Annotated in this window: 51 protein-coding genes, 1 rRNA gene and 1 pseudogene; 20 read left to right on the top strand and 33 right to left on the bottom strand. The window is 55.6% G+C overall.

What is annotated here, in order from left to right:
• Positions 1 to 750: 750 nt before the first annotated feature.
• From GTP69_RS21230 to GTP69_RS21205, 6 genes are all read right to left on the bottom strand, one after another.
• Positions 751 to 2,640: a TniQ family protein gene (locus GTP69_RS21230; protein WP_161056720.1), complete on the bottom strand. Its 1,890-nt coding sequence runs from the start codon at positions 2,638 to 2,640 to the stop codon at positions 751 to 753.
• A complete protein-coding gene (locus GTP69_RS21225; protein WP_161056719.1) occupies positions 2,637 to 3,623 on the bottom strand; it encodes a TniB family NTP-binding protein in 987 nt (328 codons plus the stop codon). The genes GTP69_RS21230 and GTP69_RS21225 overlap by 4 nt, the downstream gene beginning before the upstream one ends.
• The gene (locus GTP69_RS21220; protein WP_161056718.1) at positions 3,620 to 5,653 is read right to left on the bottom strand and encodes a TnsB C-terminal domain-containing protein; all 2,034 of its coding nucleotides are present in this window, start codon (positions 5,651 to 5,653) and stop codon (positions 3,620 to 3,622) included. The genes GTP69_RS21225 and GTP69_RS21220 overlap by 4 nt, the downstream gene beginning before the upstream one ends.
• Positions 5,650 to 6,516, bottom strand: coding sequence for a hypothetical protein (locus GTP69_RS21215; protein ID WP_371868048.1), 867 nt, complete (start codon positions 6,514 to 6,516; stop codon positions 5,650 to 5,652). Before GTP69_RS21215 ends, GTP69_RS21220 begins: the two co-directional genes overlap by 4 nt.
• Before the next feature lie 202 nt (positions 6,517 to 6,718).
• Positions 6,719 to 7,084: a helix-turn-helix domain-containing protein gene (locus tag GTP69_RS21210; protein WP_161056717.1), complete on the bottom strand. Its 366-nt coding sequence runs from the start codon at positions 7,082 to 7,084 to the stop codon at positions 6,719 to 6,721.
• A 929-nt stretch (positions 7,085 to 8,013) separates the two neighbouring features.
• Positions 8,014 to 8,394: a helix-turn-helix domain-containing protein gene (locus tag GTP69_RS21205; protein ID WP_161056716.1), complete on the bottom strand. Its 381-nt coding sequence runs from the start codon at positions 8,392 to 8,394 to the stop codon at positions 8,014 to 8,016.
• A 59-nt stretch (positions 8,395 to 8,453) separates the two neighbouring features.
• Between GTP69_RS21205 and GTP69_RS21200 the strand changes: the two genes are divergently transcribed.
• Complete coding sequence (locus GTP69_RS21200) at positions 8,454 to 9,671, top strand: N-6 DNA methylase (RefSeq protein WP_161056715.1); 1,218 nt, start codon at positions 8,454 to 8,456, stop codon at positions 9,669 to 9,671.
• On the opposite strand, the gene GTP69_RS21195 is transcribed toward GTP69_RS21200, so the two are convergent.
• The 4 genes from GTP69_RS21195 to GTP69_RS21180 all read right to left on the bottom strand — a co-directional run bounded on the left by GTP69_RS21195 (position 9,655) and on the right by GTP69_RS21180 (position 13,836).
• Complete coding sequence (locus tag GTP69_RS21195; protein WP_161056714.1) at positions 9,655 to 10,554, bottom strand: hypothetical protein; 900 nt, start codon at positions 10,552 to 10,554, stop codon at positions 9,655 to 9,657. The two genes, GTP69_RS21200 and GTP69_RS21195, sit on opposite strands and share 17 nt — an antisense overlap.
• The gene (locus GTP69_RS21190) at positions 10,554 to 12,518 is read right to left on the bottom strand and encodes an ORC-CDC6 family AAA ATPase (protein WP_161056713.1); all 1,965 of its coding nucleotides are present in this window, start codon (positions 12,516 to 12,518) and stop codon (positions 10,554 to 10,556) included. The genes GTP69_RS21195 and GTP69_RS21190 overlap by 1 nt, the downstream gene beginning before the upstream one ends.
• A 2-nt stretch (positions 12,519 to 12,520) precedes the next feature.
• Entirely contained in the window at positions 12,521 to 13,414 is an 894-nt protein-coding gene (locus GTP69_RS21185; protein WP_161056712.1) for a phosphoribosyltransferase-like protein, read from the bottom strand.
• Between the two features lie 188 nt (positions 13,415 to 13,602).
• Positions 13,603 to 13,836, bottom strand: a complete 234-nt coding sequence (locus tag GTP69_RS21180) for a helix-turn-helix domain-containing protein (protein WP_161056711.1) — start codon at positions 13,834 to 13,836, stop codon at positions 13,603 to 13,605.
• 87 nt (positions 13,837 to 13,923) lie between these two features.
• Here GTP69_RS21180 and GTP69_RS21175 point away from each other — a divergent pair, with 87 nt between their 5' ends.
• Together GTP69_RS21175 and GTP69_RS21170 are read left to right on the top strand one after the other, a co-directional pair.
• Positions 13,924 to 14,334 carry a hypothetical protein gene (locus GTP69_RS21175; RefSeq protein WP_161056710.1) on the top strand — a complete coding sequence of 137 codons (411 nt, stop codon included), beginning with the start codon at positions 13,924 to 13,926 and terminating at the stop codon, positions 14,332 to 14,334.
• A 28-nt stretch (positions 14,335 to 14,362) separates the two neighbouring features.
• Positions 14,363 to 15,148: a metallophosphoesterase gene (locus GTP69_RS21170; protein ID WP_161056709.1), complete on the top strand. Its 786-nt coding sequence runs from the start codon at positions 14,363 to 14,365 to the stop codon at positions 15,146 to 15,148.
• Between the two features lie 398 nt (positions 15,149 to 15,546).
• Here GTP69_RS21170 and GTP69_RS21165 read toward each other — a convergent pair whose 3' ends face one another.
• Positions 15,547 to 16,284 (bottom strand): hypothetical protein, encoded by a 738-nt coding sequence (locus GTP69_RS21165; protein WP_161056708.1) that lies wholly within the window; start codon positions 16,282 to 16,284, stop codon positions 15,547 to 15,549.
• A gap of 724 nt (positions 16,285 to 17,008) precedes the next feature.
• Here GTP69_RS21165 and GTP69_RS21160 point away from each other — a divergent pair.
• Positions 17,009 to 19,138, top strand: a complete 2,130-nt coding sequence (locus GTP69_RS21160; protein WP_161056707.1) for a DUF2971 domain-containing protein — start codon at positions 17,009 to 17,011, stop codon at positions 19,136 to 19,138.
• On the opposite strand, the gene GTP69_RS21155 is transcribed toward GTP69_RS21160, so the two are convergent.
• The 4 genes from GTP69_RS21155 to yhhA are packed head-to-tail and all read right to left on the bottom strand — an operon-like array spanning position 19,111 to position 21,858.
• Positions 19,111 to 19,971, bottom strand: coding sequence for an aKG-HExxH-type peptide beta-hydroxylase (locus GTP69_RS21155; protein WP_161056706.1), 861 nt, complete (start codon positions 19,969 to 19,971; stop codon positions 19,111 to 19,113). The two genes, GTP69_RS21160 and GTP69_RS21155, sit on opposite strands and share 28 nt — an antisense overlap.
• A 1-nt stretch (position 19,972) precedes the next feature.
• Positions 19,973 to 20,551 carry a cyclophane-containing peptide 2OG-Fe(II) oxygenase YhhC gene (gene yhhC, locus GTP69_RS21150; protein WP_161056705.1) on the bottom strand — a complete coding sequence of 193 codons (579 nt, stop codon included), beginning with the start codon at positions 20,549 to 20,551 and terminating at the stop codon, positions 19,973 to 19,975.
• Positions 20,548 to 21,669 carry a cyclophane-forming radical SAM/SPASM peptide maturase YhhB gene (gene yhhB / locus GTP69_RS21145; RefSeq protein ID WP_161056704.1) on the bottom strand — a complete coding sequence of 374 codons (1,122 nt, stop codon included), beginning with the start codon at positions 21,667 to 21,669 and terminating at the stop codon, positions 20,548 to 20,550. The genes yhhC and yhhB overlap by 4 nt, the downstream gene beginning before the upstream one ends.
• Before the next feature lie 6 nt (positions 21,670 to 21,675).
• Positions 21,676 to 21,858: a YhhA family cyclophane-containing RiPP gene (gene yhhA / locus GTP69_RS31870; RefSeq protein ID WP_371868047.1), complete on the bottom strand. Its 183-nt coding sequence runs from the start codon at positions 21,856 to 21,858 to the stop codon at positions 21,676 to 21,678.
• 454 nt (positions 21,859 to 22,312) lie between these two features.
• On the opposite strand from yhhA, the pseudogene GTP69_RS21140 reads away from it, so the two are divergent.
• Positions 22,313 to 22,689, top strand: a pseudogene (locus GTP69_RS21140) (helix-turn-helix domain-containing protein); the annotation flags it as partial.
• A gap of 74 nt (positions 22,690 to 22,763) precedes the next feature.
• Here GTP69_RS21140 and GTP69_RS21135 read toward each other — a convergent pair.
• Entirely contained in the window at positions 22,764 to 23,006 is a 243-nt protein-coding gene (locus tag GTP69_RS21135) for a hypothetical protein (protein WP_161056703.1), read from the bottom strand.
• A gap of 249 nt (positions 23,007 to 23,255) precedes the next feature.
• Between GTP69_RS21135 and GTP69_RS21130 the strand changes: the two genes are divergently transcribed.
• The 6 genes from GTP69_RS21130 (at position 23,256) to GTP69_RS21105 (ending at position 30,939) form a co-directional block, all read left to right on the top strand.
• Positions 23,256 to 24,206 (top strand): IS110 family RNA-guided transposase, encoded by a 951-nt coding sequence (locus GTP69_RS21130; protein WP_161056702.1) that lies wholly within the window; start codon positions 23,256 to 23,258, stop codon positions 24,204 to 24,206.
• 285 nt (positions 24,207 to 24,491) lie between these two features.
• A complete protein-coding gene (locus GTP69_RS21125) occupies positions 24,492 to 25,529 on the top strand; it encodes a hypothetical protein (protein ID WP_161056701.1) in 1,038 nt (345 codons plus the stop codon).
• Between the two features lie 391 nt (positions 25,530 to 25,920).
• The gene (locus GTP69_RS21120) at positions 25,921 to 26,358 is read left to right on the top strand and encodes a hypothetical protein (protein WP_161056700.1); all 438 of its coding nucleotides are present in this window, start codon (positions 25,921 to 25,923) and stop codon (positions 26,356 to 26,358) included.
• Between the two features lie 215 nt (positions 26,359 to 26,573).
• Positions 26,574 to 28,001 (top strand): hypothetical protein, encoded by a 1,428-nt coding sequence (locus tag GTP69_RS21115; protein ID WP_161056699.1) that lies wholly within the window; start codon positions 26,574 to 26,576, stop codon positions 27,999 to 28,001.
• 1,083 nt (positions 28,002 to 29,084) lie between these two features.
• Positions 29,085 to 29,939, top strand: a complete 855-nt coding sequence (locus tag GTP69_RS21110) for a hypothetical protein (RefSeq protein WP_161056698.1) — start codon at positions 29,085 to 29,087, stop codon at positions 29,937 to 29,939.
• 277 nt (positions 29,940 to 30,216) lie between these two features.
• On the top strand, positions 30,217 to 30,939 hold the full coding sequence (locus GTP69_RS21105) for a YuaM family protein (RefSeq protein WP_161056697.1): 723 nt from the start codon (positions 30,217 to 30,219) through the stop codon (positions 30,937 to 30,939).
• Positions 30,940 to 31,217: 278 nt separating this feature from the next.
• Here the strand turns inward: GTP69_RS21105 and gyrB are convergent, their stop codons facing one another.
• From gyrB to dnaA, 3 genes are all read right to left on the bottom strand, one after another.
• Complete coding sequence (gyrB, locus tag GTP69_RS21100) at positions 31,218 to 33,710, bottom strand: DNA topoisomerase (ATP-hydrolyzing) subunit B (RefSeq protein WP_161056696.1); 2,493 nt, start codon at positions 33,708 to 33,710, stop codon at positions 31,218 to 31,220.
• A 48-nt stretch (positions 33,711 to 33,758) separates the two neighbouring features.
• Positions 33,759 to 34,865, bottom strand: a complete 1,107-nt coding sequence (gene dnaN, locus GTP69_RS21095) for a DNA polymerase III subunit beta (protein ID WP_161056695.1) — start codon at positions 34,863 to 34,865, stop codon at positions 33,759 to 33,761.
• 101 nt (positions 34,866 to 34,966) lie between these two features.
• Positions 34,967 to 36,370 carry a chromosomal replication initiator protein DnaA gene (gene dnaA / locus GTP69_RS21090; RefSeq protein WP_110845729.1) on the bottom strand — a complete coding sequence of 468 codons (1,404 nt, stop codon included), beginning with the start codon at positions 36,368 to 36,370 and terminating at the stop codon, positions 34,967 to 34,969.
• 388 nt (positions 36,371 to 36,758) lie between these two features.
• Here dnaA and rpmH point away from each other — a divergent pair, with 388 nt between their 5' ends.
• The 5 genes from rpmH (at position 36,759) to mnmE (ending at position 40,837) form a co-directional block, all read left to right on the top strand.
• Positions 36,759 to 36,893 (top strand): 50S ribosomal protein L34, encoded by a 135-nt coding sequence (rpmH, locus tag GTP69_RS21085; RefSeq protein ID WP_040378179.1) that lies wholly within the window; start codon positions 36,759 to 36,761, stop codon positions 36,891 to 36,893.
• A gap of 48 nt (positions 36,894 to 36,941) precedes the next feature.
• A complete protein-coding gene (gene rnpA, locus GTP69_RS21080; RefSeq protein WP_161056788.1) occupies positions 36,942 to 37,367 on the top strand; it encodes a ribonuclease P protein component in 426 nt (141 codons plus the stop codon).
• Positions 37,364 to 37,627: a membrane protein insertion efficiency factor YidD gene (yidD, locus tag GTP69_RS21075; RefSeq protein ID WP_110845728.1), complete on the top strand. Its 264-nt coding sequence runs from the start codon at positions 37,364 to 37,366 to the stop codon at positions 37,625 to 37,627. Before rnpA ends, yidD begins: the two co-directional genes overlap by 4 nt.
• A 9-nt stretch (positions 37,628 to 37,636) precedes the next feature.
• Complete coding sequence (gene yidC / locus GTP69_RS21070; RefSeq protein WP_161056694.1) at positions 37,637 to 39,388, top strand: membrane protein insertase YidC; 1,752 nt, start codon at positions 37,637 to 37,639, stop codon at positions 39,386 to 39,388.
• Between the two features lie 69 nt (positions 39,389 to 39,457).
• Positions 39,458 to 40,837 carry a tRNA uridine-5-carboxymethylaminomethyl(34) synthesis GTPase MnmE gene (mnmE, locus tag GTP69_RS21065; RefSeq protein WP_161056693.1) on the top strand — a complete coding sequence of 460 codons (1,380 nt, stop codon included), beginning with the start codon at positions 39,458 to 39,460 and terminating at the stop codon, positions 40,835 to 40,837.
• 96 nt (positions 40,838 to 40,933) lie between these two features.
• Here the strand turns inward: mnmE and GTP69_RS21060 are convergent, their stop codons facing one another.
• Positions 40,934 to 41,869: an SMP-30/gluconolactonase/LRE family protein gene (locus GTP69_RS21060; RefSeq protein WP_161056692.1), complete on the bottom strand. Its 936-nt coding sequence runs from the start codon at positions 41,867 to 41,869 to the stop codon at positions 40,934 to 40,936.
• Complete coding sequence (locus tag GTP69_RS21055) at positions 41,866 to 42,834, bottom strand: sensor domain-containing diguanylate cyclase (protein ID WP_161056691.1); 969 nt, start codon at positions 42,832 to 42,834, stop codon at positions 41,866 to 41,868. Before GTP69_RS21055 ends, GTP69_RS21060 begins: the two co-directional genes overlap by 4 nt.
• Before the next feature lie 258 nt (positions 42,835 to 43,092).
• On the opposite strand from GTP69_RS21055, the gene GTP69_RS21050 reads away from it, so the two are divergent.
• A complete protein-coding gene (locus GTP69_RS21050; protein WP_161056690.1) occupies positions 43,093 to 43,302 on the top strand; it encodes a hypothetical protein in 210 nt (69 codons plus the stop codon).
• Here the strand turns inward: GTP69_RS21050 and GTP69_RS21045 are convergent.
• Positions 43,299 to 43,919, bottom strand: a complete 621-nt coding sequence (locus GTP69_RS21045) for an Hpt domain-containing protein (RefSeq protein WP_161056689.1) — start codon at positions 43,917 to 43,919, stop codon at positions 43,299 to 43,301. The two genes, GTP69_RS21050 and GTP69_RS21045, sit on opposite strands and share 4 nt — an antisense overlap.
• A gap of 90 nt (positions 43,920 to 44,009) precedes the next feature.
• Positions 44,010 to 44,966: a CAP domain-containing protein gene (locus tag GTP69_RS21040; RefSeq protein WP_161056688.1), complete on the bottom strand. Its 957-nt coding sequence runs from the start codon at positions 44,964 to 44,966 to the stop codon at positions 44,010 to 44,012.
• 134 nt (positions 44,967 to 45,100) lie between these two features.
• Here GTP69_RS21040 and pssA point away from each other — a divergent pair, with 134 nt between their 5' ends.
• Positions 45,101 to 45,859 carry a CDP-diacylglycerol--serine O-phosphatidyltransferase gene (gene pssA / locus GTP69_RS21035; protein WP_161056687.1) on the top strand — a complete coding sequence of 253 codons (759 nt, stop codon included), beginning with the start codon at positions 45,101 to 45,103 and terminating at the stop codon, positions 45,857 to 45,859.
• Here the strand turns inward: pssA and GTP69_RS21030 are convergent, their stop codons facing one another.
• On the bottom strand, positions 45,860 to 46,771 hold the full coding sequence (locus GTP69_RS21030) for an aldo/keto reductase (protein WP_161056686.1): 912 nt from the start codon (positions 46,769 to 46,771) through the stop codon (positions 45,860 to 45,862).
• Positions 46,772 to 46,852: 81 nt separating this feature from the next.
• On the opposite strand from GTP69_RS21030, the gene GTP69_RS21025 reads away from it, so the two are divergent.
• Entirely contained in the window at positions 46,853 to 48,121 is a 1,269-nt protein-coding gene (locus tag GTP69_RS21025; RefSeq protein ID WP_371868046.1) for an EAL and HDOD domain-containing protein, read from the top strand.
• A gap of 66 nt (positions 48,122 to 48,187) precedes the next feature.
• Here GTP69_RS21025 and GTP69_RS21020 read toward each other — a convergent pair whose 3' ends face one another.
• From GTP69_RS21020 to GTP69_RS20980, 9 genes are all read right to left on the bottom strand, one after another.
• Positions 48,188 to 49,333, bottom strand: a complete 1,146-nt coding sequence (locus GTP69_RS21020) for a D-alanyl-D-alanine carboxypeptidase family protein (RefSeq protein WP_161056685.1) — start codon at positions 49,331 to 49,333, stop codon at positions 48,188 to 48,190.
• Between the two features lie 46 nt (positions 49,334 to 49,379).
• Positions 49,380 to 50,048, bottom strand: coding sequence for an alpha/beta hydrolase (locus GTP69_RS21015; protein WP_161056684.1), 669 nt, complete (start codon positions 50,046 to 50,048; stop codon positions 49,380 to 49,382).
• Between the two features lie 2 nt (positions 50,049 to 50,050).
• Positions 50,051 to 50,368: a (2Fe-2S) ferredoxin domain-containing protein gene (locus tag GTP69_RS21010; protein WP_161056683.1), complete on the bottom strand. Its 318-nt coding sequence runs from the start codon at positions 50,366 to 50,368 to the stop codon at positions 50,051 to 50,053.
• Positions 50,369 to 50,396: 28 nt separating this feature from the next.
• Positions 50,397 to 51,707, bottom strand: coding sequence for a VanZ family protein (locus tag GTP69_RS21005; RefSeq protein ID WP_229261077.1), 1,311 nt, complete (start codon positions 51,705 to 51,707; stop codon positions 50,397 to 50,399).
• Positions 51,704 to 52,312: an ABC-type transport auxiliary lipoprotein family protein gene (locus tag GTP69_RS21000; RefSeq protein ID WP_161056785.1), complete on the bottom strand. Its 609-nt coding sequence runs from the start codon at positions 52,310 to 52,312 to the stop codon at positions 51,704 to 51,706. The genes GTP69_RS21005 and GTP69_RS21000 overlap by 4 nt, the downstream gene beginning before the upstream one ends.
• A 13-nt stretch (positions 52,313 to 52,325) precedes the next feature.
• Entirely contained in the window at positions 52,326 to 53,264 is a 939-nt protein-coding gene (locus tag GTP69_RS20995) for an MlaD family protein (protein ID WP_161056682.1), read from the bottom strand.
• Positions 53,264 to 54,106 carry an ABC transporter ATP-binding protein gene (locus tag GTP69_RS20990; RefSeq protein ID WP_161056681.1) on the bottom strand — a complete coding sequence of 281 codons (843 nt, stop codon included), beginning with the start codon at positions 54,104 to 54,106 and terminating at the stop codon, positions 53,264 to 53,266. The genes GTP69_RS20995 and GTP69_RS20990 overlap by 1 nt, the downstream gene beginning before the upstream one ends.
• Positions 54,106 to 55,218: an MlaE family ABC transporter permease gene (locus GTP69_RS20985; protein ID WP_161056680.1), complete on the bottom strand. Its 1,113-nt coding sequence runs from the start codon at positions 55,216 to 55,218 to the stop codon at positions 54,106 to 54,108. Before GTP69_RS20985 ends, GTP69_RS20990 begins: the two co-directional genes overlap by 1 nt.
• Before the next feature lie 147 nt (positions 55,219 to 55,365).
• A complete protein-coding gene (locus tag GTP69_RS20980) occupies positions 55,366 to 56,838 on the bottom strand; it encodes a B12-binding domain-containing radical SAM protein (RefSeq protein ID WP_161056679.1) in 1,473 nt (490 codons plus the stop codon).
• Positions 56,839 to 57,178: 340 nt separating this feature from the next.
• Between GTP69_RS20980 and GTP69_RS20975 the strand changes: the two genes are divergently transcribed.
• Positions 57,179 to 57,294 (top strand): 16S ribosomal RNA (locus GTP69_RS20975); the annotation flags it as partial.

Raw genomic sequence — 57,294 nt, 5'->3', positions numbered from 1 at the left:
CGGGTCTTTTCAGGGGGAAGGAAGAATCTCATGAGACATTAAGAAGCATAATTTGAGATTCGCCGCCCCATTGATGTAGCCATGTACTCTTAGGGCGACGCTCGGTCGAGCATCGCCCGTGGACGTAGCTTGTCAGCATAGACGCGCCGCGTCCGGCGACAAAGACGTTGCGACCTGGACTTCTAGCCTCAAAACAACCCGGATCTAAACCCAGTCCGGCGAACCATTTCATACCAGGTGCTGAGAGCGATACAAGCTAATCTGGCGACGCCTCAGCCGGCAGGATCTTGCCAAGATCTGTAAACGAAGAAAGCCCACCTGAGGCGGGCTTTCGCTTGCTGTTTGCCAAATACACGAGAGGCGACTAGAACCTGATAATGCAGGGGATGAGGCCTATCTGACAGATCCCCGAGTTTACTTAGGTGCCACCGGTACGTCAAGGATGATCAGCCAGAAACGAACTTTACCCCATCAGCGCGAGTCAGCAGTCCGACAATGCACGGCCCAATCATAAGCATGGCGGCTTTGGACAAGTAGCTGCCATGCAACTGAATGTGTTCGCTTGACTCTCCCTGATGTAAGCACGTGGTCCGGCCGGCGTTGGCAATACACTGTTCTTTAACAATTTAAATGCGTGAGGGCGATAGGTCCAATATGGAGGTGTTGCATCCGCATCGGACCTATCGCCGACAGGCGCGCCGCTGGCCTGCTCATTCGCACTGGGCTAATGAATGAGTAAACAGCGGCACCTTACCAAGGTTGTTCGAGGTTGCTATGCTGCTCCTTTTCCTTAGCAGGTAGCCGTTCAGCGGACATGAGCACGTCTTCTTTAGCCCTTGCGCCGACTATGGCCAAATGACCTAGATCAGCGATTCGAATCAGTCCGCCTCGCATGATTCCATGAGGTAGGCTTTTTGCACCTATCAATTCGATATGAGGAAGCAGGCGAGATAGAGCGGATGATTTCGTTCCCATTGCCCGCGCTAAATCTGCGAGTGGGAGATAATTTTGACGAAATGCGAGAAGCTGATGCGGCAACACGATACGACAAGATTGACCACGGCGTTGCACCACTTCGGAACTGAGTAATCCTTGATCCACCCAGTGTGCGATGCACTCCCATTTCCAGTTGGTTACCCTGGCCAGCTGCTGAATCGACATACCTGCTTCTATCAGCGGCATGCCGAAATATCGCGACACATCAGACCGTCGGAAAAGTAATCTGCCGAGATTTTTGGCATGTGAGACGGCTCTCACGTCTCCTCTAACAATGGCCTTCATCAGCGATTCGATAGCTTGCTTCTCTCCCATGCGACGGCTGGTGAATTCTGCCCAGGTGACGGTGACATCGTCAAGCATCGAGGTTGGATCCGCCAAGCGACTCACGATTTCGAACAGATCCGCTAAGGACTGCTGATTGACTGGACCTGCTTTCAAAATGTCTTCCCGCCATCGAACGTCTGATTGAATGACACCGGCCGATTTCATGCGGTCGAGTACCGCAGGAGAGATCTCAGCCATCTTGGAAGCTTCGGCGTCAGAAATCCATTTTGCACGCTCTTGTTGTATGCGCTGGACTTCACTGCATGGCACTTCGTATATTTGGCCACGGGTTCCAGTTCGTCTTGCGCGATGTGTGCATTCGTTGGTCAGAATCGACTCATGCAATCGCGAGAGGCTTATGCCGATGGCTTTAGCAGCCTCTGGCGAATGCATGTACCCAGTTGTGGATTCGGCCATCGCCTTGGCCGAGTCCAGACCAAGGACACATTCTGTTTTTTCTGAGGCGACATCGATGACGATTTGAATAAACTCCTCAAAGGCCGTGCCTAGGGCAAGTTTGCGCAGTCGAATATACCAATCGCCGAGCAATGTATTTAGTGTCCTGGCGTCTTTTCGACCGGCCGAAATGCGTTGCTCGACATGTGCCTTGAAGCCCTTTGGCCAATCAGCCAACTGGGCTTCTATCGGCGCAAGGAATTTCAACGCCTCAACGATGGATTTCGGCGCATGCGCGACGCGCTGCAGTTTGGGCTTAGCCGGATCAGCATACAGGCAAAGGATCTGTATGATCTTCGCCAATACGGTAATTTCGACGCCGTGGAGAACCGGCGCTATGTCTCCAGAATGCTCGCCATTATTAGCAATAAGCGTCGATAGCCACTGCTGTGTACGAGTCGCCGGCATACGTGGCAAGTTGGTTAGATTGTGCCCACATGAACACACCCCTACATGAAGGCGAGCTCCAGATAACGCTAACCCGCAGACGTTACACTTATCTATCAGTTGTATCTGATGCCTTGGGCAAGCGGTGGCATATGCGTGTCCCCAGCTATGTCGCAAATGCAGTGACTCGTTGAGACATTCAGGACATACAGCATCGGTGTGAGTGCGATATAGCGTTCCCCAGCTTTGGCAGAGCAGTTCCTTTTGTTTGGCTTGCTCTGCCCACGCCGGCTCCAGACCGAGGTTCTTAGCTACCTCATCTGTACGCATTAGTAGCTGGCGTCGATTTCGGTCAACGCCAGCTGTATCTGTAAGGTCACGCCAGCTGGAGAAGCCATTGTCTGAGGCGAGACGCCGGTAGTAGCCAAAACCAGCTTCTTCGTTTCTGGGTGCGGAAGTGACGACCAGGCTCATTGTTTGATACCTTCCTTTTTGCGAATGGGCATAGGCATTGTGTTGCTGCTCAAGACATGGGCATATGCCTGTGTAAGAGCAGCTGGTTGCAATTTATTGTTGTTCGTTGTTGAATCATGGAAAGCCAATTTATGGGGAGAGCCCGCGTGACTGACTTCCTCTAGTGCCCGAACACAATCAAGATAGGTGACGGGACGGGGCGTTTCTTTTTTTAGCAAGCCGGCTAATTCCCGCATAAAGTCGGTGAGCACTCCCACTAGACCACCGGACAACAGAAAGGTTTGTTCTGTCAGAATTCGAGGGTGAACTTGAATAGGATAGCCGGCCGAGGCGAACAGCTTTGCATAACTAGTGACGCATGAGGCGTATGCAGCCATTTGCTTATCGTCGCTTGGGTCGTAAGGGTAGAAATTTCGGGCTGGCCGGGCACGGCGACGCAGTTGCTCATTTGCTGAAAAGAGCCGCTCCAGCCGTGGAATCCCGAAGAGAATCAGGGTGATGTCCAGGGTGTCGGTTAGAGCTTTCAGCCAGTCACTGGCTGCGCGCGGAGGGACCCGGGACCCTTCATCAACCAGATGTGATATCTCGTCAAAAATGATCACTCGGGTACCGGCAAGGCGTAGCTGCGTCAGCATCAGGCTGAACATTGCGCCGCCGGTGGTGCTCGCGGCAACTTTGATACCTAGTGCAGCCAGTACGCTATTTGGAAGAAGTTTCGCTGTTGCAGATTGAGGAACTCTTACGATAAGTACTGGCACATAGCGCCGTCCATCTACTCGACTCTCTGGATATTTCCGAGCCAGCGTGGTGACGATGGAGGATTTCCCCACACCGCTTGGGCCAGGAATGCGTTCGATTTTTGGCGCGAAGCCAGCAAGGGAGTCGTTGATGCGTTGCTCAAGCGCTGAGAGATGATCGACGAAAAAGGGATGTGGAAGTTCGCATGCTTCGATATCTTTGCGTAGTTCTTGGGCGGTATTCATAGCAGTTGTTCTCCAGTGTTTCGATTCACAATGGTCATTGATGGCACGTTGTCGTACCAGACGTTATCCAGAACTTCACATTCGGCATCTAGCGGAGGTGCTGTTGCTGAAGCGAATCCGAACGGCGCGGATGAATGAAGCGGATTGTCAGTGCTTCTTTTAACCGCAGCGTGGTTCTTCGCCCGTTGAGTGGTCTCTTTGTTTTCTTCGCGTTTGTTGCGAGATTTTGGTTTTCGAGGGTTGTTGTTTCCAATGGCGGCATCATCCAGGTCATGCAGGAACTTGGCCCTTGGTGCGGGGATGTCCCAGTTTTCCATGTCGGCTTTAAAGCGCTCCTTCGCCTCATCGAAGGTCCATGCAGGGGTGTCTGGGCGCACGTGTTCATGCGTGAGTGTGACGAGCGGAAGGTCATCATCCTCGTACACATATGCCTGGCGAAAATCGTCGGGGTCATAAAGGATGTGAAGCGGAGCGTGATCGCCGTATTTGGATAGCAAGTACGACATCGCCTCGCCCTTGTAGCGGAACCCATGTGCCACGGTGATACCTGACTTCGCGCTGAGCACACACTGTTTGTGTTCGTAGACTGCCGCCATCCATTTCTGCCGTGGTGGTGGCATGGTGATGGGGTGTCCCATCTCCTGCGTCAGATAAGCAAGGCGCTCAAGCGGTGTTTTTCCCTTGACCGAGCTTTCCAGTAAATCTTCCCAGCGCAAGCGATCGAGAGGGGAATTGGCCCAATCATCATAAAGCCAGCGAACAATCCATTTCTCGAGCGCGTCGACGGTCATCAGCTGATCTCCCAACGCCTCGGGGTCTCGCTTGCCATCTTTTCCATCGAAACGCGTGCAGCCAGGTAAGGTCTGGAGCGCCTCCTTAAGTGCGCGGTTCAGACGTTCGATGAATGGCTTACCTTGAGCTTCCTTCGCTTTACAATGTTTGATGTCAATCTCAATCAGCTCAAGACGGATAATCCGTCCACCTTTACACTCCGGGCCATTATCGAAGATGATTTGTGCCGGTGTACCGTACAAGTTGATTGCTTCAGTAATGCCAAATTCTTTGAAGCGCGTTATTTTGGCTGGCGTAAGGTACATCTCAATGCAGGAGATCGAGTCCATCTCGCGTGGAGCCCCTATAACAATTCGCCATCCCACTGGATATCCGGTGCATACATCGATTGCATGTACTAGATAGACGGTTCTGGATATGCCGTGAGGGGTTTGCACGACGAAAGGCAAATGCACTGCGTCCTGCTCAATGCGTGCGAATGCAAACGGCGCCCGGATTCGTCGCTTTGCGTATGACTTGCCGGCTACCCGTTGGAGCGGATCCATGCGGTCATAGTCAGCATCGACGCTGAGATTGTGAATCCTCGCCGCTACTAACTTACGACTAATCTCCTGCTTAGCGACGTGCAGGCAACGGCGCCGAGCTTCGCGATTGATGTATTCCGTCAGATATCCGAGCGTCCATCTGGATTCAGTGACCAGGTATTCATCATTGATGGTGCTTTCGATGAATTCCACCAGGTCTTGCGAATACCGAGGTCTCGAATTGCCTTTGTTCTTGTCCCCCTTGAGTACAGTCAAGCCGAGTAGCTGATTCTTGCGGGCTCGGAATAATGTTGCGCGCGAAGGGAATGCTGCAGCTAGTACATCGCCAGTGTTCTCTTCCATGTAGGCTGTGCGAGCAACTGGGATTGCAGCACTAAACGAAAGACTGCATTTTCTTTGAATGGAGTCAATGCGCCTCAAGGTGTTCTGAATAAATCGCACCTTTGCCTGGAAAGCTGGATCGTCATGCTGGCTGACTACGCCGACGCGGGCCATGCCTTTTCGATGTAGAACGATTTCGCCTTTCGAGAGGCCACTTCGAATTATGGCCTCTTCGATAAATCTGGACTCGCGCCTTTCAGCATCGAAAATTTGGAGTGTGCCTGCATGAATACGGCCGTCCAATATCTCAAAGTAATTGTCGGGCTTACCGGCGGTGACTAGCCTATCTCCTGATCTCAGATCGGAAATCATGATCTAAGCTCCTCGATCAAGCAAAGGTGACTCAGATCACCGAACGCCGCCGATAACTCAAGTGAGTTATGAATACGGTGATGGGCCATATTCGCTCGGAGGACCCCTATGGCAAGTAACGGCGGGATCAAGCTGGTTGAAATTTGAATGTCAGCGCAAAGGTCTCGCTGTAAAACCGGGCCCGATTCACAATAACGCTCAACTCGGTTCACCAGGTCTGGCGTCAGATATTCTTGAGCTCGCGTTAACGCCGGTTTGAGCAGCTGGGTGTTGATGAGCAGGGGATGTCGCTCGTCCGCTGGGACGACGACCGTGAACAACGAGTAGCCGTATGCCTCTATGACTTCCCGAGCCCGCTCAATTTTCTCCTGATAGCTGCCGTCGCCCTCGTAGCCTTCGATTTTGACCTCGTAGACATACTGCAGGCCGTCGATCTGGACTGTAGCGAAGTCCGGGGTATATGTCAGGCTTCCGGCAAGACCTTTTCTTGCTTTACGCCCCTCGACGATCTCTTCACGGGTGTACAGCAAGCGCTTGCTGTGCAGATCAACGGTGAACGGCTGGGGTTTGAATGAACGCACCCGGGGATCTATGCAAAGCATATGGGCGACGATGCGTTCTGGTTCTGATTCGACGGTGATGTGGCCACTGGCTTTTTCGGCATAGGTGCCAATCCGGGCTTTGCCAAAAGTCCTCGCTGTTATGCGGACGCCAGCATTTGATCCGAGTTTTCGGCTACGTACGCCGTAGGAAGTAGAGCTTCTCATTTTGCCCTCCTCACATGGGCAGAGCGCTGGCATGGCGCCGTGCGTTTTTGATGCGTATCCATAGGTTGCTCCAATTCGCAGGGTGAGCGAGGCCACATCACTCTCCGGCGATGAAAATTTTTGGCAAAAAGTGGCCCGTTCGCTGTGTGTAATCACAACGAAGATCGGAATGGGAGCTTGACCAGGTGGGGATGAACGACGGATACTGAGGTTGTCAACGCAGTACCGAGGTTCAAACCCTCACCGGGCCGTCACTCTCATTTATTGGGTTTGGCGGCTTTGTCTTATAGGCGTCCTTTCATTTCAGCTGTACATAGGTCACACTGCCCGGATAGAGGCCGAGCAGCTGCTTGGCGTCGGAATGATTCATCACCATGATCACCACTTGGCCAGGCATGTTCGCTGCGTGCTCAAACGCGCTGTATCCTTCTACCAAGGTGCTTTCTAGCGCTTGAAGCTCTGCACCGCTGAGATCTAATGCGGAAGCGATGGCCGCACGAATAGATAGCGAGGGGATCGGGCGCCGGCCAGTCTCTAGGCGGCTGATATATGAAACGCTAAGCTGCGCTTGGTGCGCGAGCCACGCCATGCTTTTTTGACGCTGCTTTCTCAGACTGCGAAGCCGGAAGCCGTATGAATGCTGAGTCACGATGTTGATCCTCATCTAGCCGCTATCTTCATTCTGCTAACCTTCCGAGTGCTATACAAGGCAGTAGCTCATATGGCGCATGAGCGATGAAGTTACGAAAGGCAGCAATGGACTTTGGCCCCCACAGGGGAGGCTGGCGGCAGCGTTTCGGCGTGTAACTATGGGATGGAACAAGTAGCTATAGAACTGCACGGTAATTAAATTTTTCTATCGTTGCTTTTACGCCGCGCTTTGCCAGCTTCTGACGTCCGCGGCCCCTCTATCTAATCGCTATGTCCAGGATCTATCTGTACAGTGATCCGCGCGGCCATCTCGACTATCTCGTTGATTTAATCAAAAAGTAGTGCCGTCTCGCAATAATCCTGCGCGGCGAACTCGACTTGAATCGTCCTGCATGTGGGCGCAAAGTGTCTTAGTCGTTTGAGGTTGGACGGATTCCAAGGAGCCACGATACAGATATCGAGGAGCGCGATGACAACCTGTTTGGTTAGGAGTTCGAGAGTCGAATTTGCAATTCCGCGTGGCGACATGCCGGCGGCTCCCGCACTACCAACTTAGGTGGGATGTTTCGATTGAATATCTAGTTGGGAGGTAATGCTCGCTCTATCGTTTGCGGGCTGAGTACATCGCCAAATGCGGCAAGGGGAGCCTTGGGTGGTGAGAGCTACCGATGCTGCGTCGTTCTGGTATTTTCCCAAGGGATGTCGAGGCATTCGATGGAATGTCTGCAGATATTCCGCCGCCCTACGAGGCGCCTGGAGCGCATTTCTTCGGGAGCCAAGTCTTGAGCGATTTGACTTCACGCCTGCAGCTAAAGGCGGCGTTTCGTGGGTGCCATCATATTTGGTGCTGCTTTGAGGCTTACGCATCGCATGTGGCAGGGACTTGATAGCAGGATAGGCGTGACCATCGCCCTGCTGGAGGGCATCTTGAGTTTTACAGACTTAGTTACCTAGCAGGACGCTCAATGCCTTTTTCTGGTCTGCGCTCATGTGTTGCAATGAATTGATAATATCATTATCAATGGCATCAAGCTTATCGGTACTTATGGCCGTTATATATGGCTTTTTCACACCAGTAAAAAGCCAGTTCATGTCGATTACCCGATTTCTTCGACTCTTCAAAATTTCCGCTGCGGCTAGGATTTTTTCATGGCTAGGGAGGGCTTTGCCGTCACGAATTGCATAGAGTGTCGATGGATTAGAATAGCCCAGCTCCGCCGCCGCTTCAGCGAGCGAAAGCCCCAGTTTCTTTTCAAGGACATAGATGAATCGATCGCCGATCTTGCGGCATTCATCAGGGTATTTGCTTTTCGTTCTAGGCATGATAATATCAATTCTATCACTCAGATTCAGATCAACACAACCACGAAAACGGGCATCGGATGAAAAGCACCAGAAAGGCGTTAGGGCAGTACATGACTCCTGGCGACGTTGCGCGCTTGATGGCTTCCTACATACCCGCTGGTACCACTGCAGTGATCGATCTGGCGGCTGGTGATTGTTCTTTGCTGCGAGCGGTCGCAGCTATGCATTCGTCAGTGGCGTTGTACGGCTGTGAAATTGACGATGCCATACATCGTAAGGGGCAGAGTAGCCTGCCGGCGGCCAGAATACGTAGCGGCAACGGGCTTGAAGTCCGACTTCAGATACGTGCGGCTGATAATTCCCAGGTTTCGGTTGTCGCCAATCCACCGTATACCGAGACTGAGGTAACCCCCTCCATGACGCGCCTGCTATCACTCGCGTTTCCCGACGTTTCGACAAAGCTGGGTTATAAGCGCGCTGAGTTGTACTTCCTCGCGCGCTCGCTGCTACTGGCAAGGAAAACTGGCGGAATTGTATCGATACTGATGCCGATGGGCTTTGGAGATGGCGATATTTATCGGTATTACCGCAAGTCCTTGATGGCGAATTACGCGCTGCTGGAAGCAATCGAGGTTCAGGCACGGGTGTTCGGCCAGACGGAAGCTCGAACTGTCTTGCTTGTAATCGACACCAGCAAATCGGTTACGCGCAAAGTTGAGATTTCGCGGTTCGATGCCGAGTCCGGCAAGAAGGCCGTCATCTACCGCGGACACCTTGATGCCGGGGAGCGCCTGGATGCACGTTATCAAGAGGGGCGAGTTTTCGCGGCAAGCGCGCAGTGTCGGTTGGCTGATCTGGGCGTTACCATTGTCCGCGGACGGGTCTCTTATAAGGAGTCGCGCGATCTAGCAATGCCAGCCGTGCATACAAGCGATCTGTCCCGGGCACGTCGAGGCAAACTCGATATCGAAGTCCAGACCAAGAAGAATGCTGAAGAAAATGCGTTCTTCAGTGAGATCGTCGCCGAAACCGGCGATATTCTCTTGTCCCGGACCGGCACGCGAGTGAGCTGGAAGCCGATAGTTGTGAAGTCAGGGCGAGCGCCGATCACCGATCATGTGTTTCGGATACGAGTGCCAGCCAAGCAAAAACAGAGAGTGGCTCGTGCCTTCAAACATCCTGCGTTCGAATCCTGGCTCGCATCAGTCTCCAAGGGAGTTTGTGCAACAGTGATCACTAAAAAAGACTTGATGGCGATGCCAATTTTTGAGTCCACTATTAAGCAGGCAGCGTAACGTCATAAACATGCCAGCGGCGCAGCAGACGCGAGCGGCCATCCTTTTTCTGCGGATGATCGTAGATTAGTCCGGCTCCGTTGTGTTCAGCGTGATTGCATAGAAAGAGCGCGGCTGCAATCGCGTGTGGCTTGGTGCCGATTGGCGCAATGACGGTTGGAATATCCGACCCACCCTTTTGTTTGAATATTTCCAAAAGCTTGTGGTAGCAGTCTGTCACCGAGTTCGCGCCGGCGTAGTGAACGTGATAGGTTTCGTTAGTCATACCGCTGGCATGGTTGGCGAAACTATTCAGCTCCCAGCCGGCACTAAAGGCGGGCACACCGAATATGGCGTACTTGTCAAACTTGATGAGATTTTCTTGTTGCGTCAAGAGCATCGCCAATCTGTCTTCTTCATATCCCAGCAGGAAAACCACTTGGCCTTCCTCGTAGAGCGACAGATCAAGCGCTACACCGTGGACGCCGGAAAACTGCCGGTCTCCCGTGAGATTGAAGCGGGTTGCTGTCGACAGCCCCTCTTTATCGTCTCGCGCATATTCGCCCGGCTCCGCATACAACAGGTAAAGACTCTTGATATTTTCTTTGCGTGCTGCACGCAGTATGAAAATAATCTCGACTACGCCCAAGGTAGTGCAATCGATCAAGATGCTTTTCTTGCTTCGTAGTTTAGTGCATAGCTTACCTAAATCGATAGACGTGCTATCCGCGAAGTAGGAATTCTGACGGTATGTTAAACAATGCGAGGTCGATGCCTGTTGCTCACAGACACTGATCGCTGCTTTCCCTCGATCATCAACGGGAACGCCAAAAAACGAGATCGGAAATTTTTCGACTTTGCCAAAGTCCGGATCAGTTTGGGATGAGCGTGTCTTGATAAGCATCACTGAACCCCATCAATCAACGACATTTGATCGGAATCGAGGCGCCAGCTTCGCTCAAACTCTCGGATGACTTTGGTCGCTTCCATATCGTCGCCTAACAAGATCTTATCGGCGGTCGCCGCCGCAAGATCCAACTTACGTCCGGCGCGATATGAGATGCCATAGGTCGGGGAGAAAACGGGGTTGAGGTAGTACTCTTGCGATTCGTATTTCAGGCCCTTTACTTTGGTTTCCTTGCGGCCGACTAATACCCCCCATTTCTCTGCTTCCTTGAGAATGGCAGCGGCACTATCCGACGTGTTGCCGTTTGTTACTGCAAAGTGATTTTTCTCAGGTTCGCTTTGCGCAGGCCGTTGTTGGTGCAGTTTAAAGATCTGGCCGATCGTGGTTGCGACTTGGTAGAGTTGCGTACCATAGTTGCCTGAGCCTTTAATGTCTTCCAAAAATTTGGCACTGCACTCTCTGGCAGCTTCCGCCTGGTCTTCAACGCTCACAGTGATCTGTCCGTTCTCCTGAGCCGTGCCTTTTCTGCCAACGCGACCAGTGGCCAAGAGGCAAAGCTCGAGGAAATGCCTGGCATTGCCCTGGGCAAGTGATATGAATGTCTGGAAACCGCTGTAGAGGGGGCACGAACGGGATAACGGCACATAGATGAAGAGTAAGGCGCCGAATAAGAAGTGGTGTGTCCATTCCTCAAAGGAGGACGATTTGCCCGTTGTGAGCTTTTGGAATTCGGCATAGACGTCTGCTGATTTTTTGCGCTGATGCAGTAACGCAGCCACGACGATTGATGCTTCCGGGAACTTCTCGTCGACAAAGTCCGTTGGCGTTAATGTGCCTGGGTTGTTGCGAACCAAACCCGCATCAATGGTCTCAATCAAGCGTTTTTTGAGGGATGGCTCCTTGAGCACGCCGGCCGCAATTTCACTGATGCTCACCGATGGGAGGACACGCTCCATTACTGACCGTAGTGCAGCGCGATACGATGCATTACCGCGTCGGTCGTTCAGTTTTGCCGGATCGCGCAACAATGTCGGATCAATAGGGTTACCATCCAGAGAGATATTTTCTCTGATGAGTCTGAAGAAGAACAGCTCCGCAGCAAACATTTCAAAGTCATCGCCCTGCTCTTTTTCGATGTCGATAGTACGAAAATCGGCTGGATCTTGAATGTATTCCGGTCCGGTGGTGCGGCGATTTGGCATGCCATTGCGTTTCATGGCAACGTGGAACACGAGCGGCGGCTGGCTGAGCTTTAAAAGCGAGTTGACGAAGACTTGCTGATAATCCAAGAAGCTTTCGTATTCATCGACGAACACAGAGAATACTGATTCCTTCAGATAGGGAAGCGTGTGAATAGTCTCGATTAATGCACCAATAAACGTACGAAGCGGATAGAAAATTGGTGCCGGAATCTCAGACGAGAGGTTGTTGATCCAGCTCGATAATTTAAAGCGCGATTGCTTGATGTGTTTATGCATCGAGCGAAAATCTGTAGGGATCGCCGCATCAAAAGCTGCCAGGGCGGAAAAATCCAGATCTTCAAGATGCCCGTACTGGTCAGTGCGTTCGGGCGTGCAGTTGATGGTGGTCAGGCAGCCTAGCAATTCATCGGCGACCGATAAGCACAAGGCATGCTCGAAGGCCCTCTTCCATTGGACGTCATCAATGCCAGAGCCGACGAATGAGCTCAGGAACTGGATGTCGGTACGGATATACAGGCCGATTGTCTCAAATACCTCAGCAGGGAGCTCAGTGCGGTTTTTTGAGAACTGCGAATGATAAGACCAATAGCGCAGCAGCGTTGTTTTCCCGCAGCCGCGGCCGCCCACAATGACATATGGTTTTCTGACATGCATTACCGGCAGCCGGTCGAAATATGGCGGCACTACGAAGTCGCCCCAAAGGTCAGCGCCCATCTCTTCAGCACGATTACGGGAAAAAGCTTTGACAAGGCTACTCATACTTATCGATCCAGAAGGGTTGTCCAGTATTCGGTTTCATACCAATAAATCGGTAGCGTATTGTTGGGAGTGCTATGTTCAAATGCATAACACACTCCTTGCTGCTTATAGCCGAAGGGATGAACCTTTCCATTTGGAGGCATCCCAGCTTTTTTAAGCAACTCCAAATATTGTTCTTTCAATTGTGCGGCTACATTCGTCCGATAGCGCGAGTTGAGCCTGGTTCCGTCAAACAAGTGAAAATCGTCCGTAAGCACATCGCCGCAGATGATCTCGACAAACGAGAAATCTCGACGAAGTATGTCGATTCCCGATTGATGTGCGGCTGCGACCAGATAAACTATCCTCAACTCTGGTCGATCCTTGTGCAACTGGCTCAGGTTACTGAGACTGACAAAATCCGAAAACTGGTCGCCGGAACCAAGAAAATCGTCGACGACGATCAGGGTCTTGACGCTCTTCGGTATTTCCGCGAATCGCTGTGGCCAGGCCAGCCAGTCGTCTTTAATGCGATACATGCGCTGCAGCAGTCGTAGCACGTAAAATCCACTCTTTGTGGGCGGCTGCTCCAGTGAAATGGCCGGCGCTAGCCGTACCCCAGGATCCTTTGACCTACTTAAAATCCCAACAAGCTCGCGGTCGTGTTGCATGTCGACGCACAATTCGGCGCATGTCATCAACGTCGACAGCATTGCCTTGAACTGTGGTTTTGATTTGAGGATCAGATTGTCCAGCAGGACCGCTCCAAGTAACTCAGCATCGTATTGTTCGAACTGGCGAATCCAGTTTGTGAGTCTTGCCTCTTCGACACTTTGCCAGATGCCTGACTGAATGAAATGATGCGCGCGATTGTGTACCTGCGAAATAAATAAGCTCGAATCCTGTAACACACTCATGCACTTCCTCGCATTGGTTTCCGACGGCGTTGTTTGCTTGATTATCTTAGCGTCAAATAGAACGGATACATATTGAACGAATTATGCTGTTGAAAATGCGTAAAATGTAACAATTATGTGCTTATCGCAATTTTTTTGTATAAGCGATAGTCCTTGTTGTCCTGTTAGAACCTCAATCACCTAGCGGGTTAGCTAGAGTCCTTCAACTCTGCCTCCACCTGGCGCAGTATTTCCGAAGGAGCTGTACCAAGTGCAGCAGCCAGTTTGAAAATCATCCTCAGCGCCGGTTGGTTGATGCCTCGCTCGATCAGGCTGACATAGTTCCGCTCGATCCCGGCCGCAAGAGCAAGTTGCTCCTGTGTCAACCCAGCTTCCTTGCGAAGCTGGCGAAGAACCCGACCGAATAAGACCAATGGATCCAAAATTTCTCCCAATATATTGGGAGAAATGGTGGGCTCACAGTATCATTAAGTCTTCACAGTATATTGTGAATTTTTAAGGAAAATACAATGACGGCAAGCGATGGGGTTTGGTACTTCGTGATGTATGGAGGCGGGGGAGCGCTAGTTTTATGGATTATTTGGGCATTTATCCGGCATGATCTGGCGCAGCGGCGCCTCCTTGCAGAGCTCCTTGCTGGTGGTTTTAGGATTGATCATCGGGTCCGAAGCACAACCGTCGTGGTTTTTGATGACACCCTCCGTGAGATGGCGATCATCGTCGGGCCAATGCTGCATCGTTACTCTTATGCCCAGATCGACGGATGGACTTATGAGTACCTCGACCGAAACGGCAGACAGATTCGAAACAAGCTCGTGATCACAGTGCTGGACACCCAACATCCTCGGCATGAAATTGACGTCTCCGCAACAGAGGCCAAGTTGTGGCTTGCCAAGATGCGCGCTATTCTGGTCCAGTAATTCAACGTACCTGATCGGTCTCGTCATCATGCGCCTACTCATTCTCTCTGATCTACATCGCGAATTCTGGAAGAAGCACCAGGTTACATTCGCTCCCGCCGAAAGTCAGCCGGACGTCGTTGTCCTGGCTGGCGATATCGATACAAGTGGCGTACGGGCCGTACAATGGGCCGCCGAGGCGTTTCATGGCACGCCTGTCATCTACGTACATGGCAATCATGAAGGTTACGGCCATAACCTCGATAACGAAATTGAAAAGATCAGGGAAGCTGGCGCCGCAACCGACAATGTTAAGTTTCTCGATTGCGATGAGCATGTCGTCGGCAACGTACGATTTCTGGGGGCCGCCTTATGGACCGACTTCAAATTATTCGGCGATGACCAGCGATACTTTGCCATGACAAAGTCGGAAGAAGTGATGACGGACTACCGGCGCATCAGACTTGCCAGCAAAGGGTATGGCAAGCTTCGAGCGAGGGATACGGCGTATTTTCATGAAAAGCACAAAGGCTGGCTCGCTGAAAGGCTCGCCGAATCGCATGCCGGCCCAACCGTGGTGGTCACCCACATGGCACCTTCTATGCAATCGGTACCAAGCCAGTACGCGAACGATCTAACTTCGTCTTCGTACGCATCGAACTTGGACGATGTAGCCTCGAAGGCGACTCTATGGGTGCATGGACATATGCACGAATCTTTTGACTATAAGATTGGCCAATGCCGTGTGGTGTGCAATCCTTTCGGATACATGACTAAGGACGGAGGCCCAGAAAACGAAAGCTTCAATCCGAGCTTTGTCGTCGATATCGGATGATCACTAGTAAGCAACTCGCAAATTCAAACCGGGTAACCCCACCCTTTGGCAAGGCCTTACTGTCAGATCAGATCGGAATTACTACACATAAAAACAATTAGCTTAGCTCCCACTTCCAGACATGCGTGCATGAAACCGCTCAAAAGCCAGAATGCTTAGATGACGTTTAAATCCGCGTTGCCCAGCCGGCGCTGCAGCGATGACTCTAAGGGGAAGCGGAGGGGGACTATGTGCGTCCTATTGCGCTCGGTCATCCGGCACCGACCCACATTCAAAACTCGCCAGCAATTCGCATTGCTAGTGCGATGGAGTGGTAGGATTCAGGTCCTAATGTGTGATCGTAGGCGTCGCCGCAATGGGCGTTAATCTGCAGGTAGGTTGCATGGCCGGGGGGATATTTAGGCTGCTTTTGGAGTTTCGTGTCGTTTCAAATGCGCCTCCATTGCGCGCGTTGAACCCATCAGCGCGGACTCTACGCGCTCCGACAAAGGCTTCCAAGCCTGGTAGCGTGGCGGATATAGTCGGTCCAACTCAAATCGAACAAGGGCTTCTTTTGCATGAAGCAGACCATCAGTGGCAAGTCCTAGGAATGCATTGAAAATATTCACTGGCAATTGACCTTCTCGCTGCCACCAATCTTCGACGCTTCGCTCCAGTGCCTGAAGTGCGTCATAAAACACAATCAACGCGATCGCATCGTCACCGGAGAGATCGCGAAACTGTGGCGAGTCCGGATACAGTGTCGGCATATGTGGGATAAAGTCCTCTTGTTTGTCGTTAGGCATATCACTTTGAGTAGACGCGCAAATGAAGTTTGCACACGCCCTTTGATGTATAAAAAGCATTCGTTCGACTGCTCTATTTAGCTCAGCTGCTAAGTAACGACGCGCATCAGCCTCCCGGCGAACTTTGTCTGACGCATCTGCTTTCTTCTTGTTAAATTCGGTGATGCCCGCGCCCAGCAACGACGCTGCGGCACCGAACAAGGCGCCAGCGACTGTCGGTACAACGTTCGTTATAAGTAGGATGCCGCCAGCACTGAATAGGCAGCCGGACAACGTAATGTGTGGATTTCGTGTCCCCATGGCGGCAATGCGATTGATGGCATTTTTTGCTTTAGATCCTTGTTTCTGCATTATTTCCACGCACTCCTGGCAGGGCTTTCAGATAGTCTTGATTGATTTTCAAAATAGCATTCCTATGCTTCTTCGGGCGTCCGCGCTAGCTTAACTTCTTAAACGGAGTGCCATAAAGGTCAAGGTAGTTCATTGCCTTTTTGGTATGTTCATAAAGCTCGGCCTCGTTCAGTATCGTAGTGACGAAAACGGGAATTTCGAAGTTGACGGCTTGCTCAGGCGACGCCGAAAATTCGGCGGCCGCGTCGACCTGATTCAAAGAGTATGCAGCACGCTAGGGAAATCGCGCAGCGCTTCGGACATCTGGTCTGCCGTCTTTGCGACACGAAGAGGGTTACCTTTGTCAGGTGATGGATGATAGGTAGACGTAAAGCAGTTCATATGCTTGCCCAATAATTTCTAATTGACCCAGCCAATAATACCGCTGATTCACCGCGAGGTAACGGCCATTTTTCGTGCCCGTATCGAGCGTCGAACGCCTGGAAAGAATTCACCAGGACTTTGAAACTGCGCCTAGGGATGCTGCACTCAGATCATCACAGAACTGCCGAGACACCATTGCACCTCTGAGCGTTGTTAGAGTTCGTTAGCTCCTGGCCAGCCTACTAACAGCAGGGCGATTCAAGTTGCCATAAAAATATTTTCATGTCAGGATAGCCATTACTACCTGCAACCAGTGGCCAGCCCGTCTCACCTGCCTGCGGTGCCGCTCTAGAAAGATGCTATGACAATGGAAAGCTTTTCCTACTTGATCGAGAAAATTTCAACAAAGAAACATAGGCAATTTTACGAACACGGCCTTCGCGAGCGTGCAGGCGACTCAATTCAACAATTTAACTGGGCGCGAGAAGCCGCCATTTACGGACTTCCTGAAGCAATGGAATGGGTAATTAATGCATATAAGCAAGGATTCGGAACAGAACCCAATGCAATAATGGCGTTTGAATGGTTAAAAAAAGCAGCTGATCAAAAATATGTTTGGGCGTACTTTGAACTGGCGATCGCATACCGAGATGGTAGCGGGACGCTGCCCAACATTAAAGATTTTAGAGATTGGATGGAAAAAGCTGCGTCTGCACCCGACGGGCGGGAAGCCATGCGAGTATTGTCAGAAAGCTATCAAAAGCCGAAATACGGAAAGCCAGATGCCGGTAAAGCTAGCCATTGGACGAGGTTGATGGCCGAAGCTCAGGGAGCGGTCGCTATGATCGACCTCTCCAGGGACTATGCGACGGGCCGTCATACTTCACGCGATATTAAGCTTCAATTGAAATGGGCTGAGCGTGCAGAAAGTGCCGCCCGTGCTGAACTTGCTGATACAAAAAAACGCGATGGTGCATCAGAAGATCTTCCTCGTGCCTTAAAGGCTCTCTCTGATGCCTACAAAACAAATCAGCGGCCATTAAAAGACGCAAACAATATTTTGAGGGAAGCAGCTTCTGCTGCTCTACAGGTCTTTTCGGATGCGGAGGCCGCCGCATCTGACACTACATCCAATCAAATTCTTGAAGAAGAATCTAACGTTCCAGAAGACCTTCTTTTCATTATTTTACAATATAAAAATACTCTTCGAAAAGGAAGCAAGCCAAGATTTAATTGGCTGAAAAAGATTGTTCATATCATCGACGTAGAGTATTCAAATTCAGCAAGATCATTTCCTGAATTCGCAAATGTGGTTTTTGAGCTAGCCGAAGCATTCAGGGATGGCATAGGTGCCAAGGTGGATAAGGTTCAATATCTAGATACCTTGAAACTTGCTAAAAAAGTTCGCCATCCAAACGCAATGTATGAGTTGGCAAATAAATCGTCACCTACATATGCTGCACAATTGCAGGATGCGGCAGACGCTGGTTCAGATGAAGCTTTTTATCGACTACAAATTCGTGAGTGCGATTTTTCGTCAAAGAAAGCAAATGCAATCCAAGATGCATTAGTAGAGTTTCGGCGACAAGTATATGAGTACCGCGAAATAAACCACTCCGTAAGCGAGGAAGATGCAAAAGATGGCATTGCTCATTATACAGGCAATGCTGCACTTGAAGGCATGTTAGATCCATCCACGGAAGAGAGTAAAAACTTAATGCGAATGTATAATTTCGCTTATTTCAATGACCCGAAAGAGGGACGCCGACTATATTTGGACTTGGATTCTAACAATCCATTAAAAGAATTTGGCCCAGCAACTTTTTATAAAGATGACATTCTTACTGAAGAGCATTTTGTTTATATAGGTTCTTTTTCACTTGCCCCAGATCAACTCGACCTATGGCGGGCCTATACTGATAATGGAAAAGGTTTTGCTATAGTCACGCCTTTTTCCGTTTTCCCAAAAAACTCGGACCATTCATTAATGGAAACTTGGGCAAACAAGAGAAAGCTTAGCGTTATGCCTACACTATATAAAGTGCTATATAGTGACCAAGATGCAAAAAATGTTCTTGAGTCGCTATCACCACAGCTTGAAATAATTAAGAAAACATTGAGTAACGTCCCTACAGAAAAGAAGGAAAAAATATTTAAATTAGTGAGAACCATTGCAAATGAGTTACTGTTCCTCTACAAGAGCGAAGATTACAAAACAGAAAGGGAAGTTCGATTTGTAAAAGCGCAAAAATTAAATAGCCCTGAAGTTAAGCGAGACAGCAGTCGCTTTCCCACCAGATTGTATATGGAAACTCAGACATTATTTTTTTCCACGCCTAGCTCTAAAATAATTATTGGGCCTACTGTTGAGAATAAAACGTCAGTAGCTATGGCGCTGAGACATGCGCTAACAACCCGAGGTTGGGAAGGTGCTTGTGAGGTAGCATACTCCAATGTTAACTATCAGATTGCACCATCGGTCGGGAGGTAGTCAAGAAGATATCGAGCTATCATTTGTGCTAGTGGAGTCAAATCGTTAGAGTATTTTATTTCTTCAATTTGAGACACTTCTAATAATATCTGCTTTACTCGACGGTTTATATATTCAATATCTCTGTCCTGTGATGGAAACGCTTTTATCCAATGTAAAATTACCGAAAATACATACAAGGCATGAAGTATGCCGGAAGAATTACGCCGCTCTCCCTTCCACGGTGAAAAATATCGTTCCGTATCACCGATAATTAAAGGCATACGCTCTTCTAACAAGGTCAGTTGGAGATGCATGCATTCATGGATGATAGACTCTGCAACCCGTATTTCAATATTTTCAACTCTATCACGAGGAATGGATATAAATATAGTAAAGGGTATCTTGGGGGAGCTGTAACTAGTATCAGAAAAATTATCTTGAGGTTTTAAAAGAACAATATTTTTTGCGAGCAGCTTCGTACTTTCATACAAGCTCGGAATTATCCGTATTTTCTCGAATGCTAAAAATATCACTTCTTCTAGTTTAAGGCGTAAAAAATCTTCATTAGTATAGAATTCCAAACCATTTTCCGACAGTTTTCTCTTCGAATTATCAGCGAGAAATTCCATTTTCGTGACACATGGGGCGCCGTCGTCAAGTGGCGCACTAATATGACTGGTTTCTTTATTTGAATAATCTAGCGCTTTTAGAAAAAAATCAGTTGAGTAATTTTTTTCTGTTATACCAAGGCTACACAGAAACTCCCATTTATCGTTGGCTAATTTCTCGGCTATACCCGGCCACCAAGGTGGTAAAGCGTAAAATTCGAAATCATTTTTTTTAAAAAGCATTTTATTTTTCGAAAAACGAGAAAACTAATGTAAAACGTTCACCGTCGTGTATGGTTGAAACCGCATGGAGAGATTTTTTTGAGATTTCGAAAGCCACGCCACTATTGTGGGCTGGCCGGTATACTTTTTTTATGTCAGTAGGATTCATGCTGCCAAATAGCATTAACATCCCACCATTTTCATCTTTCCAACCACGATTGAATTGAATAAGAACTCGATGAGTTTCTTGTCCAGGAATGAAATCGTTATGTATTCGTATTGTTTGACCCGGAACAAGTTTATGAGCTGTGACATCAACCTTGTCTGATAGTGAAGCACAGAACCATTTTTCAACTAACAGAGTGAGGTGCTGGAGTGACTCTTTAGATAGTAATGGAGCAATATCAAAAGGAGCAGTCACATCTTTGAGACTGAACTCGTACTGCTCATAGAAAGATTCCTCTACAAGTTTCCAGGGTGCACTTGTTTCAAACCAGTGCAATATTTTCTCTGCGTCGTCTGGGTTAAGTGCTTTCGGCGAAACGGCATGAGGAAATGGAGTTTCGAAATTTTGCAAAGAGTCGAAGAAGTTGAGACTCAAGAAATTACTCCTTCTTCTTTAAGACGAGTGTTGATTTTCTGAATAAGATATTTTTGATCGTTGCAATATACGGAAGGATTATCATAACCATTCTTATCATGCCATCTATGAAGAGGCATGCCACCGCCGCATGATGCTAGTTGAGGACAAGTCTTACACTGAATTGCACTAGGAACCTGTAGCCGATGGTATTTTGAAAATTCTTCGGTTTTAACAATTTTTGACAATTGATCATTGCGCACGTTCCAATGAGTCTCAAACTTATCAGCTCCATCAAATGAGCTTTTCAACGTGTCATTCTTGGTCAATGCCCCATCAGTTTCGACAATCAGGATGCCATAGCTCTTTTGACCGATACCTTCTTTGACACCTCGTCCTCCCATTGAAATCTTCATTAGGTCATCAAGAAAACGGATCTTAATTGGCGAGGTATCGGATAAATAGGTATCAAAAAGCTCCGAGAGCCATGTTCCATACTCCACTGATTCAAAAGATTCTTTCCCAAACGGCAAATTGCTATGATTGCCGTCTCTATGAAGAAAGTCGACCGATGGTGCTCCGAGTTTTTTTAAAAACCAATAGACCTCTGCAGGATCTGAAAGCGGATCAATAACGGCAAGCAGGCCAGAATAGAGTTGTGTAGCTTTAGGATGGTTACGAAGCCTATCAATACCAGCTACCAACTTTTCGAAGGTACTTTCGCCTTTGTGGCCAATGCGGAATTTATCGTTAACCGGCTTGGGGCCGTCAATGCTGATGGATATCGCTACATGATGGGCCGCACACGTGTCCAGGATTTCGTCGGTGATCAGAGTGCCATTGGTCTGAATGCACAGTGGATGTGTCAAAGGCAGCACACCGCGCAGTTTTGATAAGAGGTATGCCAGTCGCCTAGCCCCCATCATGAGCGGTTCTCCGCCGTGCAGAACGGTGGCAAACGGGGTTGACTGATCGGAGCAAAGTGTCTTTAGTGCAGATGACAATGCTTCTATCGTTTCTTGGGACATGAGGGCTGGCATATCTTTCCAGCCGTCATCTCCCATGTTGTAAACGTAGCAGTAGCTGCAATTGATATTGCAGCGACTTGCTACCTTTACTAAGACGGTGTCAACTTCCACAAGACTTTATGAGCGATTGTGGCGATTGTGGGCGCGGTCATACGAACCCATGGTGTTGCCTTCGTCATTCTTAACTTCTGCGAGCAAGCGCACCAAAGTAGGGTTTGCGATGAGCGAGAGGTCAACCGCAAGGTTGGCTTGTCCTACGCGGACGTTGGACTGGACCTCTGGAGATGTAGATGTCTGCATGATTTTCCTCGTGAGCTGTGGCGGATGCCACTTGTTCAATTATACGACGTAACTGATTTCCAAAATAAATTTAAATTTCCGTTTAAAATCAAATAGATAGAAGAAATGTTAAATTTTATTAAATGCCAAGAAAATTAAATATTTCTTTTAAAAACAATAGCTTACAAAATAAAAAATAGGCCGAAGTTATGCGCCCGAGCCGGGAGAAGGATGACGTGATCGGTAGATGTCACAATGCTGCGCCTTAACGACGTCTGGCGGCTCCGTGCCAGTGTTGCAAATTATTGCTATGTGGATAGTTGAGACTCCACGTAGGAATAGTCTTTCTTGAAGGCTACAATAGTCCCTCCTACTGAACGTTAGTTGTTTGCCGCAGTCGTACTGGACTTGTACCCGGTTTGATAGAGGTGCGAATCTTTATTAAACCAGCGCGAAAGCGCCAAGGAGTAACTCCATGAGCAGTGTTTCTCAAAGTGTCATCAAACATAAAGTCGGCTTGCTAAATTTAGCAACCGAACTGGGTGATGTGTCCCGTGCCTGCAAGGTGATGGGATTTTCGCGAGACACGTTTTATCGCTATCAATTAGCCGTAGAAGCCGGCGGCGTCGATGCTCTGATTGATGCAAATCGCAAGAAACCCAACCTAAAGAATCGCGTGGAAGAAGCCACGGAGAGCGCCGTTGTAGAGTTTTGCCTGGAGCAGCCGGCCTTCGGGCAGTCCGTGCCTCCAACGAGCCGCGCAAGCGCGGCATATTCATTTCTCCATCCGGCGTCCGGTCGGTGTGGCTGCGCCGCGATCTGGAGTCTTTCAAGAAGCGTCTCTCGGCGCTGGTACGATTTGCTTGAGTGCCGCGTCGACATCCGTCAAAGGAAGAATACGGCATCAGCTGACGCTTGAAGCGAGTCTAGGGATGCTCGCCGAATTGCTCTGCATTCCAAAAACGCTGCATTGCTTCGAATGCTTTTTGCTCAATTTCCTGCATTTGTTTCAGGGCATGAAAATCGGGAGCTGGGCGGAAGCTTGAGGAAAGTTGTTCAACATCTCGTCGAGCGGCATGCCAAGCCTGCAGTAAAGGCTGCCACTGTCGATCCCAGTGAGCGAAGGGTCTGGAGTCTGGAGACGACACTTTACGTAGCATTTTATGCATTACGATTCGGGCGGTGCGCGTCGGGTCATCCCATTTAACCGGAACGCTCCAACCGGAGTCGCTGACGCTACTAGCACTCCGAAGGTCTTATATCTTTAAAATTGTGTACATTGTGATTTAGGGCATGCCAGTCTGAAGGGTCTGTGGGAGCGAATCCCGAGGGTCAGCCTATGACGACATGCCCGATTCTATCAATCCCGAACAGTTGTCAGGGTCTGAGCCCGTATCGGTAAGAATGGGAGATGAATCATGGATAAGCAGTTGAAGAAGGTATTCATTGGTATTGATGTGAGCAAGAAAACGTTGGACGTAGCTTGCGATGGGGGGGTGTTTTCAGCGCAGTTTTCAAACGACGAGGCGGGATACCCAAAGCTCATTGACGCAATCGGTCAGCTGTCACCTAGCCTGGTGGTACTTGAGGCGACAGGCGGATTCGAAACGGCAGCGGTGGGAGCCATGGTCAGCGCGCAGTTGCCGGTGGTGGTGGTTAATCCCCGTCAAGCGCGTGATTTCGCCAAAGCGATCGGCTTGTTGGCCAAAACGGATCAGGTTGATGCGTTGATGTTGGCACGTTTCGCGCAAGCGGTCAGTCCACAGCTGCGGCCCTTCAAAAGCGAAGAAACGCGCGAGCTTGAAGCCGTTCTGACGCGGCGGCGGCAACTGGTGGACATGGTCACTGCCGAGCAAAATAGAAAGTTGATGGCACCAGCGCGTATTGCGAAAGAAATCGATCAGCACGTACAGTGGCTCAGGCAGCGGATCAAGGGAGCAGATACGGATTTGGATACTGCGATCAAATCGAGCCCTGTCTGGCAGGCCAAGGCCGATCTGCTGGCTTGCGTGCCTGGCATTGGTCCGGTCACGATGGTCACCCTGCTGGCCGAGCTTCCTGAATTGGGCACCCTTGACCGAAGGGCGATTTGCGCTTTAGTAGGTGTGTGCCCGTTCAATCGAGATAGCGGAAAGTTCAGAGGGAAACGACGGATATGGGGCGGGAGGGCCAGCGTCCGCGCCACGCTTTACATGGCGACACTGGTGGCGACAAGACACAACCCCGTCATCAAGCAGTTTTATCAAAAACTGCTTGAGGGCGGAAAATTGAAGAAAGTCGCTCTCGTCGCCTGCATGCGCAAGCTTCTGGTGACTCTGAACGCTATTTTGAAAAACAACACAACTTGGTCAGCAATTTACCTCACCTGATAAGACAGTTGCTGATCCCTGCATTGCAACGGGGGCGCCCACAACAGTTCCTAATCCGAAGAGCTTGTGATCAATTCGGTCACCTTCCTCGAGTGGGCAGTTCGATCCATCCATCAGACTCTCCTATAATTTATTGGTTTTTGTTAGCATTGCAAAACCATATCGTACCACCCCATAGATACCGGCTGAAGTCCTGCCGGCGTATGTGAAGCACTGACAAACCTTATCGCCGAGTAGTTGAAGTTTGTATGGTCTCGACAGTAAATTTACAAGGACGGCTCGGAAATGGGCATTTTGATTCCTGCCAAGCGGCTTTATTATTTGCCGAAAGAAGTGCGCCTAGCGCACGAGTATTGCTTCTTCGTCCATGACGAGTTTGTCAGGATGCTTGCTGAATACGAGGCAGCTGAAGCGCACATCGTTTCGTTTGAGTTTGAGAACAAAGCCCAAAGTAAGAGGTTCACAACTCTCGCTAAGAATCGCGATGCTGTGACCGCGTTGAGAGAGTTGGGGCTACATCATCAAGCCCGTAGAGTCGTGCTCAACACTATAACCATGGCTATGGTCGCGGACTGCGGTCACCACATCTATGAATCTCTTCGCTGTTTCGAGAAGCGAAAGATTGTTCCTGCCTTCAATCTTCTGCGCAAGCCGTTGATTGATAACTTGATGTATCTCTCATGGATGGTCGCTGACGAGGATGGGTTTTACAACGCGTTTTCTTCAGGTGATCCAACAAAGATTACGCAGAAGATTATGGGGAATCGCCGCAAGGAGATACTTGCTAAAGCGATCAGCGAAACAGAACTTGTAGACGTCGTAACCGCTGATGAGATCCACTCAATTGTTTTCGAGCCTAGCAATAGCTATGGACTCTACGGTTTTTTCCAGCATGCCGTGCATCTGGTTACCACCGACCGAATTGAAATTAGAACTTCGCCTGAAAATTTTAATTTTATATTCAAAGATCCCGCAGACGATGACGTTTATTCGTTGTTATACACCTCGTTACCCACGATGTTGTTGTACATGGCCCATCTGATTTTGGCCTTGTATGAACGAATAAAGCCCATGGATCAGGGTGGAAAAAAAGCTTTCGTATTTCGATCTATACATGGCCACGGGCTATTGAAATCGGAAAGTTACTTTGATGCTCTCGCCAAAGGCATGAGCAATGCTCTTGGTACTCGCATAAAATGTCCAACCTGTCATACGCCTTTAAAGTCTACTCGACATAATGCCGCGCGGTTACTGCTGAGTGAATCATTTCGATGCACTCGCTGCCGGCGAGTTCAGCCTTTCCCCTTTTCTTGGATAATTTAATTGCGCCAACTTGTCCGGTTTCGCGATGGGTTCTTCAGCGTGAAGATGGATATAGCGTTGCAGGATTTGCACCGACTTGTGTGTGTTGATAGCAGCTACACGCTCTACATGGGGAGAAGTGAGGCTAACCTATGGTCTTCACCAGTACAGTGGATGGGAGAGGACTTTCTAGGCCTGCAGCGCCTGTTGACCACGCCGTTCAACGCCAACCTTATCTAATTTCGCTGAGCTACCGTGCTTGAGTGCCATTCAGCTTTCTGCTGACCTGGACGGTAAATCCTTGGTGAGGATGCCGGCATTATCGCCAGATGATGCGCTATGCCCTAGGCAAGACATTGTTTTATGGAAATGTTTTTGTTAGAGTTGAGCCAACATCAAATTGGAGATCTACATGAAAGCGTTGCTTGGAATCCTGGCCGTAGCGAGCGTCAGTTTAACTGCCGGGTTCGCAATCGGGAAAAACAAAGGCGTACACGAGGGCTATGTGTCTGCCAGTGCTGAATACGATAATTGGTCGACTGGCATGATGTACCGCGACCCCAACACCCGACTTGATGCGATCCTTCTCGCGCCAAATGGTGCACGAGTTCAGGTGCCGAAATGCGATGATGACGAAGAGCTCAACGCGATAGCCTGGTCTAGGCCAACTTCAGGAACTTCGATTGACGCTAAATTGATGCGGGACGGCGGTTCGCTCACGCTAAGCATGTCAGGCGAAGGCAGCGAGAACGCTAGAGCAGCAGTAGTGCTAGGCTGCAGAAAAAAGATACTGTCGCAGAATGTGCTAGACCTTACTAAATCCTGGGAGCTGCCGGCCACGCTCCGGTAAGATCGCATAGATCCAACCCGACAACAGCAGGCAGGTCTTTTCGCAAAGCTGCACTGCGCCGAAGTCATTTGGGTCGCCTGTCATTTACTCGGAGGACACAGAACCTCGCGCACCGCGCCCTGCGCTCTCGCCTCTATTTCAACCAACATCAATAAAACTGCGAGGCATTTGTGCAGCTTTTTCCGCGACGAACGGCCGATCTACGCCGATATAGATTGATCAATTGGCAGACCGTCGTAGTCGAGTTTGTTGAACTCCAGCTCCAGGCGGTAGTGGAACAAGCCAAGCAGGACGGCCATTATGAGATGCTCTACGTCCGTCAAGATAAGTCGCACCGGTCGATTCAGCTGTTCTTTGGGCAGCATCCAGCTGGCCCCATTCCTGGTAGCGCAGAAGTTGCGCACGAGCACGGCGCAGCGCTCGTGCTCTCACAGGGGGCGACTGGCGCCGTGGCCATATTCCTTTATCCGTATCAATCAGAACTTAGTCGACGAAAGGAAAAACTCATCGTTTGGGGTGTCTTCGATGATCCGCTCGATATCACCAAGGATGTGCTAAAACGCGCCATTGCTGACTTCACTTGTTATGCGCGTGTTTCAAGCGTCCTTGATGGCGGCACGTCAGCTGAGAAACGGCGCATAGATCGCTTGATTAAACGCGACCATTTCCAGTCGGAGGCAAAGGTAGATGCGGCCAAGCGAGTTGCGGAAGCTTCGCGGGAGAAGAAAGAAGAGCTGCCAAGCTGGGGCTCACGTCTTCCAAACTGGCCTCCGTATGTCTACGCAGGCGTCATCGGCCTCGTTATTACCATCGTCGGCGGCTTGCATTCGTTCTCCGATCAGCTCCATGAATGGTTCGACGACATACTGCCGTCCTTTAGAAAGGCGACCGATGCAGCGATGCCCGTCATCAGTGGTTCGTATACTTTCTGCCCGCAGGATGATCCGGAGGAGAACCCCAGAATCGTTGACCTGCTCTACGACATCGGGCAACAAGCAGGTAAGGTTGCGTTCTTAGACGTCCATGTCAGTGTTGCTTGTGTTATGGGTACCACCTTCACCTTGTCCACGCCTATCGCAAGAGAGGTAGAAGAAAACTCTTTGACATACAGTTTCAACCCAGGAAGCGCAAGCAGTTCCCTTGTCGACGGCGAACGGGATAATGCGAAGCTATTACATTTTCTACCCGAAAACGGGGCACTCGTTCGTGTACTTGATGACAGTAGCGGGCGAAATGCCTTGACCATTCTTGGCATCAATCTAGAGGGGAGCGACGACAGGCTTTATGGGCCGTATCAGATCAAGGCAAAATGGGAAGATGCAAGCGTAAGCCTGGAACTGAGTGCACCTATACTCGACACCGCGATGCAGGCCCGTGCCTCGGCCATTGACCGGCAACGCCATCTCGTGCATGAGAATGAACCGCCTCCAAAAAATCCTCCCCAGGCCATTTCGCTAACCGCAGACCAACTGCGCCTATTACATGAGCATCCTACATCGCCAGCCAAGCCAGTCGTGCCCATGGCGCTTCCGCCAATTCCATTGCCACCGCTCGGTGGAAAATGGGATGGCAAGTCGCCCCTTCCTCCTTTGCCGATACCACAACCGGACTCCCCTTTAATGAGAGCGACAGACACCCGATGAACGTCCCATGGTAGAAAAAATGTGTCAATCGCTTTAATCATAATTAATCAAATTGATTTTTCCGTCTAGTTGATCGTAACTATGCCATTAGTGCGATCACCATCAGGCGCGTGAGATTTTGCGTATTTTCCACATTGGCAACATGCTATCCTTAGCCGCATTAATCAAGTTAGGTCAGGAAAGCTCGTTCAGTGAGGATTTTCTGGTCCGTTTCAAGCTGTTGTCGGACGATCAAACTTGGCACGCAATACGGCAGACACTGGCCTATGTTCAGAGTGCTCAACGCGCCTCTATCAATAAATGATGTAGGCGCTGCGCGCCATAAGGCAAGAGGGAGCAGCAATGCAATGGATCGACGAAAAGGCCCTTGAGACCTGGGCCAAACGCGCTTTTGATCGGGAAGGTCATATATCCTCACATGTTAGTTGTCATGTGGAAATGGTACATCAACACCTTCTCGTGGAGGACTGTAAAACTTACCACTCCGTTGGCTAGTTTGTTGCAATTGGAGAGAATGGTGGGGTGTAACTTACGGTAATATTTTCCAGCAGTTAAAACAACGAAATGTTTCTGTCCAGCTCATCTCACCGGAGGTATGTATGACAAATGCTTATGTGGAATATCGCCCAAAATCCAATGATCAGACGCATGGTGTGACTCATCATGTCGTCATCGTAAACGAAGCTGAGGTCCATAAAACTAATACCCAATTGGAAGCAGAGAAATGGGCTTGCCAGAAGGGATACACTGTGCATGTGGCACGCGAGCGCCACCGGCAAGACCGCCCAAATCCAGCGCATTGGCGCAAGGCTGATTGCTAATTAAAGGACGTGCCACCCCTCGATTGGGTATGGATTCAAAAACTGAGCTGATCGAGGGGATACAGTCATCCGGCACACTAAGCCATTCCATACCAAGTGCTGAGAGCGATACAAGCTAATCTGGCGACGGTTTAACCGGTGGGCCCTCAGCCGACAGGATCTCGCCAAGGTCTGTAAACGAAGAAAACCCAGTGCGTTCAGATTTGGCTGATCAAGCCACTCGGATAGAATGGCTGGCATCTGGAGGCGCTAAGGGAATGCGATGCTGATTTTAATGGACTTGAAGGCCGATTTTAACCAGCTGACTACGAACGGCCTCCTTGGCTTAGGGTACATACCAAACCCGTCGCATGACGCGGTTACGCGATATAACTTGCTCCACACGCACACTGAGCGGATGGTTTTGCCGGTCCCTTACAAGATCGCGATCTCCACTCAACTTGCCGCGAACCCCCTGTTCACGGCGCTCTCAGGTGTCATCAATGAAATTACTGCCCGGCTGAAAGCCGGCACAACGGTTGCGCCTTACCTTTCGACCTTAGCGAAATTAGGCGGCCAGCGCGACAACCTGCTGACATATTGGGGGATTCATCACCTTCACCTAAGCAGCATCTGTACGCTTGACGCCAAAGGGAAAGTGAAACGCGCCGATTACCTTTTGTTCGTCCGCTTCTATCAGGGCGTTGCGCACCTCATCCAGATTGAGTCGCATAAGAAGGATGATAGTTTCGAGGACGTTAAATTACTCGAAATCGCTGACTCAAACTGGCCCTATCTTCACGATGTTTTTCGCGAAGTGACTGTCGATAATCACGATGCCGCCACTATCAAAACGTTGCGAAAGAAAAACATTAACCATTACCTGAAGGTAAATGGACGTGTCCTCTCGCCGACCTTTGGAGTTATGGCTAACGGGTTCTCAGCGGAGGCGCTTTGGCATTTTGACTCACAATCCATCCAGCTGGATCGACTGGAGTCGGAGATACGTCGGAATTACCTTCACTACTTTAGTAACCGAAGCTGGATAGCCCACGTCGCATTGTTAGGTTTTGATGCTGAAGGATTCGATCTCTGTGAGAAGTTCAGCGGCCAGAACAACAAGGCGCTAAGGGGGTAAAACTGGCATCTAGCGCCAAATATCCCGCAATTTTTCAGCTTCTCACTGTGCCAAAAGTCCCGCGAACGAGTGCCAAATCCGGCGCCGCGCTACATTGTGCAGCGAGCCGGTAATGAACCGGTGTAAGGCCGTATGTCAATCACAGCCAAATCCTTTAATCATGCGGGTTTAGGCGAGCTGTGCGATTTTTTTGAGGGGTGCGGAGTTTCTATAGAAGCCATGCTGCATGACAGTACTAGCCGGCGCCCCTCCATCATTCAGCTTGGCGTCAGGGATAATGCTGCCGGGAATTTCCCCATTTGACCCGGAGTACATCAATATGTCGCAAGAAGTTGAAGCTGTGCTGGAGCGCCTGCACGCAAAAAAGGAAATCGACGGAGCTTCGACGCAGACCGCATTAGCGAAGGCAATCACGAGGATAACGAATGGCCTGCGCTGGATCGGCGGTGGCGGGTTCTTGCTGCTGTGCGCCTTGGCGTTGATGGTTCGGCTGTCGCACTCCAGCAACGAGCTATGGCTGACGGTCGCCTTGGCGCTTGCGGTGATTCAGTCGACGGCAGCGCTCGCGTGGATGATTCTCGACACGATCCCGAGCGCTATTTTCCTGCTGCTTTTCAAGTCCCATATGTTCCGTCAGGGGCTGCTGGAAATGGCGCACGATTTCGCTCACGCGGAAGACCTTCACCAGTTCGGGCTGGCGACGCTGAAGCAGGCCGAGCAGTGGCTGTCCATCCGTATCGACCGCATGAAAAGCCGCCTTATATTCGGCGTAGGTGGCTCGGACAAGGTAGCTGTGATCGCCATGCTCGCGGGCGCATGGACGGTTTGGAACAACTTTCCCAAGGCGGGCATGGAGTGGATGCAGCAGACCTATCTGATCGGGAGCGCGGCGATAGGAGGCTTGGCAATCGGAGCAATGTTCGCCAACGCCCTCATAAAGCAGTGGACCTATCAGAAGGAACTGCTCGCTATCGCCATTTTTCAGCTGGAGGACGAGTAGCAAGACGCTTACCTAACGAAGGATGATAGGACCACATGAAAGTCAAAAGCCACCCGAAGGTGGCTTTTAGACTCTATACCAAAGTGGCATCACCGGCTTTAGGTCCCTTCAATAAGCAGGGGCGGGAGAGGGGGCACGATGGGCTACAGCTTTATTATACAGGCATCCATTTCAGCTTAGTAGGCTGTGCCGCCTCAAGCTATCGAAACGCATCTCTGGATGAAAATCTCAAAGGATGCGTCTCAAAATCTCAGGTTATGGCTCCTGCTACAACTTCTTTAAACGTCAATGTTCCCCGCGCGCAGCGCATTGTTCTCAATAAACGCACGGCGTGGTTCCACATCATCACCCATCAGCGTGGTGAAGATCTGGTCCGCAGCAATCGCATCCTCAATCTGCACCTTCAGCAAGCGGCGCACGGTTGGGTCCATGGTGGTTTCCCACAGCTGTTCCGGGTTCATCTCGCCCAGCCCTTTGTAGCGCTGTTTCGATACCACGCGTTCCGATTCATCACGCAGCCACTGCATTGCCTGGTGGAAGTCGACCACGGCCGATTCCTTGGTGCGCTCGCCTTCGCCGCGGCGCACGTAGGCGCCTTCGCCCAGCAGGCCGGTGAAGGTGGCGGCGGCTTCGGCCAGCACGCGGTAGTCGGCGCTGCGCACGAAGTCGGCGTCGATCGAGCTGACTTTGACGTTACCGTGGTGCATGCGCTCGATCCACAGCAGGTGCTGTTCGTTCAGTTCGTCCGAACGCACCGAGACTTTGACGGCGATGTCGTTGATGTTTTCTTCCAGCGCGCGCGCCGAGGCTTCGGCAGCCTCTTGCGTGCCCAGGTCCAGCGTCACGCCGGTCATGATGGCGGTCAGCGCGGCGCGGTCGATCATGCGCGTCAGGCGCGTCATGATGACGTTGGCCAGGTTGAACTGGCGTACCAGTTCGCCCAGCGCTTCGCCCTGGATCGGCTCGGCGCCTTCGCGCGGCGTCAGCACGGCGGTGTTCAGCGCCACGTTCATCATATAGGTCGCTTCTTCCGCGTCGTCCTTCAGGTAACGTTCGTCGCGGCCGGCCTTGACCTTGTACAGAGGCGGCTGGGCGATGTAGATGTGGCCGCGTTCGACCAGTTCCGGCATCTGGCGGTAGAACAGCGTCAGCAGCAGGGTACGGATGTGGGCGCCGTCGACGTCCGCATCGGTCATGATGATGATGCGGTGGTAGCGCAGTTTTTCGACGTTGAATTCGTCCGGGCCGATCGAGGTGCCGAGCGTGGCGATCAGCGTGGTGATCTGTTCCGACGACAGCATTTTTTCAAAGCGCGCCTTTTCCACGTTCAACACTTTACCGCGCAGCGGCAGGATGGCCTGGAACTTGCGGTCGCGGCCTTGCTTGGCCGAGCCGCCTGCGGAGTCACCCTCGACGATGTACAGTTCGCACAGCGCCGGGTCGCGTTCCTGGCAGTCGGCCAGTTTCGACGACAGGCCGAGGCCGTCCATGACGCCTTTGCGGCGGGTAAGGTCGCGTGCCTTGCGGGCCGCTTCGCGCGCGCGCGCCGCTTCGACGATCTTGCCGCAGATGATTTTGGCGTCGTTCGGTTTTTCCTGCAGGTAGTCCGACAGCGTCTTGGCGACGATCTCTTCGACCGGGCCGCGCACTTCGGACGACACCAGCTTGTCCTTGGTCTGCGACGAGAATTTCGGCTCAGGCACTTTGACCGACAGCACGCAGGTCAGGCCTTCGCGCATGTCGTCGCCGGAGATTTCCACTTTCGCCTTCTTGGCGAAGTCGTGCTCGTCGATGTATTTGTTGATGACGCGGGTCATCGCCGCGCGCAGGCCGGTCAGGTGGGTGCCGCCGTCGCGCTGCGGGATGTTGTTGGTGAAGCACAGCACCTGTTCGTTGTAGGCGTCGTTCCACTGCATCGAGACGTCGACCGAGATGTTGGTGTTCTGGTCCGACATGCGGTCGCCGGTGGCCTGGAACACGGTCGGGTGCAGCACGGTCTTGGCTTTGTTGATGTATTCGACGAAGCCACGGGTGCCGCCTTCGAACGCGAACAGTTCTTCCTTGCCGGTGCGCTGGTCGGTCAGCTTGATGTTGACGCCGTTATTCAGGAACGACAGTTCGCGAATCCGCTTGGCCAGGATTTCGTAGTGGAATTCGACGTGGGTGAAGATTTCTTCGTCGGCCCAGAAGTGGACGTCGGTGCCGCGCTTGTCGGTTTCGCCGATGACCTTGATCGGCGAGACCAGCACACCGTCGCGGGTTTCCAGCTGGCGGTCTTGCGCCACGCCGCGCACGAATTCCATTTCGTGCACTTTGCCGTCGCGGCGGATGGTCACGCGCAGCAGTTTGGACAGGGCGTTGACGCACGATACGCCGACGCCGTGCAGGCCGCCGGAGACTTTGTACGAGTTCTGGTCGAACTTGCCGCCGGCGTGCAGTTCGGTCAGCACGATTTCAGCGGCCGAGCGCTTCGGCTCGTGCTTGTCGTCCATCTTCAGGCCGACGGGAATGCCGCGGCCGTTGTCGGTGATCGAGATCGAGTTGTCGGAGTGGATGGTGACGTGGATCTCGGTGCAATAGCCGGCCAGCGATTCATCGATCGAGTTGTCCAGCACCTCGAACACCAGGTGGTGCAGACCGGTGCCGTCCGAGGTGTCGCCGATGTACATGCCGGGACGTTTGCGGACTGCTTCCAGACCTTCCAGGATCTGGATCGAGGAGGCGCCGTATTCATCATTCTTTACCGCGGGGACTGCATTCTCTTCGGACATGTGCTGCTTTCTCTGTTATCGATTACTAAGGTGCTCAGACGGTCTAACTTAAATGCGCATCGGCATGACGACGTACTTGAAGTCGGTATTTTCCGGGATCGAGATCAGGGCCGACGAGTTCGAATCGCCCAGCGCCACGTTGATCTGGTCGCATTTCAGGTTGTTCAGCACGTCCAGCAGGTAGGTGACGTTGAAGCCGATGTCGACGCTGTCGCCGCCGTAGTCGATTTCCAGTTCTTCCACGGCCTCTTCCTGGTCGGCATTGGTCGAGCTGATCTTCATGACGCCCGGCGCGATGATGCAGCGCACGCCCTTGAATTTGTCGCTGGTCATGATGGCGGCGCGTTGCAGCGAACGCAGCAATTCATCGCGGCCGATCGTGAATTCGTTTTTGTAGCCCTTCGGAATCACGCGCGTGTAGTCGGGGAACTTGCCTTCCACCAGTTTCGAGATCAGCTCGATGTCGGCGAAGGTCAGCTTGACCTGGTTGGCGGCGATGTCCAACTGCACCGGCTCGTCGTTTTCTTCCAGCAGGCGCTGCAGTTCGATGATGGTCTTGCGCGGGATGATGACTTCCTGGCGCGCGAACGATTGCTCGGTTTCCACCTGGCAGAACGCCAGGCGGTGGCCGTCGGTGGCCACGGCGATCACGTTGTTGCCGTCCAGAACCAGCAGCAGGCCGTTCAGGTAGTAGCGGATGTCCTGCTGGGCCATCGAGAAGTGCACCATGTTGAACAGGTGCTTCAGGGTTTTCTGCGGCAGGGTGACGGTGGCGCTGTAGCTGTCGGCCTGCTGCACGGTCGGGAATTCTTCCGCCGCCAGGGTTTGCAGCGCGAAGCGCGATTTGCCCGAGGCCACGGCCAAGCGCTTGTTTTGCAGCGTGATGGTGACGTCGCCCGATTCCGGCAGCGCGCGCAGGATGTCGAGCAGCTTGCGCGCGGCCACGGTGGTGCCGGTGACGTCGGCGCCGGAGCCGATTTCAGCGATGGTGGTGATCTGGACTTCGGTGTCGGTCGACAGGAAGGATACGCTCTCGCCCTCTTTGCGGATGAGGATATTGGCCAGAATCGGCATAGTGTGCCGACGCTCGACAATACCACTCACGATCTGCAGTGGCCGGAGTAGCGTATCACGGGTGGTTTTGACCAATTGCATAGCTTATCCTCAGTAAAAATTTAATGATGTTTTTTGATACTTTTGCCTTGTGAGCAGGCGGACAGGTTTGACTAAATGATAAAGCCAAAGCCTGTCTGCGGCTAGCCCTTGAGTGTTTGCTCCAGAACGTGCAATTCGTGGTTGCATTCCGGATTTTTGGTGCGGTCGAGGGCGATCTTGCGCACCGCGTGCAGCACGGTGGTGTGGTCGCGGCCGCCGAACAGTTCGCCGATTTCCGGCAGCGATTTCTGCGTCAGCTCCTTGGCCAGGTACATGGCGATCTGGCGCGGGCGGGCGATATTGGCCGGCCGGCGCTTGGAATACATGTCCGCCACCTTGATGTTGAAGAAGTCGGCCACGGTCTTCTGGATGTTTTCCACCGAAATCTGGCGGTTTTGCACCGACAGCAAGTCTTTCAGCGCTTCTTTCACGATGTCGATCGTGATGTCCTTGCCGTGGAAACGCGAGTACGCCAGGATCTTGCGCAGCGCGCCTTCCAGCTCGCGCACGTTGGAGCGCAGGTGCTTGGCCACGAAGAAGGCGACGTCATCCGAGAAGGTCACGCCTTCCTGCTTGGCTTTCTTGAGCAGAATCGCCACCCGCATTTCCAGTTCCGGCGGCTCGATGGCGACCGTCAGGCCGGAATCGAAGCGCGAGATCAGGCGGTCATCCATGCCGGTGATCTCTTTCGGATAGGTGTCCGAGGTGATGATGATCTGTTTCTTGGCGGCGATCAGGGCTTCAAACGCGTAGAAGAATTCTTCCTGGGTACGACTCTTGCCGCCGAAGAATTGAATATCATCGATCAGCAGCATGTCCAGCGAGTGGTAGTAATGCTTGAAGTCGTCGAAACCCTTGCGCTGGTAGGCGGTCACCACGTCGCGCACGTACTGCTCGGCGTGGATGTAGCGGATGCGCGCGCCCGGCTGGTCGGCCATCACCTGGTTGCCGATGGCATGGATCAAGTGGGTCTTACCCAAGCCAACGCCGCCGTAGAAAAACAGCGGGTTGTACGACACGCCCGGGTTATTCGCCACCTGGATGGCGGCGGCGCGCGCCAGCTGGTTGGCCTTACCGGTGACGAAGCTGTCGAAGGTCAGGTCGGTGTTGATGCGGCTTTGTTCGCGTCGCGGCTGGGCCGAGGCCGGCATTTCCGGCACCGACGGCGCCGGATCGGTCAGCGCCAGGCGGGCGTTGTTGCTCGGCGCGCCGCCGTTGACATCCGGCACCGGTGCGGTGGTCGCGACTTTTTTCGGCGCCGACAGGCGCGGATCGAGCACGAACTGCACTTCGGTCGGCTGCTCCCAGTACTGGCAAGCAAGCGCCGTGATGCGGCTGGCGAACTGGGTCTTGACCCAGTCCAGCTTGAATCGGTTGGGCGCGGCCACGCGCAGCTTGCCCGCCTCGTAATCGAGGGGGATAAGCGGCTTAATCCAAGCGCTGAATTGTTGCGGCGTCAGCTCCAGCTCCAGCTGGGCGGAGCAGGTCTGCCAAAAATTTTCCATGAATCTACTATCTGTGTTCTTACTGTATAAGGGTGTGGGCAACTTTGAAGTTTTTCACACGTAACGCGCTATTCTACTCTCGCTCGCCTAAGTTATCCACAGGCACGTCAGGATTTTTTCGCCGCCGCCGGCCGCCGGCGATGGTTGGATGGGGCAGTCAGTTGTTGACAAGCGGGGACGAAATGCTGATAATTCAGGGTTCCCCGCCCGTATTCCTTGTTTCTTCACATGGATAGCGATATGGAGTAGCGAGGATTTAGCGGGCGATGAGATGGACCCAGCTTGTGCCGGATAGCGTTGGCATAGGTGCGCGAAGTGTCATTGGCACCAAAAACTGACGGGCCGTCTGACCCGATTTTGCATTTTTTTTGCTTTAAGCGAGACCAACATGAAACGTACTTACCAACCTTCCGTTGTACGCCGTAAGCGTACCCACGGTTTCCGCGCACGCATGGCTACCCGTGGTGGCCGCCAAGTGCTGAACGCACGCCGCGCCAAAGGCCGCAAGCGTCTGGCTGTATAAGCCATTAGCTTGTTAGCTGATCGCGTGGACAGCTGCATCAACAGCGGCTTGACAGGCGAAGGTTCACACGACTTCGCGCGCGCTCGGCGTATCGTTAAAACGGATGAATTTTCATCCGTTTTTCGTTTGCGCCCTAGCCAAAAAAGCGCGCACTTCGTGCTGTACACCTGTCCCAACCAATTGCCGCATGCGCGGCTGGGCGTCGTGGTGGCCAAGCGCTTTGCGCCGCGTGCCGCCACCCGCAACACGATCAAGCGCGTGACCCGCGAACTGTTCCGCGTGACCGGTCTGCCGGCGATCGACTGTGTCGTGCGCCTGGCCAAGCCGGTCAACAGCAAGGATGGACCGGCCACCACTGCAAAGCTGAAAGCAGCCTTGCGGGTGGAATTGACGCGCCTGTTCGCTGCCCAGGCCAAACTGTCCGGCAAACCGGCCTTGCCTTCATCGCCGCCGCCTCCACCTAGGTCGCCATGAAAACCGTGCTTCGCTTCCTCTTGCGCTTTTATCAACTGGCCATCAGCCCGATGATGACGCCGAGCTGCCGGTTTTATCCGAGCTGCTCGAACTATGCGCTGGAAGCGTTGCAAGTGCACGGCGCCGGCAAGGGCAGTTGGCTGGCCGTCAAGCGCGTCTGCCGCTGCCATCCGTGGCACGAGGGCGGGCTTGACCCTGTGCCCCCGGCCGACGGCAAATCGAATTCTTCAACGACCGCTTGCGGTTGCAACCACTCCTGAAAATACCTAATGGATATCAATAAACGTACCATTCTGTGGATCGTGTTCGCGGTGTCGCTGGTTGTTCTGTGGAACAACTGGCAAGTCTCGACCGGCCATCCATCGATGTTTGCACCGGCGCCGCCGGCCGCCAAGGTGGCTGAGGCGAAAAAAGCCGACGCCTCCGCCAGCGCCGCCGCCGCCGTGCCAGGAGCGGCCGCCGCAGTTGCCGGCGCCACTGATGTGGCGCCGTTCAAGGCCGAGCGCATCACCATCACTACCGACGTGGTCCGCGCCGACATCGACACCCAGGGCGGTGTCATCAAGCGCCTGGAACTGCTGAAGTTCAAGGAAAACGGCCATCCAGGCTGGTTCGGCGGCTGCGGCGGCCTGTTCAAATGGTGTGAGCCGGGCGACAACACCAAGAACGTGGTGCTGTTCGACGTCGATGCCGGCATCGGCAAGACCTATCTGGCCCAGACCGGCTTGTACGGTCCGTCGGGCGCGCTGCCTAACCATACCAGCCCGTTCGTGGCCAAGCCAGGTCCGCGCATGCTGGACAATGGCAACCAGGTACAACTGGTGCTGGAATCGGAAGAGGGCGGCGTCAAGCTGACCAAGACCTTTACCTTCAAGCGCAACGACTACGTCATCGATGTACGCCATGACGTGACCAACGTCGGCGCCGCACCGGTCACGCCGACGCTGTACCTGCAACTGGCGCATGACGGCAACAAGCCGGCCGGCGATTCGTTCTTCAACAGCAGCTACACCGGTCCAACGCTGTACACCGAAGAAAAGCACTACGAGAAGCTGAAGTTCGACACGCTGGAAAAAGAAGCGGCCGAAGCGGCCAAGACCGGCAAACCGATGGTGCAGGACCACGCCGTCAAGGCCGACAACGGCTGGATCGCGATTTCGCAGCACTTCTTCGTCTCGGCCTTCATTCCGCAGCCTAAGCTGACGCATGAAATCGAGACCTCGAAGATTGCCAGCAATGTGTACGGCATCGCCGTCAAGCAGCCGCTGGGCACGATTGCACCGGGCGCCACTGTCAGCAATGACGCCAAGCTGTTCTCCGGCCCGCAGGAAGCCAAGCTGCTGGACGAGACCGCGCCGGGCCTGATCCTGGTGCGCGACTACGGCTTCCTGGCCATGATCGCCAAGCCGATGTTCGCCGTGATCAACTACATCCACTCGCTGCTGGGTAACTGGGGCTGGACCATTATTGTGTTCACCATCCTGATCAAGCTGCTGTTCTTCCCGCTGTCGGCTGCCGGTTACCGCAGCATGGCCAAGGTCAAGCTGGTGACGCCGAAGATGCAAGCCATCCGCGAGCGCTACAAAGGCGACCCGGCCAAGATGAACCAGGCCACGATGGAACTGTACAAGGCCGAGAAGATCAATCCGCTGGGCGGCTGCCTGCCGATCCTGGTGCAGATGCCGGTGTTCATTTCGCTGTACTACGTGCTGCAATCGGCGGTGGAAATCCGCGGCGCGCCATGGATTGGCTGGATCACCGACCTGGCCCAGCACGATCCGTATGCGATCCTGCCGGTGCTGTACGCGATTTCGATGTTCATCACGACCAAGCTGAACCCTGCGCCGGCTGATCCGATGCAAGCGAAGATGATGCTGTTCATGCCGCTGGCGTTCTCGGTGATGTTCTTCTTCTTCCCGTCCGGCCTGGTGCTGTACTGGGTGGTGAATAACGTGCTGTCGATTGCTCAACAGTATGTGATTTCCAAGAAATTCGGTACCCCGGCGCCTGCCAAGGCGTAAGCGCCACAAGCTGTTGCCTAAAAGCCCGTGTTGATCGCGGGCTTTTTTTATTTACCTTACAATCCGTTTATGAACATCGACTCTTCCCCTATCGCCGCCATCGCCACTGCACCAGGACGCGGCGGCATCGGCGTCGTGCGCGCCTCCGGCAAAAACCTGCAAGCGCTGATTGGCGCGCTGTTCGGCGGCGACGCGCTCAAGCCGCGCCACGCCACCTACATCCCGTTCAAGCAGGCCGACGGCAGCATCATCGACCAGGGCATCGCCATCTGGTTCAAGGGACCGAATTCGTACACCGGGGAAGACGTGCTGGAACTGCAAGGCCACGGCGGCCCGATCGTGCTGCAAATGCTGCTGGCGCGCGTGCTGGAAGCCGGCGAAGACCTCGGCCTGCGGCTGGCCGAGCCGGGCGAATTTACCCGCCGCGCCTACCTCAATGACAAGCTCGACCTGGCGCAAGCCGAAGCGGTGGCCGACCTGATCGACGCCTCGACCGAAGCGGCGGCCAAATCGGCGTCGCAATCGCTGTCGGGTGCGTTCTCGAAAACTGTGAATACGCTGGTCGGCAGCGTCACCAACCTGCGCATGCTGGTGGAAGCCACGCTGGATTTCCCGGAAGAAGAAATCGACTTCCTGGAGAAATCCGACGCGCGTGGGCAACTGAAGAGCATCGTTACCGCGTTGGAGCAAGTGTTCAAGCAGGCGGCGCAAGGCGCGCTGCTGCGCGAAGGGCTGAACGTGGTGCTGGTCGGCCAGCCCAACGTCGGCAAATCATCGCTGCTGAATGCGTTGGCGGGTAATGACGTGGCGATCGTCACGCCGATCGCCGGCACCACACGCGACAAGGTGACCGAAACCATCCAGATCGAAGGCATCCCGCTGAACATCATCGACACCGCCGGCATCCGCGCACCGGAAGAAGCGGTGGACGTGGTGGAGCGCATCGGCATCGAACGCACCTGGGGCGAGATCGGCAAGGCTGACGTCATCCTGCACCTGCTGGACGCCGACCACGGTCCGTCGCGCGCCGACGAAAACATCATGGCCGCGTTCCCGGAAGGCGTGCCGGTGCTGCGCATCTGGAACAAGATTGATTTGTCCGGCCACAAGCCGGCGGTGGACGTGATGGAAGACGCCACCCACATCTACCTGTCGGCACACGACCACGTCGGGATTGATTTGCTGCGCAAGGAACTGCTGCGCATCGCCGGCTGGCAGCAGACGGGCGAATCGCTGTACCTGGCGCGCGAACGCCACCTGATCGCCCTGAAAAATGCCGGCGCCCACCTGGCCCGCGCCGGCGAGCACGCCGCGCAGAACGACCAGTCGCTGGACCTGTTCGCCGAAGAACTGCGGCTGGCGCAAGTTCAGCTGTCGAGCATCACCGGCGCCTTCTCCTCCGACGACCTGCTAGGCGTCATCTTCAGCCGCTTCTGTATCGGCAAATAAACCCGGGGTCAGGTCCGGCATTCGGACACGAACTCAACTTTAGCGGCTGCTACAGTTGCGCTCGTGTCTAGGTGCCGGACCTGACCCCGGAGTGGTTTAGTATGGCGAACCGGTCACGTCCAGTTTCAGTTGCCACAGCGCGCCGGCGCCGGTGATGTAGAGGGTCTTGCCGTCGGCGCCACCGAAGGCGGCGTTGGTGACGTTGGCGTCGACCTTGATGGTGGCGATCTGTTTGCCCGCCGGCGTGAAGACGCGCAGCCGCTTGTCGGTGTGCTCGCTGACGTAGATGTTGCCGTAGCAGTCCACCGCCATGCCGTCCGGAATACCCAGTTGCTCGACAAGATCCTTGCCGGCCTGCGGCACGCCGTTGACGATCGGATAGGCGCGTAGCACGCCGTGTTCGCCCACCATGCCGTTCACGTACAGCACGTCTTCTTTCGGCGACAGCGATACGCCGTTCGGATTTTTCAGCGTGTCATCTACCACCGTGACCTTGCCGTCGGTGCCCACGCGGTACACGCGCGTCTTGTCCTGGCCGCCCGGCGCGGCGGTGCGCTGGAAGTCCGGATCGCTGAAGTAGAGCGTGTCATCCGACGCCATCGCCATGTCGTTCGGCGAGTTGAAGACGTTGCCGTCAAACTTGCTGACCAGGTCGCTGCGCTTGCCGTCCAGCGTGTACAGCGACACCGATTTCCACTTGTGGGTGGCGGCGATGATGTTGCCGTGACCGTCGGTGGCCAGGCCGTTGCTGCCGCTGTCCTCGATTGCCACGCTGACTTTGCCGCTGGCATCCAGCTTCATGATGCGCGACGGGAAGCCCGGGCCAAACGTGAAGTCGGAGAAGTACAGCGCGTCTTTGATCCACACGGGGCCTTCGTACAAGCCCGGTTCAGTGCGGGTCGAATTGGCGGCGGCGATGCGGGTCGCCGTCAGGTCGCCGGATGGGGCTTTGCCGGTGCAGGCCGCCGGTGCGGAGAGGGCATACGGCGCGGCCAGCACGGCCGCCAAGGTAAGGGCACTGCGTAACATCATGCTGCATTCTCCTGTTGTTGTTGATAGACGATGACACAATCGCGGCCGGCTTTCTTGGCCGCGTACAAACAGCTGTCGGCGGCGGCCAGCATGGCGGCGGCGTCGGCCAGTTTGTCTTTGTCGAAGGTGGCCACGCCGATGCTCATGGTGACGTGCGGCCGGGTGGCCGCCGGCGAGTGGTTAATGCTGAGCGAGGCGATCTTGGCGCGGATGGTTTCCGCCACCAGCGCCGCCTGTTCGCTGCTGGTGTCCGGCAGCACGGCGCCGAATTCTTCGCCGCCGTAGCGCGCCGCCAGGTCGGCTGGCCGTTGCAGGGTGGCGGCAAACGCTTCCGCCACCAAGGTCAGGCAGGCATCGCCTTGCTGGTGGCCGAAGTGGTCGTTGTAGGCCTTGAACGAGTCGATGTCCATCAGCAGCAGCGACAGCTGGCCGTCGTTGCGCTGCGCGCGCCGCAGTTCGCGGTCGAGCGCGACGTCGAAGTGGCGGCGGTTGGCGATGCCGGTCAAACCGTCGACATACGATTGCGCGCGCAGCTGTTCGGCCTGGCTGCGCAACTGGCGCTCGCGGCCGACGATGGTGCTGATGTCGCTGACTTCGATGAGGCAGTAGCGTTCCTTGCCTTCGTTGAACGGCGTTACCGACACCGCCTGTTCGACCCGTTCGCCGCCCCAGGTGCCGGCCGGGTACAACGGGAACGGCGACGGATTCAGCGCCGGCGATAATTGCTGCGGCAGGTTGCTCTGCATTGCGCTCTGTACCGCCTGCTCCAGCCGCTGGCCGCGCAGTTCGCCGTACAGGTCGAACAGGTCCTGGCCCAGCACGCGGTGCGCCGATTTGCCCGAGCGGCTGGCCATCCACTGGTTCCACATGACGATGTGCTGGTTGATGTCGAGGACGATCAATCCCAGCTGGGCCAGTCCGAGCACGCGCGCGGACAGGAGCGGGCTAAGCGATGAATCTGACATGCGTGCTTTCCTGACAGGAATGATAAACGTGCCACGATTATACGGGCAGGCGTGCGGCTTGCCGTACTATCGCCTCGCCATTTTTCATTGAAAATATTGGGGCTGGGGGTAGATGTGGTCGTCGCATGTAACCTGCTATTATTGATCGTCGCAAACGGATATGCGGTTTCATGCAACCGTTGAGAAATCTCATATCTGTGGCAATTCCGCTGAAGTAATCTTGCAACTTACCTGAGCTTGGCCTGGAAGGAGGGGATCGTGGAACCGATACAAGAGAGCGTCCCGGACGACGGGGCCGGCATGCCGCCGCCTTCTTCCGCCACGTCCGCACCACCGGCGCGCACGCGCCAGATGTTGCCGCCCAAGGGAGCCTGCTGGTACTGCGAAAAGCCGCTCGATAATGTGCGTCGTTTTTGCGACAAGGAATGTGCCGACGCCTTCGACGAAGAAAAGGAATATACCCGCTAGTCCGCCATTGCCGCCTGCAAGGTGGCCTGCGCTGCTTCAAAATCGAACTGGTGCGCCGCTTCCGTCACTTCCTGAAATACCTCCACTCCCAGGCTCGCCGCCAGCACCGTCGCCGACTGCTCCAGCACGTCGATGGCCGCGCCGTCGCCTTCGTCCAGCAGGCGCACCAGATGCAGCAACAGCATGCGCGTCTCCGGCACCACAGCGGCGGCGACCGGCTCGCCCGCCAGGATCTGTTGCGGATCGCTGGCCAGCACCTCGTCGATCGCGGTCACCAGGCTGCGCAGCGCCTGCTCCAGTTGCGCCAGCGGCGCCGACCACACCTGGGCCGGGCCGGCGCACAGCGTTTCCAACTGCGCCGCCAGCAGATACACCTGTTGCGCGCCGATCATGCCGGCCGCGCCCTTGAGCGTGTGGACGATGCGTTGTGCGTGACCGGGTTCGCCGCTGTTGAGCGCCTTGCGGGTGTCGCAGCCGCTGTCCGGATAGCGGTGGCGGAAGCGGCGCAGGATTTGCAGATACAGGTCGCGGTCGCCCATCAGCTGTTGCAAGCCGGTTTCCACTTGCAGGATATGGCCGGCTGCGGGCGGCGTCAGGGGCTGGCTGGTTGAGGTCATCGTGCGCGGCTCTGCTGAAGGTATTACCCCATAAGATAGCAGACGCGGTCGTTTGCACAGTTAAAAAAATGCAACATCACTTGCTTTCTTTTATTGGGTGCTGAACGACCAGCTGGTGTTGACGGCCACGCCGCCCACGGTGCCGGTGAAGTTGACGTCGTAGGCGGTGGCGCTTTTTAGCGGCGCCAGCGGCACGATGGCGGCGGCCGTGCTGGTGGTCCCGGTGGTCCCGGCGGCGTAGCTGAGTAAGCGCGTACTCAGCGCCGCAGCCCCGCGCGGTGCGACCGTGAAGCTTTGTACCACTACGGTGCCGGGCACGCGGCCGTAGCTGTCCGCGTGCAGGCTGATCGGGTAGCCGACTTCATTCTGGTTGGGCACCGGGTCGGGCGATTCGGTATCGCTGAAGAAGTTGACCGGCACGTTGGTCTGCTGGTTGCGCGGATAGGTGACGAAGCGCCCGGCGCCCAGTCCGCTGAAGGTGTCGCGCACGGCGAAGTCGGCGGTGAAATAGGTGGTGCCGCCGTTGGCCGTGGCGCCGCCGGTGCCCAGTTCGCGGAACACCGGCTCGAAGATGACGAAGCGATGGTAGATGGCGGCGATCAGCTGTTCTGCCTGGTAGACGCCGGATGGGTTGCTGGTGGCCGAGATCACTTCGCCGGCGGCATAGGTGCGGTCGGTCAGCGTGTAGCCGGCGGCGTTCAGGCGGTTGACCAGGCCCACGCCGGTGAAGCCGGGCAGGCCAACCGTCTGCTCGTGGGTGATGGTGTTGTTGATGCGCTGGTAGTCGGAATGGCCCTGCGCCGCCGCCGTGATCTGGCTGTTGCGCGTCAGCACCGACAGGCCCAGTTGCCCGCGCCGGAAGTTGATCCAGTTAAAGCCATCGATGGCGGTGTTGCCGGTCATCGCAGGCGCGCCCGGCTCCAGCATGAGCGGCGCGGTGGTCGCGGCGCTGCTCACGTTATTGCTGTCGCTGCCGCCGCCACCGCCGCAGGCGGCCAGCAGGGACGCAACCAGCCATGCGGCCAGCCGCAGACGCCATTTTTTCATGATGAACTCCTATGCCTTGCGGCTGATTCTATGTCGGTTTTCAAAACCGCAGCACGCGTTAGCGATGTTAAAAATGGTAAGCTTGTCGTTTATTCTGGAATGCACCTGTTTTGAAGCCTCTACACCATCAGCGCATGCAGCGCGCCAAATTTGCCTTGCCCAGCATCGTCACGCTGATGTCGATCGCCTGCGGTTTCGGCAGCATCGTCATCTCGGTCGACAATGCCTTTATCGGCGATGCCGGCGATTACCGCCTGGCCGCCGTATTGCTGGTGCTGGCCGGCGTGTTCGATGCGCTGGACGGCATGGTGGCGCGCGCCACCAATACCCAGTCCGACTTCGGCATGCAGCTCGATTCGATCGCCGATGTGATGAACTTCGGCTGCGCGCCGGGCCTGCTGCTGTACTGCTACGGTTTCCAGCAGCTGGGCGCCGACCACCCGACGCTGCTGCGCATGGGCGGCATCGCCAGCTTCTTCTTCGTGGCCTGCGGCGCGCTGCGACTGGCGCGCTTCAATGTGAATGTGGGCCGCACCGATCCGCGCTATTTTGTCGGCATGCCGATCACGGCCGGCGCAGCGTGCGTGGCGTCGGTGGTGGTGGCCTGGCCGGATGCGGCCTCGTCGGTGCTGCATGGCAGCCTGGTGGTATTGCTGCTGTTCGTGGTCGGCAGCCTGATGGTGTCGACCGTGCGCTTCCCGAGTTCCAAGCAGAAGAAGAGCTGGGCGGCGCTGGTGGTGCTGCTGATTAACCTCGGCCTGCTGGCCTGGCTGCTGACGGCGTACTTCGTGCTGTTCTTCGCGGTCTACATTGTGTTCACGCTGGCGCTGAATGCGGCGTGGAAGACCGGCTGGACGGGCATCGCCCCACCGGTCGTGTACGACGATGAGTAATTAAGCCACTTCGTGGCCACGGGCCGCGCGCAGGATTTCAAACCACTGGCTGCGGCTCAAGCTGAACTGGGTCGCTTCCACCGCTTCTTTCACCGCAGCGATACGGCCGGAACCGGTCAACGGCACCGGACGGCTCGGCAGCTGCATAATCCACGCAAACACCACGCTGCCGAACGGGCGTTGCAGCTCGTCGGCCACCTTCTGGATCACTGCGCGCACGCGCACGCCGGCGGCGTCATCGCTGCTGAACAGGCGGCCGCCGGCCAATGGCGACCAGATCATCGGCGCCACGCCCAGGTCTTGCAGGCCGTCGAAGGTTTCGTCGAACATCGGCGCCACACACAGCGGCGAGAATTCCACCTGGTTGGTGGCCAGCGCGATGCGGCGGTTCAGGCTTTCGAACTGGTGGCGGCTGAAGTTGGACACGCCGAAGTGCTTGACCTTGCCGTCCTGGCGCAGGCGCTCGAAGGCGGCGGCGACTTCATCAAAATTCATCAGCGGGTCGGGACGGTGGATCAGCAGCAGGTCCAGGTGGTCGGTGCGCAGCTGGCGCAGCGAGTTTTCGGCCGAGGCAATGATGTGGCTGGCGCTGGTGTCATAGTGCTGGATGGTGTGCTCGGGACGGGCGTCGGAAATCAGCTTGATGCCGCATTTGCTGACCAGCTGCATCTTGTCGCGCAGCGAAGGCTGCAAGGCCAGCGCTTCGCCGAAAGTGGCTTCGACGCCGTAGCCGCCGTAGATGTCGGCGTGGTCGAAGCTGGTCACGCCCATGGCCAGCGCCTGCTCGATCCATTCGACGCGCTGCTGCGGCGTCAGGTTCCATTCATTCATGCGCCACATGCCGGCCACGATGCGCGACAGCGTCAGGCCGCCTTGGTAGGTGACGAGGGAAGGGCAGGACAAATCGGTCATGGGAAGGTTTCCAAGGTTAAGTGAGAGGCAAGAATTATAGTATGATCGGCTGGTCTGCCAGACCGAACCGGAGAGATCAACGTGGGATTTTTATCGTTTCTGAAGTCGAAGCCTGAACCTGTCGCATCCCCTGCTACTCCGGCCGCCGCCGTTGCGGACGCAAGCCCGTCCGATGAGACCGCAGCCCTGATCACCCGTACCGAAATCGTTGACAAACGCCAGCGCCTGAGCGGCTACCGCTTCGGCGCCGCGCTGCCCGAGCCGGCCATGCTGGACGCGCTGGTGGCCGCCCAGGTGCCGGGGTTCGCACAGTCGCGCCTGGCGCTGGTGCCGATCAGCGCGGAGGCCGTGTCGGCCGGACTGCATCTGCCGCTGGTCGCGCCGCACACCATTTTCCTGCTGGACCATCTGGCGGCCGACGCGGTCGCCGCACTGCGCGCCGCTGGCAGCCAGATCGCGCTGTCTGGCATCTCGTTGAAGGAAGAGGAGGCCGCCTTGCTGTCCCAGGCCGATCTGGCGGTGCTGTCGTTGCATGAACATCCGCTGGCGGAATTCCAGACGCTGTGCAAACAGCTTCATCTGCGCCATCCCAACCTGAAGCTAATGGTGGACGGAGTGGATACGTGGGAAGAGCAGCGCATGTGTTTGTCGTGGGGCGCCAGCTATTTCATGGGGCTGTTCCTGACCACCGCCGACCATGTCGATCCGGATGCGCGGATCGACCAGAGCCGCATGACGTCGATCGAGCTGCTCAACCTGCTGCGCACGGACGCCGAGCTGCCGGCCATGATCGAGGTGGCCAAGCGCGATCCGGGCATGACGTATCAGGTGCTGCAATGGGCCAATGCGCCGGTCAATGGGCAGGCCACCAAGGTGACCAGCTTGCAGCAGGCGTTCATGGTGCTGGGACGGAATCAGCTGTATCGCGGTTTGACGGTGTCGATGTTCCGCCTGGGTGGCGGCGCCAACAAGGAGCGCGACGAGTCGCTGCTGGAGGTGGCGCTGACGCGCGCGCGTTTCCTGGAGACGTGCAGCAAGCTGCCGCAGGCCAGGCGCGATGAGCTGTTCCTGGTGGGCTTGCTGTCGCTGTTTGATGTGCTGCTGGGTGTGCCGATGGCCAATCTGGTCGGCAAGATGCATCTGTCGGATGATATCCGCGAGGTGTTGCTGGGGAATGAGGGCGTCTATGGCCCGTATCTGACGATGGTGTTGCTGCTGCAGCGCGATAAGGTGGAGCAGGCGCTGGCGATTGCGGGGGAGCTGGGGCTGGATATCGACAGCCTGCCCGGTGTGGGGCAGGCTGCGTTCCAGTGGGCGCAGGAATCAATGAAGCATACCGGCGCCGACTGAACCCCGCACTGCGCGAATCGCCGGGGTCTGACCCCGCATGGGGTCAGACCCCTCTTTACTTGGGGGTTACTTCAGCCAGAGGCGGATCGAATCCCAGGCGCGGCCGAAGATCGAGGCTTGCTCCACCGTCTCCAGCGCCACCACCGGCAGTTCCAGCATTGGCTTGCCGTCCACCACCATCTTCAGCGTGCCGACGCGGCTGTTTTCAGCCAACGGCGCCACCAGCGGGTCCTTGCGTTCCAGCGCCGGCTTCATCTTGCCTGCCACGCCCTTCGGCACGGTCACCATCACGTCCTGCGCAAAGCCGATCTTGACGTTGCTCTTGGAACCTTTCCAGATTTCCGGCGTGGCAATCGCCTGGCCTTTCGAGTACAGCTTGACGGTATCGAAGTTCTGGAAGCCCCAGTTCAGCAGCTTCTGGCTTTCCTGCGTGCGGACCTGGTCCGACGAGGTGCCCAGCACCACCGAGATCAGGCGACGCTCGCCGGCGCCGTTCGGACGGTGCGCCGAGGCGATCATGCAATAGCCGGCCGCTTCGGTGTGGCCGGTTTTCATGCCGTCCACCGTTGGGTCCAGCCACAGCAGGCGGTTGCGGTTCGGCTGGGTGATCTTGTTGTAGGTGAAGCTCTTCACCGAATCAATCTTGTAGAACTCCGGGAAGTCCAGGATCACGCGCTTGGCCAGCACCGACAGGTCTTGTGCGGTCGAATAGTTTTCCGGCGACGGCAGGCCGTGCGGATTGGCGAAGTGGGTCGAGGTCAGGCCCAGGCGTTGGGCTTCCTTGTTCATCATCACCACGAACGCGGATTCGTCGCCGGCGACGGCTTCGGCCAGCGCCACGGCGGCGTCGTTACCCGACTGCACCATCAGACCGTACAGCAGGTCGTTAATGCTGACCGGGGTGGCTGGGTCGATGAACATCTTGGACGAGCTGGTATCGACCTTCCACGCCTTGGTGGAAACATTGACCATCTGCTTGAGGTCGACTTTCTTGTCGCGCAGCGCGCCGAAGACGACGTAGGCCGTCATGACCTTGGTCAGCGAGGCCGGTTCGATGCGCAGGTTGGGGTCTTGCGAGGCGATGATCTGGCCGCTGGTGGCGTCCAGCAACAGCCAGGATTTGGCGGCGATGGTCGGGGCCGGGAGCGTTTGCGCCACGGCCGAGGTCATCAACATCACACTGGTGGCCAGTGCCGCGATAAGTTTTTTCATGTGGGAATGTTCGGTGAAGAGTTAAAAGCGCAATAATTATAGATGCTTAATCGGCGCTTGCGGTGTCCGTTTCAGCCTCGGTTAAGCCGGCGCCGCCCCACAGCTGCGTGACCCAGCTCTTGATATGGCCCAGCTTGCGGTGGAAGAAGTGGTCTGCGCCGGGGATGACGATGACCGGAATGTCTTGCGGGCGCAGCCAGTCCAGCACGTCGGCCAACGGGATGGTTTCGTCCTGTTCGCCGTGGATCAGGATGGTGTCGGCCGGGATGTCGGCCATCGCCCATTTCTTGGCGGCGGCGCCCACCAGCACCAGGCGCTCGGTCGGCGTGCCGGCGGTGGCCAGGCGTTGGCCCAGTTGCGACTGCACATAGGTGCCGAACGAGAAGCCCGACAGCGCGACCGGCAAGTCCGGGTATTTTTCGGTCATCCATTTGTGCAGGATGGCCATGTCGTCGGTTTCGCCCTGGCCGTGGTCGTGCACGCCTTCGGACTTGCCGACGCCGCGGAAGTTGATGCGCGCCACCACGTAGCCGAGGTTGACGAAGGTGCGCATCAGCGTGACGGCGACCTTGTTGTCCATGGTGCCGCCGTACAGCGGATGCGGGTGCGCCACCAGCGCCACGCCGCGCGGCGCGGCATCGTCGGCCGGGTAATCAATAATGCCTTCCATCTGGCCGGCAGCGCCGGCCAGCATAAATTTTTCGCTCTTGTTCATGGTCAGATTTTCAGACGTTCTACGACCTGGCCGTTGACCAGGTGGCTGTCGATGATTTCATCAATGTCGGTGGTGTCGACGTAGGTGTACCAGGTGCCTTCCGGATAAACCACCAGCACCGGGCCTTCTTCGCAGCGGTCCAGGCAGCCGGCCTGGTTGATGCGGACTTTGCCGTGGCCGCTGATGTCGAGTTGCTTGCAGCGCTTCTTGGCGTGTTTTTGCGCCACTTCCGCGCCGTGGTCGCCGCAGCTGTTGCGGCCATCGTCACGCTTGTTCATGCAGAAGAAGACGTGGTGTTTGAAGTAGGGGGTATCGCTCATGGGCATCACCTTCAGGAAATCGTAGCCGCTATGATACCTTGGCGGCGTTCAGCTTGTGGGACGGCAGCCACAGGAACCAGACCGCAAAGAATGGCCACAGCAGCGACAGGAACTGGGCGGCGCCGTTGAAGTTCAGGAACTTGCCCTGCACCCATGTTTGCAAAGTGGCCACAAAGTAGGGATTGGCCGGCGTGGTGTTGATGATGACCAGGCCCAACAAGAGGGTGGTCACCGCCAGCCGCCGTTGCGCCACGTGCGGTGCGTAGGTCAGGCCGGCCAGCATGATGGCGCCGATCAGGAAACCGCCTTCGGCGCCGGGCGTGACCCAGACGAAGGCGTTTTCCGGCGAGAACAGCAGCGCCGTCGCCAGTCCTTTTACCAGCACCGAGGCGGCGATCATGGCGCAGACCAGCAGGCCGCGCGGGGCCGGCTTGCGCAGCAGGCACAGCAGGGTAAGGCCGGCGCCGACCATGCCGCAGGCGGTGATGATGGTTTCCGACAGCCAGTATTGTTCGACGGTCAGGTCGACGTCCGGGCGGATCAGGCTGGCCAGGTCGATTTCCATGTCCAGCAGTTGCGACAGCCAGTCGGACAGGATGGGCAGGATCTGGCCCAGGCCGTACAGGAAGTTTTGCGGGTAGATTTGCGCCAGCGGCCACAGCGCCAGCAGCACCAGGCCCTGGCTGGCGTGCGGTGCGAACCATTCGCGGCGCAGGCGTTGCAGCTGGCTGCGGTCGAGCAGGCGGCGCACGGTCAGCACGCCGATCAGGCCGCCGAGCGCGCAGCCGATGGCGTTGGTGTAGAAGTCGAGGTTGGAGGAGACGCGTGTCGGCAAGTAGGTTTGCACCGCTTCCATGGTGCCGGAGACCAGTGCGCCGCAGGCGGCGGCGATCAGCAGTGCCCAGATGCCTTTGATGCGCGGGTATAGCGCGTAGACGATCAGCGTGCCGAGCGGCACATAGCCGATGACGTTGGTGATGGCGTCAAACATGGTCCACCAGCGCGGCATCTTCATGGTTTCCAGGAAGATGAACGGTGACAGGCCCTGGTTGTGCCAGCCGGAGAACGGGAACCAGCTGGCGTAGATGATCAGGAACAGATAGGCCAGCAGCGCGGCGCGCGTGATCGGCGACGAGCGAGTGGCCGGGGTCAGCGGTGGCCGCTCGCGCTTGCGGCGGTTGACTGGCGCCACCGGTGGCAGGCCCGTCGGCGCCTCGACGCCGTCCGGCGCAATCGGCACCATGCCCGTCGCTGTTCCGGCGGCGCCTGCCGCAGCCAAGTCCGCCGGCGGCGCGTCTGGCGGCCCGGCGTCTGGCGTTGCTGGCGTGTTTTCCGTCATTCCCTCGACGGCGGCAGCGCCGCCAGCCAGCTGAGCACATCGGTCGCAACCGCATCGCTGGCGTCGGCCAGTGCGCGGGCGCCGCCGGCCGCATCGGCGCTCGGCGCCGGCATGCTGCGGCTAAACGTCTTCTGGTCCACCAGCTTGTGACTGCGGAACACCGACGCCCGCAGGCTCAGCACGCCATTGCTGGCGGTGGCGGTGTCGAAATTCTGCGCAAAGTCTTCCACCTCCATGCGCAGCACGGTGGTGCTGGCGGCGGCATCGGTGGTCGACAGCACCTTGACGCCGGCCTGCGCCAACCGCGCCTTCATGCGCTGGGTCAGCAACTGCGCCGGCGTACTGGTCCACTGGTTGTAGGCGTAGGGCTTGGACTGGCGCGCATCGGCGTACAGCAGCCGATATTGCATGCGTTCCGTATCCAGCGCGGCCGGCCCGGTGACATCGGCCACGATGATCGCGCCGATCTTGCTGGCGCTGGCCGGCGATGCTGCGGGCAGCGGACCGAAATCGAATTGCGACGTCGGCACGCCCTTGCTGGCGCAGGCGCCCAGCAAGGCAGCCATGGCGGCGATGGCGAGGCAGTTGCGGATGGTGGCGTTCATCATCTGATGGTCCTTATCTGGCAGGCGCGGCAAAACCTTCTTCGCCCGGGCCCGGCGGCGTGCCTGGCGCGCCGAAGATCAGGCTTTGTGGACGGTCGTTAATCTTGTTCATGGTCTTGCGCAGTGCGCGCATCGACGCCCGCGTGTCATCCGACAGCGAATTCACCTGCGGCAGCGTATCGAGTTCGATGCCGCCGGCCACGGCATCGACCGAACTGCCGATGCGTTCCACCTGCGTGGTGATGCGCTCGATCGGGCCGCCCGGCGCTTGCAGGCCGGTGGTCAGCTTGTTGACGTCGTTAGCCAGCGCGGTCACCGAATTCAGCGTCTTCTGGGTCTGCTCGGCCAGCGCCGGCAGCTTGTCGATGGTCGGTTGCAGCTTCTCCGGCAGTTCGCGGTACTTCTGTGCCGTCTCGCTGACATCGGAGAACGCGCCGAGCATGACCTTCTGATGCTCCGGGCTGAGCAGCTCATTCAGCCGGTTGGTCACTTCCTCGGTCTGCGACAGGATCTCCTTGCCGCGTTTTTCCAACTGGTCGAAGAAGCCTTGGCGCAGCGGAATGCGGGCCGGATGGTCGGCGCTGGACGGCAGCAGCGGCGAACCGACCTTGTCGTCATCCAGTGAAATGAAGGCGATGCCGGTTACGCCCTGGTAGCCGAGCGAGGCGAAGGTGGTGGTGGTGATCGGCGCATCGGTGTTGATATTCATGGTCACCACGATCTGGCCGGGCACCTTGGGATCGAAGGCGATGCTGCCGACGCGGCCCACTTCCAGCCCGCGATAGCGGATCGGCGCCTGCGGATTGAGGCCGGGGATGGACTGCGCAGTGGCAATCACATACGGCGTACGCTCGACGCGGTCGCGGTTGAACCAGAGGCCGTACAGGATCGCCGCTATCAACAGCGTGATCGTGAAAAAGCCGGTAGTCAGGGCATGCGATCTATTTTCCATCAGTGCTCCGTGGGTGTTTTTTCGTCGAGCGCTTCCAGCGCGCGGCGGCCGCGATCGCCGAGGAAGAACTCTTTGATGAACGGATGGTCTACTTTCAGCACATCGCGCAGCGGGCCGAGCGCGATCACGTGTTTTTCCGCCAGCACCGCAATCCGGGTGGACAGCGCGAACAGCGTGTCGAGGTCGTGGGTGACCATCACCACCGTCAGGCCCAGCTCGCGATGCAGCGATTTAATCAGCGTGACGAACGCTTCCGACAGGTCGGGATCGAGGCCGGCGGTCGGTTCGTCGAGGAACAGCAGTTTCGGCTCCAGCGCCAGCGCGCGCGCCAGGGCGACCCGCTTGACCATGCCGCCGGACAGGTCGGATGGCATCTTGTTGGCCTGGTCCGGGCCCATGCCGACCATATTCATCTTCAGCAGCACGGCGTCGTGGATCAGGTCTTCCGGCAGCACTTGCAGTTCGCGCATCGGCTGGGCGATGTTCTCGAACACCGTCAGCGCCGAATACAGCGCGCCTTGCTGGAACAGCATGCCCCAGTGATTGCGCAGCTGTTGAAGCTGATCGGAATCGATGGCGCTGATATCCTCGCCGAACACGCGCACGCAGCCGCGCGCCGGCCGTTCCAGCCCCAGCATCTGGCGCACCAGCGTGGTCTTGCCGGTGCCGGAGCCGCCGACGATGGACATGATCTCGCCCTGTTCAATCTCCAGGTTCAGATCCTGGTGCACCACGGTGCGGCCGTACTTGGTCCACAGGCCGGTGATTTCGACCACCGGCACGCTGCCGTCCAAGGTCAGTTCGCCGGTGCCGGGGCCGCAGGTGCTTTCTTGTTCGCTCATCAGAACCCCACGCCGCTGAAGACAATCGCGAACACGGCGTCGGCCAGGATCACGGCGGTAATCGCCGAGACCACCGAGGTGGTGGTGCCGCGTCCCAGGCTTTCGGTATTTGGCTTGATGCGCAGGCCGAAGTGGCACGACACCAGCGCGATCAGCATGCCGAACACCGCGCCTTTGCCGATGCCGATCATGTAATTCGACAGCGGCACCGCCTCCGGCAGCTTAAGCAGGAAGTATTGCGGCGACAGGTTGAGTTCCACCTTGGCCGACAGCATGCCGCCCAGCAGCGCGATGGTATCGGTCCAGATCACCAGCAGCGGCATCGCAATCGCCAGGGCCAGCACCTTCGGCATGATCAGGCGGAAGCCGTGTGATATGCCCATCACCAGCATGGCGTCGAGTTCCTCGGTCACGCGCATCACGCCCAGTTGCGCGGTGATGGAGGAACCGGAGCGGCCGGCCACCAGGATCGCCGCCAGCAGCGGCCCCAGTTCACGGATGATGCTCATGCCCAGCAGGTTGACCAGGAAGACGTCGCCGCCGAAGTTGCGCAACTGCTGCGCTGACAGGAAGGAAAACACTACGCCGATCAGGAAGCCGACCAGCGCCGTGATGCCCAGCGCCTGGAAACCAGCGTGGTAGATATTGGCGGAGATTTCCTTCCACGGTCCGCGCAGCGGATTGCGCAGGAAGCGGCCCAGGTCCAGCACCACCTGGCCCACCAGTTGCAGCAGGCCGGTCAGATGTTCGAAGAACAGCAGCATGGCGAAGCCCAGCTTCATCACCAGGGTCAGGCGATTCTGGCGTGGGCGGGGCAGTTCCAGCGTGCCGGTGGTTTCCAGGCGTTTGAAGAATTCTTCGAGTTCGGGCGGCAGTTGCAGGTTGGCCGGGCGGGTTTTACCCCAGGCGTTCCACAGCAGTTGGGCGCCGATATGGTCCATGCTGGCGACGGCCGACAGGTCCCATTTCAGATGATCGCCCTTGAGCGCCTTGAGAAAAGTGGTGATGGTGGCCATCGCCTTGCCTTGCGCGAGAGCGTGTACCTGCCAAGTGCCGGTCGCGGCAACGGCGCCGGCATTCAGGGTCAGGGTAGGCTCTTGGGCTATAGGCATACTGCAAGTTTAAGGGAGATTGGCACTTGCCGCCACCACAGCCTACATCCGGGGTGCGCTGCCTCTCTAAAGGCGGACCCTGTAAAGCCGTGGGGTCTGACCCCGTACGGGGTCAGACCCCTGCTTGCGGTGTGCGGGGTAGACGCATCAGGCAGCCAGCCTCCGGGCCTGCCGCTTGGGAGCCGGGGTCTCGGCGGGCTTGGGTTTCGCCCCCGCATAGTCGCTGGCCAGCAGCGCTTCGGCGTTGGCCTTGTCCATGCCCTGGGTTTGCAGATAGCGCGCCACCATGGCCACCAGCCGCTCCAGCGCAATCCGGTGCGTCGCATCGGTATTGGCATATAACCAGTCCGAAAACGCCATAAATCGCTGGAACGGCGCATCATCCAGCAGCACCGGCAGCGTGTTGCCGAAGCGCCCGGAATTCGCCACCAGATCCCAATAGCGGGCAAACCGCACCAGCCGCTGCATGGTTGAAAAATCAATATCGCGGTTGGCCAGGATGGTGTACGGCGGATACGGGTCGTACACCATGCCGAATTCCTGCGTGTGGCGGATGATCGGTGTGCCGCGTAAGCGCTTCAGAATCCCGAACTGGATTTCATGCGGCTCCAGCGCCCACAGTTTGTTGAAGCCCTCGGCAAAGCTCTCCACCGTCTCGCCGGGCAGGCCGGCGATCAGGTCGACGTGCATGTGCGCATGCGATTGCGTGGTCAGCCAGCGGATATTGTCGGCCGCCTTCTGGTTATCCTGTTTGCGGCTGACCAGCGTCTGCACCGCCGGATTAAAGCTCTGGATGCCGATCTCGAACTGCAGCGCGCCCGGCGGGAACTTGCTGATGCCCTCTTTCAGTGCGTCCGGCAGATGGTCCGGCACCAGCTCGAAGTGGGCGTAGACCGGATCGTCCGGGTTGGCTTCCAGCTTATCCAGGAAGAACTGCATGATCTTCAGGCTGGTCTTGATATTCAGGTTGAAGGTGCGGTCGACAAACTTGAACAGCCGCGCGCCGCGCTGGTACAGCGATTCCATCTCCGCCAGGAAGTTATCCAGCGCGAACGGCCAGGCCGTCTTGTCGAGTGCGGACAGGCAGAACTCGCACTTGAACGGGCAGCCGCGCGAGGCTTCCACATATAAGGTGCGGTTCTTGATGTCGTCGTCGCTATATAGAGAGTAGGGCAGCGTGAGGTCGTTGATCGGTGGCTGGACGCCGGCATGTACCTTCATCAGCGGCTTGGGACCATTGAGGATCTCGCCGCACAGCTTGGGGAAGGTGACCTCGCCCCAGCCGGTTACCACATAGTCGGCCAGCTTGACGATTTCCTGCTCATTGGTCTCGTGCGACACCTCGGGGCCGCCCAGCACCACGGCCACGTGCGGCGCCACGCGCTTGAGCATCGCGACCACCCTGGCGGTTTCCTCGACGTTCCATATATAGATGCCGAAGCCGACGACCTTCGGCGCATGCGCCAGGATGCGTTCCACAATCTCGGTGGTCTTGGCGCCGATGACAAATTCCTGCAGCCTGGTTTGCTCCTGCAGCGCACCCATATTCGCCAGCAAATAGCGCAGGCCCAGCGACGCATGGGTGTAACGGGCGTTGAGCGTAGTAAGTAAGATAGACATTCGCGTATTTTACCCTTGCCAGACGCGCTTGCCCTTGTTATGATTCTGTCCCTCACGAAACAACACATGCAAATGCAGCGTTGAGTGAGAAAAGAAGAGAAAAAGTAGAGCTTGACGAAATATTCGAAACGCTTCATAATCTTGCCTCTTCGCTGATGAACAAAACGCTTCTTCGGCTGCAACACAGAATGATCTTTAAAAATTTACAGTCGATAAATGTGGGCGTTTGATGCTGCAACAAAAAGCATTAAATGCTCAACAAAGAAATATTCAGTAGAAATACTGTCAGTATTTTTGAGAAGAGCGAACCAGTGACCAGCAGTGGTCACAAACAGAGATTAAACTAAAGAGTTTGATCCTGGCTCAGATTGAACGCTGGCGGCATGCCTTACACATGCAAGTCGAACGGCAGCACGGAGCTTGCTCTGGTGGCGAGTGGCGAACGGGTGAGTAATA

Source organism: Duganella levis (assembly GCF_009857605.1).
Taxonomy (GTDB): Bacteria; Pseudomonadota; Gammaproteobacteria; order Burkholderiales; family Burkholderiaceae_D; genus Rugamonas; species Rugamonas levis.
This window is presented reverse-complemented; position numbering and strand designations above follow the sequence as displayed.

Excerpts from the sequence above, each read along its gene's own strand:
- GTP69_RS21230 (WP_161056720.1), bottom strand. The coding sequence starts at position 2,640 with ATGAGCCTGGTCGTCACTTCCGCACCCAGAAACGAAGAAGCTGGTTTT.
- GTP69_RS21225 (WP_161056719.1), bottom strand. The coding sequence starts at position 3,623 with ATGAATACCGCCCAAGAACTACGCAAAGATATCGAAGCATGCGAACTT.
- GTP69_RS21220 (WP_161056718.1), bottom strand. The coding sequence starts at position 5,653 with ATGATTTCCGATCTGAGATCAGGAGATAGGCTAGTCACCGCCGGTAAG.
- GTP69_RS21210 (WP_161056717.1), bottom strand. The coding sequence starts at position 7,084 with ATGAGGATCAACATCGTGACTCAGCATTCATACGGCTTCCGGCTTCGC.
- GTP69_RS21205 (WP_161056716.1), bottom strand. The coding sequence starts at position 8,394 with ATGCCTAGAACGAAAAGCAAATACCCTGATGAATGCCGCAAGATCGGC.
- GTP69_RS21200 (WP_161056715.1), top strand. The coding sequence starts at position 8,454 with ATGAAAAGCACCAGAAAGGCGTTAGGGCAGTACATGACTCCTGGCGAC.
- GTP69_RS21195 (WP_161056714.1), bottom strand. The coding sequence starts at position 10,554 with ATGCTTATCAAGACACGCTCATCCCAAACTGATCCGGACTTTGGCAAA.
- GTP69_RS21190 (WP_161056713.1), bottom strand. The coding sequence starts at position 12,518 with ATGAGTAGCCTTGTCAAAGCTTTTTCCCGTAATCGTGCTGAAGAGATG.
- GTP69_RS21185 (WP_161056712.1), bottom strand. The coding sequence starts at position 13,414 with ATGAGTGTGTTACAGGATTCGAGCTTATTTATTTCGCAGGTACACAAT.
- GTP69_RS21175 (WP_161056710.1), top strand. The coding sequence starts at position 13,924 with ATGACGGCAAGCGATGGGGTTTGGTACTTCGTGATGTATGGAGGCGGG.
- GTP69_RS21170 (WP_161056709.1), top strand. The coding sequence starts at position 14,363 with ATGCGCCTACTCATTCTCTCTGATCTACATCGCGAATTCTGGAAGAAG.
- GTP69_RS21165 (WP_161056708.1), bottom strand. The coding sequence starts at position 16,284 with ATGCAGAAACAAGGATCTAAAGCAAAAAATGCCATCAATCGCATTGCC.
- GTP69_RS21160 (WP_161056707.1), top strand. The coding sequence starts at position 17,009 with ATGACAATGGAAAGCTTTTCCTACTTGATCGAGAAAATTTCAACAAAG.
- GTP69_RS21155 (WP_161056706.1), bottom strand. The coding sequence starts at position 19,971 with ATGCTTTTTAAAAAAAATGATTTCGAATTTTACGCTTTACCACCTTGG.
- yhhA (WP_371868047.1), bottom strand. The coding sequence starts at position 21,858 with ATGCAGACATCTACATCTCCAGAGGTCCAGTCCAACGTCCGCGTAGGA.
- GTP69_RS21135 (WP_161056703.1), bottom strand. The coding sequence starts at position 23,006 with ATGCATAAAATGCTACGTAAAGTGTCGTCTCCAGACTCCAGACCCTTC.
- GTP69_RS21130 (WP_161056702.1), top strand. The coding sequence starts at position 23,256 with ATGGATAAGCAGTTGAAGAAGGTATTCATTGGTATTGATGTGAGCAAG.
- GTP69_RS21125 (WP_161056701.1), top strand. The coding sequence starts at position 24,492 with ATGGGCATTTTGATTCCTGCCAAGCGGCTTTATTATTTGCCGAAAGAA.
- GTP69_RS21120 (WP_161056700.1), top strand. The coding sequence starts at position 25,921 with ATGAAAGCGTTGCTTGGAATCCTGGCCGTAGCGAGCGTCAGTTTAACT.
- GTP69_RS21110 (WP_161056698.1), top strand. The coding sequence starts at position 29,085 with ATGCTGATTTTAATGGACTTGAAGGCCGATTTTAACCAGCTGACTACG.
- GTP69_RS21105 (WP_161056697.1), top strand. The coding sequence starts at position 30,217 with ATGCTGCCGGGAATTTCCCCATTTGACCCGGAGTACATCAATATGTCG.
- gyrB (WP_161056696.1), bottom strand. The coding sequence starts at position 33,710 with ATGTCCGAAGAGAATGCAGTCCCCGCGGTAAAGAATGATGAATACGGC.
- dnaN (WP_161056695.1), bottom strand. The coding sequence starts at position 34,865 with ATGCAATTGGTCAAAACCACCCGTGATACGCTACTCCGGCCACTGCAG.
- dnaA (WP_110845729.1), bottom strand. The coding sequence starts at position 36,370 with ATGGAAAATTTTTGGCAGACCTGCTCCGCCCAGCTGGAGCTGGAGCTG.
- rpmH (WP_040378179.1), top strand. The coding sequence starts at position 36,759 with ATGAAACGTACTTACCAACCTTCCGTTGTACGCCGTAAGCGTACCCAC.
- yidD (WP_110845728.1), top strand. The coding sequence starts at position 37,364 with ATGAAAACCGTGCTTCGCTTCCTCTTGCGCTTTTATCAACTGGCCATC.
- yidC (WP_161056694.1), top strand. The coding sequence starts at position 37,637 with ATGGATATCAATAAACGTACCATTCTGTGGATCGTGTTCGCGGTGTCG.
- mnmE (WP_161056693.1), top strand. The coding sequence starts at position 39,458 with ATGAACATCGACTCTTCCCCTATCGCCGCCATCGCCACTGCACCAGGA.
- GTP69_RS21060 (WP_161056692.1), bottom strand. The coding sequence starts at position 41,869 with ATGATGTTACGCAGTGCCCTTACCTTGGCGGCCGTGCTGGCCGCGCCG.
- GTP69_RS21055 (WP_161056691.1), bottom strand. The coding sequence starts at position 42,834 with ATGTCAGATTCATCGCTTAGCCCGCTCCTGTCCGCGCGCGTGCTCGGA.
- GTP69_RS21045 (WP_161056689.1), bottom strand. The coding sequence starts at position 43,919 with ATGACCTCAACCAGCCAGCCCCTGACGCCGCCCGCAGCCGGCCATATC.
- GTP69_RS21040 (WP_161056688.1), bottom strand. The coding sequence starts at position 44,966 with ATGAAAAAATGGCGTCTGCGGCTGGCCGCATGGCTGGTTGCGTCCCTG.
- pssA (WP_161056687.1), top strand. The coding sequence starts at position 45,101 with ATGCAGCGCGCCAAATTTGCCTTGCCCAGCATCGTCACGCTGATGTCG.
- GTP69_RS21030 (WP_161056686.1), bottom strand. The coding sequence starts at position 46,771 with ATGACCGATTTGTCCTGCCCTTCCCTCGTCACCTACCAAGGCGGCCTG.
- GTP69_RS21020 (WP_161056685.1), bottom strand. The coding sequence starts at position 49,333 with ATGAAAAAACTTATCGCGGCACTGGCCACCAGTGTGATGTTGATGACC.
- GTP69_RS21015 (WP_161056684.1), bottom strand. The coding sequence starts at position 50,048 with ATGAACAAGAGCGAAAAATTTATGCTGGCCGGCGCTGCCGGCCAGATG.
- GTP69_RS21010 (WP_161056683.1), bottom strand. The coding sequence starts at position 50,368 with ATGAGCGATACCCCCTACTTCAAACACCACGTCTTCTTCTGCATGAAC.
- GTP69_RS21005 (WP_229261077.1), bottom strand. The coding sequence starts at position 51,707 with ATGACGGAAAACACGCCAGCAACGCCAGACGCCGGGCCGCCAGACGCG.
- GTP69_RS21000 (WP_161056785.1), bottom strand. The coding sequence starts at position 52,312 with ATGAACGCCACCATCCGCAACTGCCTCGCCATCGCCGCCATGGCTGCC.
- GTP69_RS20995 (WP_161056682.1), bottom strand. The coding sequence starts at position 53,264 with ATGGAAAATAGATCGCATGCCCTGACTACCGGCTTTTTCACGATCACG.
- GTP69_RS20990 (WP_161056681.1), bottom strand. The coding sequence starts at position 54,106 with ATGAGCGAACAAGAAAGCACCTGCGGCCCCGGCACCGGCGAACTGACC.
- GTP69_RS20985 (WP_161056680.1), bottom strand. The coding sequence starts at position 55,218 with ATGCCTATAGCCCAAGAGCCTACCCTGACCCTGAATGCCGGCGCCGTT.
- GTP69_RS20980 (WP_161056679.1), bottom strand. The coding sequence starts at position 56,838 with ATGTCTATCTTACTTACTACGCTCAACGCCCGTTACACCCATGCGTCG.